At 68.9% G+C, this 48697-nt stretch carries 44 protein-coding genes; 20 read left to right on the forward strand and 24 right to left on the reverse strand.

Annotated features, from left to right (window positions below):
- Positions 1–74 precede the first annotated feature (74 nt).
- The 15 genes from QPK32_RS24005 to QPK32_RS24075 form a co-directional block, all read right to left on the reverse strand.
- Positions 75–1271 (reverse strand): acyltransferase, encoded by a 1197-nt coding sequence (locus tag QPK32_RS24005; RefSeq protein WP_290415303.1) that lies wholly within the window; start codon positions 1269–1271, stop codon positions 75–77.
- Between the two features lie 53 nt (positions 1272–1324).
- Entirely contained in the window at positions 1325–1972 is a 648-nt protein-coding gene (locus QPK32_RS24010; protein ID WP_290415304.1) for a phosphatase PAP2 family protein, read from the reverse strand.
- A gap of 46 nt (positions 1973–2018) precedes the next feature.
- Positions 2019–2609, reverse strand: a complete 591-nt coding sequence (locus QPK32_RS24015) for a sugar transferase (RefSeq protein ID WP_290415305.1) — start codon at positions 2607–2609, stop codon at positions 2019–2021.
- Positions 2606–3925 carry a DegT/DnrJ/EryC1/StrS aminotransferase family protein gene (locus QPK32_RS24020; protein WP_290415306.1) on the reverse strand — a complete coding sequence of 440 codons (1320 nt, stop codon included), beginning with the start codon at positions 3923–3925 and terminating at the stop codon, positions 2606–2608. The genes QPK32_RS24015 and QPK32_RS24020 overlap by 4 nt, the downstream gene beginning before the upstream one ends.
- On the reverse strand, positions 3918–5165 hold the full coding sequence (locus QPK32_RS24025) for a glycosyltransferase family 4 protein (RefSeq protein WP_290415307.1): 1248 nt from the start codon (positions 5163–5165) through the stop codon (positions 3918–3920). Before QPK32_RS24025 ends, QPK32_RS24020 begins: the two co-directional genes overlap by 8 nt.
- A complete protein-coding gene (locus QPK32_RS24030) occupies positions 5162–5956 on the reverse strand; it encodes a hypothetical protein (protein WP_290415308.1) in 795 nt (264 codons plus the stop codon). The genes QPK32_RS24025 and QPK32_RS24030 overlap by 4 nt, the downstream gene beginning before the upstream one ends.
- Positions 5957–5966: 10 nt before the next feature.
- Positions 5967–6668, reverse strand: coding sequence for a hypothetical protein (locus tag QPK32_RS24035; protein WP_290415309.1), 702 nt, complete (start codon positions 6666–6668; stop codon positions 5967–5969).
- A 2-nt stretch (positions 6669–6670) separates the two neighbouring features.
- Positions 6671–7846: a glycosyltransferase family 4 protein gene (locus QPK32_RS24040; RefSeq protein ID WP_290415310.1), complete on the reverse strand. Its 1176-nt coding sequence runs from the start codon at positions 7844–7846 to the stop codon at positions 6671–6673.
- On the reverse strand, positions 7752–9023 hold the full coding sequence (locus tag QPK32_RS24045; protein WP_290415311.1) for a hypothetical protein: 1272 nt from the start codon (positions 9021–9023) through the stop codon (positions 7752–7754). Before QPK32_RS24045 ends, QPK32_RS24040 begins: the two co-directional genes overlap by 95 nt.
- Positions 9024–9138: 115 nt before the next feature.
- Positions 9139–10383, reverse strand: a complete 1245-nt coding sequence (locus tag QPK32_RS24050; protein WP_290415312.1) for a lipopolysaccharide biosynthesis protein — start codon at positions 10381–10383, stop codon at positions 9139–9141.
- Positions 10380–11534 (reverse strand): DegT/DnrJ/EryC1/StrS aminotransferase family protein, encoded by a 1155-nt coding sequence (locus QPK32_RS24055; RefSeq protein ID WP_290415313.1) that lies wholly within the window; start codon positions 11532–11534, stop codon positions 10380–10382. The genes QPK32_RS24050 and QPK32_RS24055 overlap by 4 nt, the downstream gene beginning before the upstream one ends.
- Before the next feature lie 47 nt (positions 11535–11581).
- A complete protein-coding gene (locus QPK32_RS24060; protein ID WP_290415314.1) occupies positions 11582–12220 on the reverse strand; it encodes an acyltransferase in 639 nt (212 codons plus the stop codon).
- Between the two features lie 2 nt (positions 12221–12222).
- A complete protein-coding gene (locus QPK32_RS24065) occupies positions 12223–13284 on the reverse strand; it encodes a Gfo/Idh/MocA family protein (RefSeq protein WP_290415315.1) in 1062 nt (353 codons plus the stop codon).
- A 9-nt stretch (positions 13285–13293) separates the two neighbouring features.
- The gene (locus QPK32_RS24070) at positions 13294–14622 is read right to left on the reverse strand and encodes a nucleotide sugar dehydrogenase (RefSeq protein ID WP_290415316.1); all 1329 of its coding nucleotides are present in this window, start codon (positions 14620–14622) and stop codon (positions 13294–13296) included.
- A gap of 47 nt (positions 14623–14669) precedes the next feature.
- Entirely contained in the window at positions 14670–16562 is a 1893-nt protein-coding gene (locus QPK32_RS24075) for a nucleoside-diphosphate sugar epimerase/dehydratase (protein WP_290415317.1), read from the reverse strand.
- A 48-nt stretch (positions 16563–16610) separates the two neighbouring features.
- Between QPK32_RS24075 and QPK32_RS24080 the strand changes: the two genes are divergently transcribed.
- On the forward strand, positions 16611–16787 hold the full coding sequence (locus tag QPK32_RS24080) for a hypothetical protein (protein ID WP_290415318.1): 177 nt from the start codon (positions 16611–16613) through the stop codon (positions 16785–16787).
- A gap of 263 nt (positions 16788–17050) precedes the next feature.
- Here the strand turns inward: QPK32_RS24080 and QPK32_RS24085 are convergent, their stop codons facing one another.
- Positions 17051–18013 (reverse strand): N-acetylmuramoyl-L-alanine amidase-like domain-containing protein, encoded by a 963-nt coding sequence (locus QPK32_RS24085; RefSeq protein WP_290415319.1) that lies wholly within the window; start codon positions 18011–18013, stop codon positions 17051–17053.
- A 229-nt stretch (positions 18014–18242) separates the two neighbouring features.
- On the opposite strand from QPK32_RS24085, the gene QPK32_RS24090 reads away from it, so the two are divergent.
- From QPK32_RS24090 to QPK32_RS24120, 7 genes are all read left to right on the forward strand, one after another.
- Positions 18243–21209 carry a TonB-dependent receptor gene (locus tag QPK32_RS24090; protein WP_290415320.1) on the forward strand — a complete coding sequence of 989 codons (2967 nt, stop codon included), beginning with the start codon at positions 18243–18245 and terminating at the stop codon, positions 21207–21209.
- Positions 21210–21489: 280 nt separating this feature from the next.
- On the forward strand, positions 21490–21657 hold the full coding sequence (locus tag QPK32_RS24095; RefSeq protein WP_290415321.1) for a hypothetical protein: 168 nt from the start codon (positions 21490–21492) through the stop codon (positions 21655–21657).
- Positions 21658–21688: 31 nt separating this feature from the next.
- Positions 21689–21871 carry a hypothetical protein gene (locus QPK32_RS24100; RefSeq protein ID WP_290415322.1) on the forward strand — a complete coding sequence of 61 codons (183 nt, stop codon included), beginning with the start codon at positions 21689–21691 and terminating at the stop codon, positions 21869–21871.
- Between the two features lie 257 nt (positions 21872–22128).
- Positions 22129–22494, forward strand: coding sequence for a LiaI-LiaF-like domain-containing protein (locus tag QPK32_RS24105; RefSeq protein WP_290415323.1), 366 nt, complete (start codon positions 22129–22131; stop codon positions 22492–22494).
- The gene (locus QPK32_RS24110; protein ID WP_290415324.1) at positions 22487–23242 is read left to right on the forward strand and encodes a LiaI-LiaF-like domain-containing protein; all 756 of its coding nucleotides are present in this window, start codon (positions 22487–22489) and stop codon (positions 23240–23242) included. Before QPK32_RS24105 ends, QPK32_RS24110 begins: the two co-directional genes overlap by 8 nt.
- A 24-nt stretch (positions 23243–23266) precedes the next feature.
- Positions 23267–24370: a sensor histidine kinase gene (locus tag QPK32_RS24115; protein ID WP_290415325.1), complete on the forward strand. Its 1104-nt coding sequence runs from the start codon at positions 23267–23269 to the stop codon at positions 24368–24370.
- Positions 24371–25111, forward strand: coding sequence for a LytTR family DNA-binding domain-containing protein (locus QPK32_RS24120; RefSeq protein ID WP_290415326.1), 741 nt, complete (start codon positions 24371–24373; stop codon positions 25109–25111).
- Here QPK32_RS24120 and QPK32_RS24125 read toward each other — a convergent pair.
- The 3 genes from QPK32_RS24125 to QPK32_RS24135 form a co-directional block, all read right to left on the reverse strand.
- The gene (locus QPK32_RS24125; protein WP_290415327.1) at positions 25092–27419 is read right to left on the reverse strand and encodes an ATP-dependent DNA helicase; all 2328 of its coding nucleotides are present in this window, start codon (positions 27417–27419) and stop codon (positions 25092–25094) included. The genes QPK32_RS24120 and QPK32_RS24125 overlap by 20 nt on opposite strands.
- The gene (locus tag QPK32_RS24130) at positions 27416–29080 is read right to left on the reverse strand and encodes a VRR-NUC domain-containing protein (protein ID WP_290415328.1); all 1665 of its coding nucleotides are present in this window, start codon (positions 29078–29080) and stop codon (positions 27416–27418) included. The genes QPK32_RS24125 and QPK32_RS24130 overlap by 4 nt, the downstream gene beginning before the upstream one ends.
- 175 nt (positions 29081–29255) lie before the next feature.
- Positions 29256–29987: a hypothetical protein gene (locus tag QPK32_RS24135; protein ID WP_290415329.1), complete on the reverse strand. Its 732-nt coding sequence runs from the start codon at positions 29985–29987 to the stop codon at positions 29256–29258.
- A 104-nt stretch (positions 29988–30091) separates the two neighbouring features.
- On the opposite strand from QPK32_RS24135, the gene QPK32_RS24140 reads away from it, so the two are divergent.
- From QPK32_RS24140 to QPK32_RS24155, 4 genes are all read left to right on the forward strand, one after another.
- Positions 30092–30931: a M15 family metallopeptidase gene (locus QPK32_RS24140; RefSeq protein ID WP_290415330.1), complete on the forward strand. Its 840-nt coding sequence runs from the start codon at positions 30092–30094 to the stop codon at positions 30929–30931.
- A gap of 128 nt (positions 30932–31059) precedes the next feature.
- Positions 31060–34869 carry a type VI secretion system membrane subunit TssM gene (tssM, locus tag QPK32_RS24145; protein ID WP_290415331.1) on the forward strand — a complete coding sequence of 1270 codons (3810 nt, stop codon included), beginning with the start codon at positions 31060–31062 and terminating at the stop codon, positions 34867–34869.
- A complete protein-coding gene (gene tagF, locus QPK32_RS24150; protein WP_290415332.1) occupies positions 34866–35837 on the forward strand; it encodes a type VI secretion system-associated protein TagF in 972 nt (323 codons plus the stop codon). Before tssM ends, tagF begins: the two co-directional genes overlap by 4 nt.
- Entirely contained in the window at positions 35834–36616 is a 783-nt protein-coding gene (locus QPK32_RS24155) for an OmpA family protein (RefSeq protein WP_290415333.1), read from the forward strand. The genes tagF and QPK32_RS24155 overlap by 4 nt, the downstream gene beginning before the upstream one ends.
- Before the next feature lie 110 nt (positions 36617–36726).
- On the opposite strand, the gene icmH is transcribed toward QPK32_RS24155, so the two are convergent.
- Genes icmH through tssJ form a run of 3 tightly spaced genes read right to left on the reverse strand, consistent with a single transcriptional unit; the run spans position 36727 to position 39454 of the window.
- The gene (gene icmH, locus QPK32_RS24160; protein ID WP_290415334.1) at positions 36727–37479 is read right to left on the reverse strand and encodes a type IVB secretion system protein IcmH/DotU; all 753 of its coding nucleotides are present in this window, start codon (positions 37477–37479) and stop codon (positions 36727–36729) included.
- The gene (gene tssK, locus QPK32_RS24165; protein WP_290415335.1) at positions 37476–38834 is read right to left on the reverse strand and encodes a type VI secretion system baseplate subunit TssK; all 1359 of its coding nucleotides are present in this window, start codon (positions 38832–38834) and stop codon (positions 37476–37478) included. Before tssK ends, icmH begins: the two co-directional genes overlap by 4 nt.
- A 53-nt stretch (positions 38835–38887) precedes the next feature.
- The gene (gene tssJ / locus QPK32_RS24170; protein WP_290415336.1) at positions 38888–39454 is read right to left on the reverse strand and encodes a type VI secretion system lipoprotein TssJ; all 567 of its coding nucleotides are present in this window, start codon (positions 39452–39454) and stop codon (positions 38888–38890) included.
- A gap of 191 nt (positions 39455–39645) precedes the next feature.
- Here tssJ and QPK32_RS24175 point away from each other — a divergent pair, with 191 nt between their 5' ends.
- The 7 genes from QPK32_RS24175 to tssA all read left to right on the forward strand — a co-directional run bounded on the left by QPK32_RS24175 (position 39646) and on the right by tssA (position 47072).
- Complete coding sequence (locus QPK32_RS24175; protein WP_290415337.1) at positions 39646–40230, forward strand: hypothetical protein; 585 nt, start codon at positions 39646–39648, stop codon at positions 40228–40230.
- Positions 40231–40266: 36 nt separating this feature from the next.
- Entirely contained in the window at positions 40267–40779 is a 513-nt protein-coding gene (gene tssB, locus QPK32_RS24180) for a type VI secretion system contractile sheath small subunit (protein ID WP_290415338.1), read from the forward strand.
- Positions 40776–42275: a type VI secretion system contractile sheath large subunit gene (gene tssC / locus QPK32_RS24185; RefSeq protein WP_290415339.1), complete on the forward strand. Its 1500-nt coding sequence runs from the start codon at positions 40776–40778 to the stop codon at positions 42273–42275. Before tssB ends, tssC begins: the two co-directional genes overlap by 4 nt.
- A 28-nt stretch (positions 42276–42303) precedes the next feature.
- Entirely contained in the window at positions 42304–42795 is a 492-nt protein-coding gene (locus QPK32_RS24190) for a type VI secretion system tube protein Hcp (RefSeq protein WP_290415340.1), read from the forward strand.
- Between the two features lie 99 nt (positions 42796–42894).
- A complete protein-coding gene (tssE, locus tag QPK32_RS24195; protein WP_290415341.1) occupies positions 42895–43371 on the forward strand; it encodes a type VI secretion system baseplate subunit TssE in 477 nt (158 codons plus the stop codon).
- A gap of 34 nt (positions 43372–43405) precedes the next feature.
- Positions 43406–46069, forward strand: a complete 2664-nt coding sequence (gene tssH / locus QPK32_RS24200; RefSeq protein ID WP_290415342.1) for a type VI secretion system ATPase TssH — start codon at positions 43406–43408, stop codon at positions 46067–46069.
- A gap of 10 nt (positions 46070–46079) precedes the next feature.
- Positions 46080–47072, forward strand: a complete 993-nt coding sequence (gene tssA, locus QPK32_RS24205; RefSeq protein ID WP_290415343.1) for a type VI secretion system protein TssA — start codon at positions 46080–46082, stop codon at positions 47070–47072.
- A 148-nt stretch (positions 47073–47220) separates the two neighbouring features.
- Here tssA and QPK32_RS24210 read toward each other — a convergent pair whose 3' ends face one another.
- Together QPK32_RS24210 and QPK32_RS24215 are read right to left on the reverse strand one after the other, a co-directional pair.
- Positions 47221–47769, reverse strand: a complete 549-nt coding sequence (locus QPK32_RS24210) for a phasin family protein (protein WP_290415344.1) — start codon at positions 47767–47769, stop codon at positions 47221–47223.
- Positions 47770–47857: 88 nt separating this feature from the next.
- Positions 47858–48058: a hypothetical protein gene (locus QPK32_RS24215; protein ID WP_290415345.1), complete on the reverse strand. Its 201-nt coding sequence runs from the start codon at positions 48056–48058 to the stop codon at positions 47858–47860.
- 100 nt (positions 48059–48158) lie between these two features.
- Here QPK32_RS24215 and cueR point away from each other — a divergent pair, with 100 nt between their 5' ends.
- Positions 48159–48554, forward strand: a complete 396-nt coding sequence (cueR, locus tag QPK32_RS24220; RefSeq protein ID WP_374046781.1) for a Cu(I)-responsive transcriptional regulator — start codon at positions 48159–48161, stop codon at positions 48552–48554.
- Positions 48555–48697: the final 143 nt, after the last annotated feature.

Genomic DNA, 48697 nt, shown 5'->3' on the forward strand with positions numbered 1-48697 from the left:
GGGCTGCAACACCCGCCCCGCTTCTCCATTCCGCGTTGCCGTTCCGCTTTGCTTCTCTCCTTGTCGTTGCGGTGCTACTTCGACGTCGCCGGCACGGTGGTGCGGCGTTGCGGCGTCTCCTGGAGCAGGCCCTTGACCGCCCGGCGGAGGCGGAAGGTGCGCGACTCGAACAGCAGGTAGCACAGCCAGGACAGCGCCACGATGGCCCCCAGCATGCCGGCATACACGGCATAGTCGGCGGCGGCATGGGGCGACAGGCGGTCGCGGCCGAATGCCTGCAGGCCCAGGTGGCGCAGCAGCTGGATCAGCGGGATGTGCAGGACGTACAGCGTGAACGAGAATTCGGCCAGCCAGTGGGCGCCGCGCGCCAGCAGGCGCCGCGCCGTGCCGTGCTGCGCGAACGGCATCTGCAGCGCGGACAGCAGGGCCAGCAGCGGCAAGCCGTAGGCCAGGTGGAGGAAGAAGGAGGCCGGTTCGAGGTCGCTGCCGCTGCCGCCCAGGCGCAGGACCACGGGGATGCCGACGGCCAGCACGAGCAGCAGGCAGCGTGCGGCCAGGCCGCAGTCGATGCGGATGCGCGAGAAGGCGGCGCCCAGCAGCCACAGCGCGAAGTACAGCGTGATGGGGAAGGGCAGCGCTGCAGCCACCATGACGAGCGCCGTGGCGGCGCCCAGCCGGCCGGTCCACGTGCCGGCCGCGAACGCCAGCAGCAGCAAGGGGAACTGGACGTAATACCAGGTCTCGTTCGACAGGCTCCACAGCGCATAGTTGTCGGCATACGGCTCCACCAGGACCGTCTGCAGGCCGGCCAGGTTGCCGGCAAAGCTGGCGATCGAATAATCGTTGGCGGCCGAGATGCTGGCGCGGGTCGGGTCGACGACGCCGACGATGGCGCCGATCGCAAGCATCAGGAACAGGGCCGGCACCAGCACGGTCCACAAGCGGGTGGCGCGGTCGATCGCGTAGTTGCGCAGCGCCGCCGGCTGGCCGAACTTGTCCAGCAGGCTGCCGCCGACCAGCCAGCCGCTGATCAGGAAGAACACGACGACGGCCTGGTGCGCGAACGCGGTGCAGAAGGCCAGCAGCTGGTAGGCCAGCGGCGGATCGGCCAGTTCGCGCAGGCCGGGAAAGACCTCGGCGCGCAAGTGGGCCGCCGCGACCTGCAGCGCGGCCAGTCCCCGCAACAGCGAGATGAGCATCGAGTGGGTGGAACCGCTGTCGAGCTGGCTCTGGCGTTGACAGCGGATGGCGGGGAAGTGGACGCTGTGCATGGTGTGTCTCCTGGTATCGACGATTGACGGCATGAATTGACGAATGAAGCGCGTTATCCGCAACTGTCCCAGCGGTAGGGCGAGGCGTTGCCGGACAGGGCGAGCGCCACGGCGACCATCCAGACATTCAGCGGCGCGTGTTCCACGATCCAGGCCGTGAGGCCGAAGGCCAGCATTGCCGCCGTTGCCGCGGTGGCGGCGCCGCGCGGCGGCGCGGCCGGCACGTCAGCAATCAGGCGCAGCGCGCAAGCGAAGACGGCGGCGCCGATCAGCCAGCCGGCCGCCGCTTCCGCCCGCGTGTGCTCGCCGGCCTGCACCAGGGCCGTCGCCACGCCGGCCGCCAGCAACAATGCGGCCAGCGCCACGGCGGCGCGCACGCGCGCGGTGCAGCGTCCGGCCAGCAGCCAGCACAGGGTCGGGAAGGCGGCCGTGAACCCCGTCGCATGGCCGCTGACGGCCTTGAACTGCAGCGCCGGCAAGCCCGTCGCCCAGCCCAGGAAGGCGATCTTGGTGGCCGCCACGAAGGCGATGGCAAGGCCGAACACGAGCAGCCAGCCGGCGGCGGCGCGCCAGGCGCGGACGGCGCACAGCCAGGCGGCGATGGCGCCGGCGGCCGGGAGCGTGAGGCCCAGGTCGCCGAGGTGGAACAGTTCGGGCAGCTGCGTGCTCAGTTGCGTGCTCAGGTGCGTGGTCGGTTGCATGGCGAGGTGCGTGGGAGGGCGCATCGTGAATGCGGTCCGCGACGCGCTAGCGGACGATGGCCGCCAGCGTCCGCAGGAGGATGCGCAGGTCGACCCAGAACGAACGTTCGCGCACGTAGCGCTCGTACCAGCACAGCTTGGCCGGCAGGATCGTGTCGAGGTAGGCGCGTTCCGGGTCCTCGGCCCGCGCCAGGATGTCGTTCTCGTCCTTGTACAGGATCGCCGCCCAGTCGGTGATGCCGGGCGCGACGGACAGCACGGTACGGCGCACCTCGGGCGGATAGCAGGCGACGTAGCGCGGCACTTCGGGACGCGGCCCGACCAGGCTCATGCTGCCCAGCAGGACGTTGAGCAGCTGCGGCAGCTCGTCCAGCTTGCTGCGCCGCAGGAAGCGGCCGACACGGGTGATGCGCGCGTCCCCTCCGGTGGTCAGCTGGGGGCCCCGTTCGGCCCCGGCGACCATCGTGCGGAACTTGAGGATCTCGAAGGGCACGCCATGGCGTCCCACGCGCACCTGGCGGAACAGTGCCGGTCCCGGCGAGTCGAGCCGGATCCACAGAGCCAGCGCCAGCAGCAGGGGCGCGAGCAGCAGCAGGCCCGTGCCGGCTGCGACGATGTCGAACAGGCGCTTGCTCATGCCGGCAAGCCGCCTGGTGGAACGCGCGGGACCGCATACGGTTCAGCATGCAGGTCTGCACGCTGGGGCGTGCACAGGGTCGCGCGCAGGGCCCCGATCACGCGGTCCTGGTCGGCATCGCTCATCTTCGTGTACAGCGGCAGCGTCAGCATGCGCGCATAGCAGGCCTCGGCGACGGGATAGTCCGCGGCGGACAGGCGCCCGGCATCGCGCCAGTAGGGCTGGCGGTGCAGCGGAATGAAATGCACGCTGGTGCCGATGCCGCGCCTGGCCAGCGCCTCGATAAGGGGGTTGCGGCCCAGCGGCGCGCCGTCGTCGAGGCGCACGACGTACAGGTGCCAGGCGTGCGCGTCGCCGGCCTCCTCGTCGGGGAGGGCGGGCAGGCGCAGCGGCAGGCCGGCCAGGCCGGCATGGTAGCGCGCGGCCAGTTCGGCGCGGCGGCGCGCGAAGCGCTCGATCTTGCGCAGCTGCTGGATGCCGATCGCCGAGGCGATGTCGGTCAGGTTGTACTTGAAGCCGGCGGCCACCACCTCGTAGTACCAGGCCGGGGTGCGCGAGGTGTAGCGGTCGAAGGCGTCGCGGCTGATGCCGTGCAGCCGCATCTGGCGCATGCGCGTGGCCAGCAGCGGATCGCGCACGGCGATCATGCCGCCTTCGCCGGTCGTCATGGTCTTGTTGGCATAGAAGCTGAACACGGTGGCGTCGCTGTCCAGCGTGCCGACCAGGCGGCCGCGGTGACGGGTGGGGAACGCGTGCGCCGCATCCTCCACCACGAACAGGCCGCGGCGCCGCACCAGCGCCAGCAGCCCGTCCATGTCGCAGGCGAGGCCGGCGTAGTGGACGGGGATGACGGCGCGCGTGCGCGGCGTGATGGCGGCGTCGACGGCTGCCACCGACAGGGTCAGGCGCTGCGGCTCGACGTCGACGAACACGGGCTGCGCCCCGAGGTAGCGCACGACCTCGGCGGTGGCGGTGAAGGTCAGCGTCGGCACGATTACTTCGTCGCCCGGGCCGATGCCCAGGCTCTCCAGCGCCAGGTGCAGCCCGGCCGTCGCCGAATTGACGGAGATCGCCTGCAGCGGCGGCGCGTCCGTCCCCGGCGCGCCCGCCGTGCCCCCATGGGCGGCGAGATAGGCGGCGAAGTCGTGCTCGAACTGGCGCGTCACGGGGCCGGTCGTGACCCAGCCCGAGCGCAGGCAGGCGACGACGGCATCGATCTCGGCCTCGTCGATGTCGGGCAGGGCAAAGGGCAGGAAGGCGTCGGCGCGCTCGTCGCGCGTTGCCGCCGGGGGGAGGGTGTGCGTGTGGTCAGCCATGGATCGTGTCTCCAGCAAGGGCGTCCAGGAAACGTCGTCCCAGGACCGGATAGGTGTGGTTGGCGAGGGCGTGGGCGCGGCCGCGCCGTCCCAGCACGGCGCGCCGCACCGGCCCCAGCGCATGCAGGGCGAGGATGCCGTCGGCGACGGCTCGCGGGTCTTCCGGGGCGACGGTGAGCCCGCATCCCGCTTCCGCGACGGGATCGTTGCCGGCCTCGACGGCGTGCAGCACGGGACGGCCCGCCATCATGTAGTCGATCAATTTATTTGGCGAGATGCCGAACCGGTACAGGGGCTGGCGCTGCCAGCCGATATAGGCGACGTCGAAGCGCGCCAGCAGGGCCGGCACCTGGCATTTCGCGATGGCGTCGAAGAAGTGCACGTTGTCCAGCCCGAGCGCGGCGGCCTGGCGCGCCAGCGCCGGCTTCTCGGGTCCGTTGCCCACCAGGACGAAGGCCACGGGGCCCCTGCGCAGCCGCTCCGCCGCCGCGACCAGCGTGCCGAGGGCGTTCGCGACGCCATGGGTGCCCGCATAGCCGACCACCAGGCGCCCCGCCGCGTGCAGCGCGTCGAGCGTCGCCGCCAGCGGCGCCGGCAGCGCTTCGTGCTTGCCCTGCCATTCGCCCGGATCGACGCCGTTCGGCACCAGGTGCAGCTTGTGCGGCGCCATTCCGTGCGCCTCCAGGTGGGCGCGCACCCGGGGCAGGATCGAGACGATGGCGTCGGCGCGGCGGCAGGCGGCATCCTCGGCCGCCTGCAGCAGCATGATGAACGGGTGGCGCGGCGAATGGCCACCCAGTTCCATCGGCGACAGCGGCCACAGGTCGTGCACCTCGTACAGCAGCCGCGCGCGCGCCAGGCGGGCGATGCGCCCGGCAGGCCAGATGTCGAGCGGATAGGTGCTGGAGGCGATGACGGCATCGGGCCGCAGCGTGGCCGCCAGGTGGCCCGCGCAACGCCACAGGCGCAGCACGAAGGCCAGCATGTTGCGTACGCGCGCCGCTCCGTTGCCGCGGTAGGGCGGTGTCGCCAGCCACAGGTAGTCGATGCCGTCGATCTGTTCCAGCATGCGCGGCCGTCCCTGCATGGCGGGGCCCTGGCGCCGCAGGTGCGATTCGGAGGCCGCGACGATGGTCACGCGGTGGCCCTGGCGCACCCATTCGCGCGCCAGGTAGTAGGGGCGGAATTCCATGCCGTGGCGTACCGAACCGGCGTAGTGGTTGACGAGCAGGATATTCATGTTCTCCACGCCAGTTCCTCGGCCAGCCGCAGCATGTTGCAGCGGGTGTTTTCCAGCCAGTTGGTTTCCCACTGCACGGGATGGGTCAGCAGGCAGATGCGCTGGTTCCGCCCGAGCGCCTCGAACGGCGACAGCGGGGTGTAATAGACGGGATAGGGGCGGTCGCTGATGTACAGGTCGAAGTGGCGCAGCAGCTCGATGTCGTAGGACTCGCATTCGATGCCGCAGCGGCGCCGCAGCGCCGGGTCGCGCAGCAGTTCGTGGTTGATCACCTGCAGGCGCCGGTTGGCGAAGTCGCCGTGGCTGGCCACCGTCGTCATCGGCAGGCCGAACCCCTCGCGGATGCGGCTGAAATTGCGCACGAACAGTTCGCGAATCTCCGGGAAGCGCGCGCGCACGTCGTCGCTGCGGCGCAGGCGGTGGCGCTTGGCGAAGGTCGCCACTTCCTCGTAGTGGTAGCTGGCCTCGCTGCCGGCCGCCTCGATGGCGCGCATGAAGCCGTAGTCGAGCGTGCTCAGGCGGAAGTAATAGCTGGCGCCGACGCCGTGCTTGACTTCCAGCTCGAACAGCTTGCGGGCCGTGCGCAGGTCGCTGTCGATGTCGTGGCGGTGCACCAGCACCCGTTCCGGGACGCCGCCCTGGCGGACCGCCCGGTGGAAGGCGCGCACCGACATCTGGCGGTAGCCGGCCTGCGCCGCCTTGGCGAGCAGCGCCTCGTACTCGCGCAGCCGCGACGGCATCAGGTAGTCCGAATACAGGCGCCTGCACAGCTGGGTGAAGAGACCGTTCATCGCAAGCGCTTCATCGCAGGCTGTATGTCGCGCGGTAGGGCGCGAAACCGAGCATCGTCTTGAATTGCTGCAGTCCCGGCTGGGCGCCGAAGAAGGTGTCGTACATCACGTAGCGCACGTCGCGCCGCGCCAGCAGGCGGGTGACGATCTCTACCACGAGCAGGTGCATGATGCCGTCGTTGTTGCGCAGTCCCATCAATTGGGAAAAGGCGCTGAAGTTGCCGTAGCGGGCGATGTTCGCGTAGGCGACCAGCCGTCCTTCCCGGTTCAGCACGCCGTAGTAGCCCCAATGGGGAAGGGTCTCGAAGCGGGTCGTCTTTTCCAGGTAGTGGGCATCCATCGGGCGGCCCTGGCGTGTCGACAGCGCCGTGTTGATGGCGTGGATCTCGTCGGCATGCGCGTTGCGTTCGATCTCGCGGCAGGCGTAGCCGCGCGCGCTGGCCCGCTTCGCGTGCCAGGCGCCGCGGTTCTTGCCCTGGATCGCGGCCAGGTAGGCACTGCCGGCGGCGGCCGGGGCTCCGGCAAAGCGGTCGAGGTCGATCAGGGCGGCGCCCAGCGTCTTGTTGCCGATGATCCGGTAGCGCGGGTGCGGCTTGGTGAAATACCGGTAGATGGCGGCGATGTCGGGGGCCAGGCCGGAGTCGAAGCACAGCTCGGCCGACGGCAGGCGCAGCAGCTGGCGCAGCGTGGACACGTGGCGCAGGATGTCCATGGTCAGCTCCCTGCCGGGCCGGCGGCCGGTGCGGCGGTTCCGGACGCGGCGACGGGGCGGCTCGCCAGCAGGCCGTCGTAGAACGCGGCCAGCTTGTCGGCCTCGCCCAGCCAGTTATAGCGCTGCAGGACGGCGCGCCGGCCGTTCTGCCCCATGCGCCGAGCCGCGTGCGGGTGGCGGCAGAAGTGGTCGATGGCCGCCGCGATCGCGGCCGGGTTGCGCGGGTCGACGCACACGCCGCAGCCGTTGCCCTCCACGATATCCTGCCACAGCGGAAAGCGCGAGGCGATCACGGGCAGGCCGGCGGCCATGTATTCGAACATCTTGACGGGCAGGGCATCGAGATAGTTGGCGACGGGGTGCAGCGTGACCAGGCCGGCCAGCGCGCGCCGCATCACGGCGCGCACGCCGGAGCGGTCGAGATGGCCGAGCGGCTGCACGCGCTGCCAGCCCGGATGATGGGCCACCTCGCGCGCGAGCGCCGGTTCGGAGAACGTGCCGGCCAGCACCAGGCGCGCCGGCGACTCGAGCAGGGCGCATGCCCGCACCAGCTCGCGGATGCCGCGGATCGCCGAGATGCTGCCGACGTAGCAGACTTCCGGCGCCTTGGCGTCCCAGTCGGGCGGCGCATGGGCGTCCTGGGCGAATTCCTGCGGCAGCGGATAATTGTTGATGTCGACCACGTTCGGGTGGAAGCGCGCGAGGCGCGTGCGGATGAAGGGCGTGGCCGCGACCAGGCCGTCGAAGCGGCGGCAGGCGCGGCGCTGGTAGGCGTCGAAGCCGCGCGACAGCAGGCGCCGCGACACGCCGTCCAGGTAGGGCTTGGCGAGCAGCTGGGCCGGCACGTCCTCGTGCGAATCGAAGACCACGCGCCGTCCTTGCCGCTTCAGGCGCAGGCCGGCCGGGATCAGCTCGGGATCGTGCAGGTGGTAGACGTCGGCGTGGAGGCGCAGGGCGGCGGCCAGCACCGCGCGCGTCGTATGCAGGATGCGGTTCAGGCGCCCGGGACGGTATCCCGCGTCCAGGATGCGGATGCCGTCGGCGCATTCCTCGCCCAGGCCGTCGGCCACGACCAGTGTCACGTCATGCCCCCGAGCGCTCAGGCTGCGGCATTGCTTGACGAAGATCCGCGTGTCGTAGCGGGGATGGGCTGAGGTCAGGTGGACGATGTTTGCCATGTTTCCTCTCGAACCGGTATTGCGAGTAAGCGCCGAGCGTGGCGCCGACCAGCATGTCGGTGAAGTAGTGGGACGACACCAGCAGCAGCAGGGTCACGCAGGCCAGCGCGAACCCGAGGATGAATTCCGTGCGCCGCCGCCCCGCCAGGAACTCCTTGAAGAACATCGGGATCGCCGGCAGCGCCGTGATCGCCAGCAGGTAGACGAAGCCGAACAGGCCCAGGTCGACCCAGGCCGACAGCACGTTGTGCGAGTAGTAGCCTGGCGCATAGCTGGCGTACGCGCCCATCAGCGGGTGGGCGGCGATGGTCTGGCGCGCGTACAGCGTCAGGTGGTGGCGCTTGTTGGCCGAGGTCGAGTGCGACAGGTCGAGCAATTCGAGGATGCGGTTGTCCGGCAGCATCGCGACCAGGTCGTCCAGGTGCGCGGCCAGCACCACGCCGGCCAGCAGCGCCAGGCCGACGAACAGCAACTTGTGCCGCGAGAAATACAGCTCGACGATGGGAATGGCGAACAGCAGGGCGGCGAATTCGCTGCGCGCCGTGTTCACGAACAGCGTGGCGGCGCCCACCGCGTACAGCACGAGGCGCAGCGGCAGCGAGCGCGTATAGGCCAGCACGGGCAGGAAGGTCATCAGGTAGGAGCGCGAGAAGCCCTGGTAGGTGGCGAGGGCGTCGGCATCCTTGGCCATGCCCAGGGCGCCCAGGTAGAACACCCCGCCCGTCGAGAAGCTGAACACGATCGCGCTCATCGCGGCCAGGCTGGCCAGCGCCATGACGCGGAACTGGCGGTGCCCGAAGTCGATCAGGGAGAACAGCGCGAAGGTGTTCACCATGAACAGGATGCCCAGCACGTGGTGGGCGACGATCGTGCGGTTGGCGCCGGCGACGGCATTGACGGCGACGACGGCGAGGAAGTAGACGTTGAACAGGCCGTAGTGCAGGTCGAGCGAGGACAGGCGGCGCGGGTCGTGGCGCATGCGGCGCAGCCAGGCGAGCAGCAGCGGCAGCATGCACAGCAGCGAGATGGGCGAAAAATAGCCGCCCAGGAAGGCGCCCGTCGCGCCCGTGCCGAGCAGCGTGTGGTAATAGAAGAAACCGGGAAACAGCAGGAAGAACGCCGCGTTCAGCAGCAGCTGCTCGCGCGTCGACGTGCCGTTGTCGTGGGTCGTCTTCATGGCGGGGACGGTCTCGTTGTCGGGCGCTCGTGCCGGGCACTTCCGGCGCCGTGTTCGTTCACATTGTTCATTTCAGCCGATTGCCACATCGCGTGCTTGTGCTGGCGCAGCCGGCTCATGCCGTGGCCAGGCGGTTTTGCGAAATCTGGTAGGACATGTGCAGGTACACGAGGTACAGGGCCGAATAGCCGATCGTGTACCAGAGCACGTTCTGGCGCAGCGAGCCCGGCGCGACGAAGGCGCACAGCGTCACCAGGAACAAGGTGACTTGCCATACGAGGTCGACCTTCTGCTTGCCGGCCACGAAGAACACATAGCTGAGCGGGCTGGCGATGAAGTTCAGGAAGCACAGCGGCGCCAGGATCTGCGCCAGCTCGCCGGCCGGCCGCCACGACGCGCCGAAGATCCAGGCGAACAGGTCGGGCGAGAACAGCAGCAGCACGAGCGCCGGGCCCAGGCCGAGCATGGTCAGCGCCTTGAAGGTGTGGCGGTAGGCATGGCTGCAATGGCCCAGGGTCTGGAACTCGTGCACCGACTCGCGCTTGAACACCTCGAGCACCGACGCGGCCAGCAGCGATACCGGGGCGGCCAGCACGCGCTGCGTGAGCGCGTACAGGCCGGCCGCCAGCACGCCGTGGCGCACGCCGATCAGGAACAGCGGCATCTGGCCGACGAAGGCGTTGAGCAGGTTCGACGGCAGCGAATAGCGCCAGAACTTCTGGTGGCGCACCAGGTAGGCGCGCTCGGCGTGGTCGAGGTGCAGTGCCAGGCGCGGGCGCGGCGGGCGCAGCAGGATGGTGGCGGCCAGCAGCCCGGCCGCCAGCCCGATCAGCTGGCCGGCCAGCAGGCCCGCTTCGCCGGCGCCCAGCCACAGCAGCAGCAGCTGGGTCAGGGCGATCGTGGCGGCGCCGATGATCTTGGCCCGGGCCGCCTTGCCGAAGGCCTTGTGCGACGTGGCAAAGGCCAGCGTGGTCTGCGTGGTGGCGGTCAGCCAGGTGCCCATGCCGACGATGGCCAGCGCGCCCCAGGACTGGTCGTGCAGGGCCGGCAGGCCCGCCGCATGCGCCGCCAGCGCACACAACGAGACCAGGATCGCCGTGGCGGTGGCCGAGTAGAGCACGACGGTGAAACAGACGCGCTGCTGCTCGGCTTCGTGGTCGAGGATCATCGCCGTCTCCAGGCGCAGCGTGGCGGCGATGGCGGACACGGCGACGACGCCCAGCCATACCGCGAACGCGCCGAGCTCGCTGGGCGTGCACATGCGCGTGATCAGCGGCGCGGCCAGCAAGGGCATCGCCTGGGCGCCCAGCGCGCCGCCCAGTACCGTGCCGACGTGTTTCCAGTAGCCGGGCTGGCTCATGCCTGGGCAGCCCGGCGCGCGGGCGCATCGTCGCGGGCCGCCCCCGCCCCCGCCTTGCTGCGCGCGCCCACCGCATCGAGCAGGGCCGTGCATACCGTGCGGATGTCCTCGTCCGGCAGATAGGGCCCCATCGGCAGGCTGAGTACCTTGTCGCACAGCGCCTGCGCCACCGGGCAATTGGCGCCCGGATCGAGGTGGACGTAGGCCGGCTGCAGGTGGGCCGGGACGGGATAGTGCACGACGCTCGGGATGCCGGCCGCCTGCAGCGCCTGCTGGACGGCATTGCGGTCTTCCACCAGCACCGTGTACTGGGCCAGCGCGCTGCTGCGGTCCCCCTGGCGCGCGACCAGGCTCACCCGTCCGCCGAGCAGCGCGTCGTAGGTGGCGGCGGCGCGGCGGCGCTGCGCCAGCTCCCAGTCGAACAGTTCCAGCTTGGCCAGCACGACGGCGCATTGTAGCGTGTCCATGCGGCCGCCGACGCCGATGCGGGTATGCACGTAGCGCCGGCTCTGGCCGTGCACGCGGATCTCGCGCATGGCGCGCGCAAGCTGCTCGTCGCTCGTGAACAGGGCGCCGCCGTCGCCGTAGCAGCCGAGCGGCTTGCTGGGGAAAAAGCTGGTGCAGCCGACCGTGGACAGGTTGCAGCTGCGCGCCCCGCGGTAGGTGGCGCCGAAGCTTTGCGCCGCATCCTCGACGACGGCCAGGCCATGGCGCTCGGCGACGGCGTTGATCTCGTGCATGTCGGCCGGCTGGCCGTACAGGGACACGGGGATGACGGCGCGGGTGCGCGGCGTGATGCGCTCCTCGATCAGGCCGGGATCCAGGTTGCCCGTGCGCGGGTCGACGTCGACGAACACGGGCACGGCGCCCAGCAGCGCGACGACTTCGGCCGTGGCGATGAAGGTGAACGGGGTCGTGATCACCTCGTCGCCGGCTTGCACGCCGAGCGCCATCAGGGCCACCAGCAGCGCCTCGGTGCCGGACGCCACGGTGACGCAGTGGCGCGCACCCGTATAGGCCGCCAGGCGCGCTTCCAGTTCGGCGACCTCCGGCCCCATGATGTACTGGCCGTGGGCGAGCACGTCCTGGATGCGGCGGTCGATCAGGCCCCTGGAGGCGTGGTATTGGGATTTGAGGTCGATGAATTCCATGGCGGCGATATGGCTGGATGCGTGGTGGCTGGATGCGGTGCTCTGGTTCAGAGTTCGAGGGTGGCCGGCAGCTGGGTGCAGGCGCCGTCGATGACGAGGTAGAGCTCGCCCGTATGCGGGCAGACCGCCTCGCCGTTGCCGCGCAGGGGCAGCGCCAGGCGTTCGCCGAAGCGGCTGATCCAGCCGACCTGGCGCGCCGGCACGCCGGCGACCATGGCGAAGTCCGGTACGTCGCCCTTGACGACGGCGCCGGCGCCGACGAAGGCGTAGCGCCCCACGGTGACGCCGCAGACGATGGTGGCGTTGGCGCCGATGCTGGCGCCGCGCCGCACCAGCGTGCGCCGGTACTGGTCCTTGCGCACGATGCCGGCGCGCGGGTTGTAGACGTTCGTGAACACCATGCTCGGACCGCAGAACACCTCGTCTTCCAGCGTCACGGCGTCGTAGACGGAGACGTTGTTCTGGATCTTGACGCCGTTGCCGACGACGACGTCGTTGCCGACGAAGACGTTCTGGCCCAGCGAGCAGCCGGCGCCGATGCGGGCGCCGGCGCAGACGTGGCTGAAGTGCCAGACGCGGGTGCCGGCGCCCAGCACGGCGCCCGCGTCGACGATGGCGCTCGGGTGCACGGCGGCGCTGTCCTCTGCGCTTGCCGCCGCGCTTGGCGCAAGAAGCCGTTCGTTCATGCTCATACCTCCAGCGGCAGGGCCACGCGGCGTCCGTCGCGCGCGGACTGGTAGGCGGCGACCAGCACTTCCAGCGACTTCAGCCCTTCGCGCCCGTCCGTTTCCGGCTCGGCCTCGCCGCGCAGCACCTTGATGACGTTGTCGTAGTACAGCAGGTGGCCGAAGCCGTAGACCGAGGTGGTCTGGTAGCTGGCGTCCGCGACCAGGGCATCGTCCGGATCGGGCCGCGCGAATTCCCATTGCTGGATCTCGTTGACGGCCACGCCGCCGATGCGCACGGTGCCGTGCTCGCCCAGCACAGTGATCGATCCTTCCATATTGCGCGGGTAGGTCAGCATGGTGACGTTCATCGAGCCGAGGGCGCCGTTGCGCCAGCGCAGGCTGATCACGCCGGTATCCTCGACCTCGATGTCGCGCGCCAGCGTGGCCGTGTAGGCCTGCAGGCTCTCGACGGGGCCCACGATCCAGTCGATCAGGTCGACGTAGTGGCTGGCCTGGTTCATGAAGGCGCCGCCGTCGAATTCCCAGGTGCCGCGCCAGCGGGCGCTCTCGTAATACTCGGGCGGTCGGGTCCAGAATACGTTCAGGTTGACCATGTAGATGCGGCCGAAGCGCTTCTTCTCGACGGCGCGCTTGAGCAGCTGCAGCGTGGCGTTGCGGCGGTTCTGCTTGACCACGAACAGGCGTACCCCGGCGGCGTCGGCGGCCGCCACCATGCGCTTGCCGTCTTCCCAGCGCGTCGCCATGGGCTTTTCCGTGACGACGTGGCGGCCGGCCGCGGCGATGCGGATGCTCTGTTCCGGATGCAGGCCGGACGGCGTGGTGACGACGACCGCGTCGGCCTGAGCGTCGTGCAGCATCTCGTCCAGGCTGGCATAGGGGGCGGCGCCGGTGGCGCCCACGGCGCGGTCGAGGGCGCGCGCGTCGACGTCGCACACGGCGACCAGTTCGGCCCGTTCGTGGTGGCGGCGCAGGGCGTCGAAGTGGTTGTTGGCGATGCGGCCGCAGCCGACCAGGGCGAAGCGGACCTTGCGGTCGGTGATGGGAGGGTGGTAGTGGTGCATGGTGTCTCCTCAAGCCTTGACGATGTTCGGCAGCGCGGCCGGATAGACGCCGCGGGTATCGACGATCAGCGGCGCGTATTCGCGGATCAGCGCGTAGTCGAAGGCGCTGTGCGCGGTGGCCAGCAGCACCACGTCGTAGGACGCGATGCTGGACGGGGTCAACGCCACGCTCTTCAGGTCGAAGCGGTGTTTGCGCATGCGCGGGAAGACGGGCACGTGCGGGTCGGCATAGTCGACATGGGCGCCCTTGTCGCGCAGCAGCTCCATCAGTTCGACGGACGGCGATTCGCGCGTGTCGTCGATGTCCTTCTTGTAGGCGATGCCCAGTACCAGCACGCGGCTGCCCATCACGGACTTGCCGCGCAGGTTGAGGGCGTCGACGACCTTGCCCACGACCCAGTGCGGCATGTCGCTGTTGATCTCGCCGGCCAGCTCGATGAAGCGGGTGTGCAGGCCGTATTCGCGTGCCTTCCAGGTCAGGTAGAACGGGTCGATGGGGATGCAGTGCCCGCCCAGGCCGGGACCGGGGTAGTAGGGCGTGAAGCCGAAGGGCTTGGTGGCGGCCGCGCGGATCACCTCGTGGATGTCGATCTGCATGCGGTCGGCGATGATCTTCATCTCGTTCACCAGGCCGATGTTGACGGCGCGGTAGATGTTTTCCAGCAGCTTCGTGAGCTCGGCCGCACGCGTCGAGCTGACCGGCACCACGCGGTCGATCGCCGCGCCGTACAGGGCTAGTCCCGCCTCCAGGCAGGCGGGGGTGGCGCCGCCGCAAACCTTCGGGATCGTGCGAGTGTGGAAATCGGGATTGCCGGGGTCCTCGCGTTCCGGCGAGAACACGAGGAACACGTCCTGGCCGATGACGAAGCCGCGCGCTTCCAGGCGCGGCTTCAATTCCTCGTCCGTGGTGCCGGGATAGGTCGTGCTTTCCAGCGACAGCACCTGGCCGGGCCGCATGAAGGGCAGCAGGGCGTCGGCCGTGTCGAGCACGAAGGACAGGTCGGGTTCGCGGTAGGCGTTCAGCGGCGTCGGCACGCAGACGACGAGGGCGTCCGCCTCGCCGGCGCGGGTGAAGTCGGTGGTGGCCTCGAAGCGCTGTTCGCGCGCCCGCGCGACGTCGGCGGTGGCGATGTGGCGGATGGGGCTCTCGCCGCGGTTCAACTGTTCCACCTTGGCGGCGTCGATGTCGATGCCGAGCACGCGAAAGCCCGCCTCGGCATAGCGCAGCATCAGCGGCAGGCCCACGTAGCCGAGGCCGACGATGCCGATGACGGCGCTGCGCTCGCGCAGCTTGCCGGTGAGCTGGTCGAGAAATGCGGTCTTGCTGGCGTCACGCATGGAGGTCCTCGTCGGTGGTTGCTGGGGCGGACGGTGCCGGGACGGCGTCATATGCGGAAGGGCACGAACTTCCGGATCAGGCCCAGGCGCTGCGGCTCGGGCGCCGGAGCGGGAGCGGGCGCCGGCGCGGCCGGCACGGGCTGCGGGTTGTATTCGGTGACGATGGCCTTGACCATCGATTCGATCATGGGCCGCTCGTGGGTCTCGCAGGCCATCATCAGGCAGGTGATGAAGGTGTCCAGCACGCTCGGGTGCAGCGCGCTTTCCTTCATGCGCATGATGCGCGGATGCTCGCTGGGGAAGACCTCGCCGTCGGTCAGCAGCTCCTCGTGCAGCTTTTCGCCGGGGAACAGGCCGACATAGCGGATCTCGATGTCGCCGCCCGGGTTCTGCGGCGTCTTCTCGGACAGGCCGGACAGGGCCACCAAAGTACGCGCCAGCTCGACGATCTTGACGGGTTCGCCCATGTCGAGCACGAACACGTCGCCGCCCTTGGCCATGGCGCCGGCCTGGATGACGAGCTGGACGGCCTCGGGAATCAGCATGAAGTAGCGCGTGACCTCGGGATGGGTGATGGTCAGCGGACCGCCGCGCGCGATCTGGCGCTGGAACAGGGGGATCACGGAGCCGGACGAGCCCAGCACGTTGCCGAAGCGGACCATGCAGAAGGTGGTGTCGGCGCCGCGCGCCGCCGCGGCCTGGAAGATCAGCTCGGCGATGCGCTTGCTGGCGCCCATGACGTTGGTCGGGCGCACCGCCTTGTCGCTGGAGATCAGCACGCAGGTGTCCACGCCGTGCCGGGCGGCCTGGCCGGCGATGACCTGGGCGCCCACCACGTTGTTGCGCAGGCCTTCGACGATGTTCGCCTCGACCAGCGGCACGTGCTTGTAGGCGGCGGCATGGTAGATGGTGTCCACGGCGCCGCCGCGCAGGATGCGTTCGACCAGGCCGGCATTGCAGACGGAGCCCAGGTGGGCCTCGAGCGGCACGTCGGGAAAGCGCGTGGCCAGTTCCTGGCGCACCGTGTACAGCGCGAATTCGGAATGGTCCAGCAAGTGCAGGCGGGCCGGGCCGAGGGCGACGATCTGGCGGCACAGCTCGCTGCCGATGGAGCCGCCGGCGCCCGTGACGAGGACGGTCTTGCCGCGCACGCAGCGTGCGAACAGGTCGAGCCGGGGCGGCACCGGCGGACGGCCCAGCAAGTCCTCGAACTTGAGTTCGCGGATGCGCGCGCGGGGCGGCGCCTTGTCGTCGGCCGCATCGACGAGGCGGCCGAGGATCTTGGTGCCGACGCCGGCCTGGGCCAGGCGCTGCATGATGTCGCGCAGGCGTTCGGGCGGCGCCGTGGGCAAGGCGATCACGACGGCGCGGATGCCCATGGCTGCCACCGCGTCGGCCAGCCGGCCGGTCGGGAACACGCGCAAGCCCGCGACGTTGCGTTCGGCGAGGGCGCGCTTGTCGTCGAAGAAGCAGACGGGCCGGTATTCGGCGCTGCCGCGCATGGCCCGCGCCAGGCGCGCCCCGGCGTCGCCGGCGCCATAGATGGCGACGGTTTCGGCCTGGCTGTGCGCGGCTTCCTGGTGCTTGCGCAGGAAATTACGCATGCCGATGCGCGAGGCGATGACATAGGAAAAAACGATGAACCAGTAAATGGCCAATGCACTGCGCGGAAAACGCTCCTCCTTGATGGCGAACATGGCGACATAGGCGCACAGGATGGCGATTGCCAATGCGATGCCCGTCACGCTCAATAAACGCTGGTCGATGAAACGGATGACGGCGCGATATAAATCGGAAATGGAAAACGCCGCAATGGTAACCACCGCTACCAATACATAGGAGCCGGGCCCGAAATGCGAAGCGAGTTTCAGGTCGCCGCCGCGCAACAGCATGGCGACGAGGAAGCAGCAGGGCAGTGCGATCAGGTCCGCCGTGATCATCAATGCGATTTTTGTCCTGCGGTGCAGGGAGACCAGCCTGCGACAGATATGACCGATAAGCGTTTGATTTGGCATGATCCTGAAACGCTGCATGGGTTGGCAACCGAAATCGTGGAAACGACATTCATTGGTCGGCAGGCGGCAAAAATGGATTTTCTTATTGATGAGAAATTATTTGAATCGGGATGTAATCTGGCACTGTTTAGATTGCATATTGCTGAGTAAGTTTATTATCTCGGCGACTATGAATCACGGGTTTGACTGCGCTCAATCGCATAGACGGAATTAATCGCAATCTTCCATTAGCTGAAAATAAGAAATTAAATAGCAGAATTCAATTCCGCAAAATAAATACGCTGGCGGAGCACGCAATGTCTATTTCATGGGGGGAGAAAACGGGCGCGACGGCGCTTGCCGCTGGCGCGGCCTGGCGGGGCCAAAAGGGGAGAAGGCGATCCCGGCAGGCCACCGGGATCGGGGCGGCAGGATCAGGCGCCGGGATGGCCGGGGCGGGGCTGGGGCGCCATCGGGGGCACCACGATGTCGTCGTTCAGGCGCAGGAACTTGAAGCCGGCCAGCCGCGTGCCGTTCCTGCCTTCCTGGCGGTTGCGTTCCTCGCGCGCCGCGGCGCGCGCGATGTAGGAGGCAAACGTCTCCTCGCGCACCTGCGGTTCGGACGAATGCAGGAAGTGCGGCTGGCCGTCCGCGCCCATCACCACCAGGCCCACGTGCGAGGCCCAGTACTCGCCGTTGCGGGTCGAGATGACGTTGACGAAATCCCCTTCGCGCAGCCGGCCGGCGATGGCCGCCACCCCGTCCTTCGGCACGTAGGCCTGGCGGCTCGATTCGACGGGGAGGTCGGCGTCCGTGTGGTGGCGCGTCTTGAGGAAGCGCGCGCGGTCGATCGTCATGGCGTAGGTGGGACCATTTGGGCCGGCCAGTTCCGCGCTGGCGTCCGTCACCAGCCAGCGGTTGGCCACGTTCCAGTCCATCTCCGTGTAGTGGTTGCGGGTGGCGACGCCGATCACGCCGTCGCGGTAGCGGATGCGCTGCAGCATCCAGAAGAATTCTTCCCAGGACTGGGACAGCGCCATCGCGTAGGTGTGCTCCGCGAACACGACGCAGTCGCTGTGGTCGAGGCTGAACATGGGCAGGTCGTCGTGCACCTGGAACGGGAATTCGCCCAGCAGGTTCAGGCGGTAGGGCTGGCCGATGTTCTTGCGGCCGATCGCCGCGATCCGCTTGCGCAGGTCCGGCTCCTGCGCGTGCACCCAGCTCACGTAGCGGCCTGCCTCGACGGGCGTCATCTGGTAGATCTGCTTGCGCAGGATGGTGTCCAGCGGGACCTCGGCGCCGGCCTGCGGCGGATTCTGCGGAGGCGGCGCGGAGCTGCTGGCGCAGCCGGACAGCAGCGCGGCCGCGAGGACGGTGGAAGCGAGGACGTGGCGCATGGCGGGTTCCCGGTGACGATGGATGCCTACGCTAGCGCGCCATCTCGATGTTTTCAAAATGAAAATTATTCGGTCGCGTATAACCTGCTGTTGTTCCCTTCAGGCAAACATTCCTTCGGGTTATGGTTTGTTCAACACTTCTCATTATTCAAGGGCTTGACAGTCGTCAATACTGTATGCGCGGCGGGGACACACCCGCCCGGACAACGATAAAGATCAGGAGAGAACGATGTTGAAACAGAAGCCGCTGGCCGCTGTCTCGCTGGCGCTGCTGGGCGCGGCGACCGCGAGCTTGCCCGCGCTGGCCCAGGAAGGGGCCGGCAGCACGCCGATGCAGACCGTCGAGGTGAGCGGGATCCGCGCCTCCATGGCCAAGTCATTGAACGTCAAGAAGAATTCGGCGGCCAACGTCGAGGTCATCACGGCGGAAGACGTGGGCAAGATGCCGGACAAGAACCTGGCCGACTCCCTGCAGCGCCTGGCCGGCGTCGCCGTGCGCACCGACTACGACGAGGCGGAAAAGGTGGCGCTGCGCGGCACCAATCCGGACATGACCCTGATCCTGTTCAACGGCCACGCGATCGCGGGCGCCGACTGGTACGTGGGCGACCAGGCCTCGGCCAGCCGCTCGACCAGCCTGTCGCTGCTGCCCTCGTCCGTGCTGAACCAAGCCCAGGTCTACAAGACCTCGTACGCCGACCTCGTCGACGGCGGCCTGGCCGGCACCATCAACGTCACCACCCGCAAGCCCCTGTCGGCCAAGGAAAAGATCTCGGGCGTCGTCAGCGCCGGCGCGTCCTACGTGACGCTGCCGGGCAAGACGGCTCCCGACCTGGATGCCCTCGTCAACTGGAAGAACGACGCCAACACCTTCGGCTTCTTCGTGCAGGGCTTTTCCAACAAGCGCTACATCCGCCGCGACTCCGTCTCGCGCCTCGCCTACGGCACCAGCAGCGGCTGGGATGTGATCAACACCCAGACGATGAAGGGCATCACGGACGCCTCGCTGGCCGGCACGGGCCTGAAGGCGTCCGACCTGAACGGCGTGCGCATGCCGGGCTCGATGAGCACGGAGTTCGTCGAGGGCGTGCGCGACCGCAAGGGCGGCATGATCTCGCTGCAGTTCAAGCCGAACCAGGACATCGACGTCAGCCTGACGGGCTTCCATTCGAAGATGGACACCAACAACTACGGCCGCCTGAAGGCCGGCGCCATCTACAGCATGCTGCTCGGGAAGGCATCGCTGGCCGATGGCGCCACCGGTGCCACGGCGCCGAACACCAGCTCCAACGGCCAGCAGGTGTACGCTTCGATCCGCAACCCCGTCATCGTCAACGAGACGACGATGTACGGCGACACGCTGCGCGTGCTGAAAAGCGCCGACATCGTGTTCCCCGACGGGACCACGCCGCAATACATCGGCAACTCGGAAGGCTTCTACCGCGACGGCGCCAGCGCCACCAGTTCCTTCCTCGACCTGGACGGCAAGTGGCGCGTCAACCCGGACCTCACCATCAAGACGCTGCTGTCGACCACGCGCGGCGTCGGCAAGACCGACGCCGACCAGGGCCTGACCTACGCGCGCTTCGGCACCGGCGTGTCGTATGCGCTGGGCGACGTCCACGACGCGCCCTACGTGCGGTACCTGGGCACCGGCATCAAGCCGGACCAGCTGGTGGTGCGCACCATCTCGGGCCTGAAGTCCGTCGACAAGGAATACAGCGCGCAGCTCGATGGCGAATACCGCCTGCGCGAAGGGCAGGGCTGGGGCTGGATCCAGTCGGTCGAGAGCGGCGTGCGCTTCGCCGACCACCACCGCGACAGCGAACGCCGCTACCCGGCCTACCGCAGCGCCGACCTGGGCGCGGGACCCGCTTCCAGCATCCCGTGGCCGGGCGACTTCGGCGCCGACCTGGGTGGACCCGCCGGCTGGGACAACACGGGCTATACCTTCGCGCCGGAAGACCTGAAAGCCTATTTCGCCGCGAACACCAAGGCCACCAGCGACGACTTCGAGCGCCTGATCCGCTCCGAGCTGCACGTGCGCGAGCGCCAGAGCTCCGCCTACGTGCAGGCCAACTACGAGCACGACCGCTGGTCCGGCAACGTCGGCCTGCGCTTCGTGCAGACGCGGGTGAACGCCGACATCCCCACGCCGATCCCGGCCGGCGCCTGCGTGCGCGCGGCGCCCGGCCAGCCGGCGATCCCGTGCCCGGCCTATCCGGGCGCGATCACGAACGCGGGCGACCTGCAGCCCTACTACGACAACCAGGCGGCCACGCCGTTCAATCCCCTGGCCGGCAATACCTATTACTTCACGAAGAGCGACCGCCGCTTCAACAACTGGCTGCCCAGCCTGAACGCGCGCTACGAGATCACCAAGGACATGCTGCTGCGCTTCGGCGCCAGCCGCACGATCGGGCGCCAGAACTACAATATCGTGGGGGCCGGCTTCGGCACGCCGTCGTGCGATGCGCAGGGCTGCAAGGTCACGGGCCCGAACCCGAACCTGAAACCGCTCACCGCGGACAACCTGGACCTGTCCTGGTCGTGGTACTTCGCGACCCGCTCGCTGGTCTCGGCCAACGTGTTCTATTCGCGCATCGACGGCTACGCCAAGACCGGTTCCAGCGGCGGCACCACGATCGACCTGTACGATGCTGCCTCGCAGTCGCTCAAGACCTATGCGGTGAACACGTCGTCGCAGCAGGGCGCGCGCATCGCCGGCCTCGAACTGCAGTACGAGCAGCCGTTCGGCACGACGGGCTTCGGCTTCACCAGCAACGTCAGCCGCGCCCACACCAAGGTCGACGACGGCCGGCCGATGGTCGGCGCGTCCGAGTGGGCCGCCAACCTGGGCGGCTACTACGAGAACGACAAGGTGTCGCTGCGCCTGGTGGCCAACTACCGCAGCGAATACGTGAACAGCACCACGGCGCCGGCGCCGACCGCGAACAGCCAGGGCCTGTCGACCATCAACGGCGTGCTGATGCCGTCGGCGCCGACGATGGCCGCGCCGGTGACGACGCTGGCCTTCAACGCCAGCTACAACCTCGCGTCGAACCTGACCCTCACCTTCGATGCGACCAACCTCACCAACGTCAAGCGGGCCTACTACCGCTACAGCGAGGAAGAGCAGCAGAAGCTGGACGTCAGCGGCCGCCAGTTCTACCTGAGCCTGAAATACCGGTTCTGAGCGGCGCGGCGCACCGGGAACAAGGGGCTGCGGCCCCTTTTTCCGTTTTTGGGAAGGGACCTTGTAGGACGTCATGCCGCGACGCGAAAGTGTGTGCGGCAGCTAACGGTCGTGTCCCGGCCGCGCCCTTACGATGGAGGCGTCGAGTGAGGCACAGCGATACTCCCGCAGTTGCCGACTACCTCGACAGGTCAGCCGGTCGCCTCGAGGATCGGCACCAATTTCCCGTGCCGGCGCCGCCTGGAGCGCACGCCGCACCCACCGGAAGCGGAGGTTGTCCATGTCCATAGCAACGACGAGCCATCCACCGAAGCACCTCGTGCGCGAGTACCTCGAACGCCGCGCCAAGGACCCGAAACCGCCACCGACGCCGGAAGAGATCCGGCGCCAGCTCGGTTGGGGCATGCTGATGGATGGCGACGACAAGCTTGGCGCCTCGCGCTCCTGAGCGCAGCGTTTTCATCACACAGGAGAACACCATGACCGCCAAGATCGGCAGCAAGAACGTGGCCCAGCACCGCGGCAAGAAGGAACGCGCGGAGATCCGCAAGACCAATATCGCACGCGAAGCCGTCAAGCAGGCCGAAGCCCGCGCCAGGTACCGCAACCAGCCGAAGGGCCAGGCCCAGCGCCAGCAGGCCGCGGGCGCACCTGCCGCCTGAGCCGCCCCCGACCGCGGCGTACCCCGGCAAGCGTCGCCGGGGCCGCCGCTCCCGCCCTGGAAGCCCGCCGCATCGACGCAGCGGGCTTTTTTTTCGTCCTTTTCATTGCCTGCCCGGTGCGCGGCGCCGTTCGCCGGTCCCGCCGCGGTTCACGGGCTCCATTCACCGGCCCCATCCCGCCGTTCGCCGAAAAGCGCTTTGCGCCGTCGCCGCGCTGCCGTATCGTTGCATCCATCGACAACGACGACGAGGTGCACATGAAAAGCGAAGCTTCCTACCACCTGCGGCGCCAGGTGCTGTGGGGCCTGCTGCTGGTCGGCCTGGGCGTGGCCTTCCTGCTCGACCAGCTGGGCATGATGGAGATCAGCGAGCTGTGGCATTACGCGCCGCTGCTGCTGGTCGTCGTCGGCATCAACCAGACCATCGGCTATCCGAGCGCCCGCGAATTCTCGAACGGATTGTGGACCGTGTTCATCGGCCTGTGGCTGTTCGCCGTGTTCGAGGGCCTGTGGGGCCTGACCTTCGGGAACAGCTGGCCGCTGTTCATCATCATCACCGGCATCACGATGGCCGTCAGGCCGATCGCCGAGCGCCGCTTCAAGGGGGGCAACGGCCATGAATGAGGACACCAAGGGGGCGGCGGGCGCCGCGGGCAGCACCGGCGCGCCGGCGCACAACGCATCGAGCCAGGTGATTCTCGGCCTGCTGGTGGTGGGGCTGGGCGTGCTGTTCCTGCTCGATAACCTCGACATCGTGGAATTCCGCCATGCGATCGGGTTCTGGCCGCTAGTCTTCATCATCGGCGGCTCGATGATCCTGTTCGGCAACGCACCGCGCAGCGGCAGCTATGTGGGCGCCGTGCTGGTCGCCGTCGGCGTGCTGATGACGGTGAGCCGCATGGGCTTCTTCTATATTCGCTGGGATACGCTGTGGCCATTGGCGCTGATCGCCCTGGGCGGCCTGGTGCTGTACCGTTCCGTGGGCCCGGGCCGCGTCGACCGCGTCTCGCTGGCCAAGGGCCCGGACGGCGCCGCCGCGGGCGCCGACGACGTGGTCGACATCGTCGCCGTGCTGGGCGGCTTCGAACGCCGCGTCGGCAGCAAGGACTTCCGCGGCGGCGAGATCACGGCCATCATGGGCGGCTGCATGCTGGACCTGCGCGACGCGGCCATCGTCAAGGAAGCCGTGATCAACGTCTTCACGATCTGGGGCGGCATCAACATCAAGGTCCCGCCCGACTGGACCGTCGTCCTGAACGGCACGCCCGTGATGGGCGGCTTCACGGAAAAGACGGCGACCCCGCCGGACAATGGCAGGCGCCTCGTGATCCGCGGCTACGCGATCATGGGCGGAGTCGAAATCCGGAACTAGTCGGGAACCCAGGGCGCGGAACCGATGCAGGGCGTATTCTCCAGCTGGCGCGCGGCGCGGCTCTACCTGCTGGCCTGGCTGCTGCTGGGCCTCCTGTTCGCCGGCATGCTGGCGGCGGGCGGGGCCGGCTCGGGGGCGAGCCTGCTGTTCGTCGTGCCGCTGGTGCTGGCGTACGCGGTGGGCACCGGCTTTTCGGCCTACTACGTGTGCCGCGCCTATCCGCTGGGGCACCGGCATCCGCTGTCGATCGTCGGCGGCATCGGCGCGACGGCGGCCTGCGCGGCGGCGCTGTGGTGCGCGCTCGGCGCCGCCTGGAACAGCGTGCTGGATGCGCTGGGGCCATCCGGCGGCCTGATCCTGAACGCGCCGCTGCTCGTGTCGATGTTCGGGCTGGGCGTGCTGTTGTACGGCCTGTCCGCCGCCGTGAACTACCTCCTGATCGAATCCGAGCGCGTGCGCCTGCTCGAGACCCAGCGCCTGCAGATGATGCTGGCGGCGCGCGACGCCGAACTGCGCATGCTGCGTGCCCGCATCGATCCGCACTTCCTGTTCAACAGCCTCAATTCGATCAGCGCGCTGACGGCGCTGGACCCGGCCGGGGCGCGCGCGATGACGCAGCAGCTGGCCGACTTCTTCCGCCACAGCCTGGGCCTGCATGCCGACCGCAAGGTCGCGCTGGACAAGGAAATGCAGCTGGTGCGACACTTCCTGGCGATCGAGCAGGTGCGCTTCGGCGCGCGCCTGCGCTTCGAGGCCGTGGTGGACGACGATGCCGGCGCCTGCCTGCTGCCGCCGATGCTGCTGCAGCCGCTGGTCGAGAACGCGATCAAGCACGGCATCGGCCAGATGATCGCGCCGGGCCTGATCCGCGTCGAGGCGCGCCGCGCCGGTTCGCTGTTGCGCATCCGGGTCGAGAACGACGTCGACCCGGAGGGCGCCGCCGCGGGAAGCCGCGGGACCGGCCTGGGCCTGGACAACGTGCGCCAGCGCCTGGCCGCCAGCTACGGCCACGAGGGCGGCGCGCGCTGGGGCGTGGAACAGGGACGTTTCGTGGTCGAGCTGGCGTTGCCGGCGCAGACCGGAGCGGACGACGAAGGGACGAAGGCAACGACGATGGAAGAGGCCTGAATGCGGGTACTGATCGTGGACGACGAACACCTGGCGCGCGCCGTGCTGCGCGAATACCTGGGGGCGCATGCGGACGTGGAGATCGTCGGCGAATGCGAGAACGGTTTCGAGGCCGTCAAGGCGATCGCCGAGCTGGCGCCGGACCTCGTCTTCCTCGACATCCAGATGCCGCGCCTGGACGGCTTCGAGGTGGCGGAGCTGGCGGGCGGCAAGGTGCATTACGTGTTCGTCACCGCCTACGACCAGTTCGCGCTGCGCGCCTTCGAAGTCCATGCGATCGACTACCTGCTCAAGCCTTTTCCGCCCGCGCGCCTGGACGCGGCGCTGGCGCATGCGCGCGAACGCTTGGGCGCGCCCGTGCCGGTGCAGCAGCCGATCGGGGCGCTGACGGGGCAGGCGCGTATCCGCCACGGTAGCCTCGAGCGCATCGTCGTGCGCGACGGCGCGCGCGTGCACGTGATCCCGGCCGGCCAGGTCGACTACATCGAGGCGCAGGACGACTACGTGGCCATCTGCGCGGGCGGGCGGCGCTGGCTCAAGAGCCAGCGGCTGGCGGAGCTGGAGGAACAGCTCGATGCGCAGGCGTTCCTGCGCGTGCATCGCTCCTACATCGTGCGGCTGGATGCGATCGTGCGCATCGAACCCTCGGGCAAGGACGGCCACTGCGCGCTGCTTGCGGGCGACGCGCGAATCCCGATCAGCCGCAGCGGCTACCAGAAGCTCAGGGAGCTGCTGCGCTAGAACCCGCCGTCTTGCCTTCGACGTGCCACCAGGCCGGCAGCAGCGCCTGCACCTCCGGGCGGGCGAAGCGGTCGTCGATCAGCCACACGGTGCCGCGGTCCTGTTCCGTGCGGATCACGCGGCCGGCCGCCTGCACGACTTTCTGCATGCCCGGATACAGGTAGGTGTAGTCGTAGCCGGCGCCGAACAGCTCGTCCATGCGCAGCTTGACCTGCTCGTTGACGGGGTTCACCTGCGGCAGGCCGAGCGTGGCCACGAAGGCGCCGATCAGGCGGTCCCCCGGCAGGTCGACGCCTTCGCCGAACGATCCGCCCAGCACGGCGAAGCCGACGCCGCGGCCGCCGGGAACGAAGCGCGCGAGGAACTCGGCCCGTTCCGGCTCGCTCATGCGGCGCGCCTGCGTCCACGTGGGGATGTCCGGATGCTCGCGTTCGAAGCGCGCCAGCGCCTGCTGCAGGTAGTCGAAGCTGGAAAAGAAGGCGAGGTAGTTGCCGGGCGCCTGCGCGTACTGGCGCGCCATCAGGTCCGAGATCGGTCCGAGCGAGGCGGCGCGCTGCTGGTAGCGCGTGGAGATGCCGCGCGCCACGTGCACGTCCAGCTGGCTCGCGCGGAACGGCGAATCGACGTCGACCCAGGCCGTCGTCTCCGGCATGCCCAGCAGGTCGGCGAAATAATTCCAGGGGCTGAGCGTGGCCGAGAACAGCGTCGTCGCGTGGGCGAACGCGAAGCGCGGCCCGAGGAAAGGCGCGGGGATCACGTTGCGGATGCATAGCACCGTGTCCCGTTCGTCTTCGCGCGTCAGGTCGAACAGCGAGTGGGGACCGAAGGATTCGGCAAGGCGCGCGAACTGCAGCGCGTCGAAATAGAATTCCTGCAGCGCCGGATCGAGCGGTACGGCCTGCTCGGCCAGGTGTTCAGTGATGGCGCTGACGGCCGTGGCCAGGAGGTCGGTGAACTTGGGCGGGATCTTGTCCAGCACCTGGTAGGGCAGCGGGGCTTCCTTGCTCACGCCGGTCCAGGCGCGTCCCAGCTTTTCCAGCACCTTTGCCACGACGGGCGGCGCCACCGCGCGCGCGGCCCGCAGCGAAGCCCGTTCCAGGCTGGCGCTGTACATGCCGCGCGCGCGCGACACCAGGTTGTGCGCCTCGTCGGCCAGCACGCTGACGCGCCAGCCGTTGGCCTGCGCCAGGTTGTACAGCATGGCGCCGCCGTCGAACCAGTAATTGTAGTCGCCCACGATGGCGTCGCTCCAGCGCGTCATCTCGCTGCCCAGGTAATACGGGCAGACGTCGTGCGCCAGGCCGATCTCGCGCAGCGTGGCGCGGTCGAGCAAGGACGCGTCCAGCGCGGCGGCGCGGGCGGCGGGCAGGCGGTCGTAGAAACCCTTGGCCAGCGGGCAGACGTCGCCATGGCAGGCCTTGTCCGGATGTTCGCAGGCCTTGTCGCGCGCGGACAGCTCCAGCACCCGCAAGGGGAGCGCGGCGGCGCGTTTGAGCGTGGCGGCGGCGTCCAGCGCCAGCTGGCGGCCAGGGGTCTTGGCGGCGAGAAAAAACAGTTTATCCAGTTCCTGCTTCGGCGCCGCCTTCAGCACGGGGAACAACGTGCCGATGGTCTTGCCGATGCCCGTGGGCGCCTGCGCCAGCAGGCAGCGCTTGCCGGCGTTGGCGCGGAACACGGCTTCGGCGAGCTGGCGCTGGCCCGGCCGGAAGTCGGCATGGGGGAAGCGCATCGCTTCCAGCGCCGCGTCGCGCGCCGCGCGGTGCGCCAGTTCCTGTTCGGCCCAGGCCGTGAAGCGCGCGCACTGGTCCGCGAACAGCGTGGCCAGCTCCTCGCGCGTGCGCATCTCGCTGTACGACGTCTCCTGCTGGCTGCCGATGTCGAAGTACACGAGGGCCAGGTTGACGGCGGGGAGGTTCAGCTGCTCGCACAGCAGGTGGCCGTAGACGCGCAGCTGGGCCCAGTGCAGGTGGCGGTGGTTGGCGGGAATGCTGGACAGCTGGCCGCGGTAGGTCTTCACTTCCTCGACCAGGTTCTTGTCGGGATCGTAGCCGTCGGCGCGGCCGCGCACGTGCAGCGGGCCGTAGCTCCCTTCCAGCGCGACTTCGCTGCGGTAGTTGTCGTCGCGCCGGGCGGCCACGATCGCATGGCCCTGGATGCCTTCCTGGGCCGTGGGGGACGGGGTGAAGCGCAGGTCGAGGTCGCCCTGCTTGGCGGTGAATTCGCACAGCGCGCGCACCGCGACCATGTAGCGCCGCTGCTGCGGCGCACCCGTGTCATCGATGCGCGGCGTGCCAGTGTCGATCGTCATGCCGCCGCGCGCTCCCACTGCAGGTAGCACACGGTGACGGGCATGCCGTGGGCGGCGCAATAGTCGATCCAGCGCAGCTGGTTGTCCTGCAGGCGGTCGCCCGGGCCCTTCACCTCGATCATGCAGTAGCGCCGTTCTTCGGGCCAGAACTGGATCAGGTCGGGGAAGCCCGTGCGGTTGTCGCGCACGTCGTCGAGGATGCGGCGGAACCACAGCTTCAGGTGCGCGGCCGGGATGCAGTCCAGCGCCAGCTCGATGACGTCGCGCCCCAGCCAGTCCCAGGACACGAAGGGCGACTGCAGCCCAACCTTTTCCTCGTGGGTGGCGAGGATCGCGGCGCGGTGGCTGCCGTCGTCCAGCATGGCCAGGCAGGCATCGAACTCGGCCTGGCGGCGGCGGTGGAAGTCGGCGCTGAACAGGTCGGCGGGACCGCGGTGGAACGGGTGGAAGAAGGCGCCGGGAATCGCCGCGAACACGGCCTTCCAGCACAACAGGCCGAACAGCGTGTTCGCCAGGCTGTTCTCGACGTAGAAGACGGGCGCGTCGTCGCGCCACAGGTGCTCCAGCACGACGCCTTCGACCCGCAACTCGTTCGACGGCGGCAGCACCAGGTCGAGGCGCTCGACCGGCGTGGCGCGCCGCGCGGGGCTCTTCGGGTGGCCCAGCTTGCGCGCCAGGCGCGGGCCGATGCGCAGCAGGTGCTGGCGCTCGGCGTCGCTTTCCGGCGCGGCCCGGGCCACCTCGAATAATGCGTAGGCGGCGTCGAACTTCTCGTGCTTTTCCAGCACGCGGATCGCCCGGCCGCGCGCGCCAGGATAGCGGCAATCGGCATACACGGCATGCGCCCGTTCCCAGTCCTTTTCCTTTTCGAACAGCTGGCCGAGCTGGAACATCAGGCGCTCGCGCCGGCTGTCGAGCCAGGGGTTGTCGAAGCCGCCGGCGGGCAGGGCGGCCACCAGGTCCGGCAGGATGTCGGCGGCCGGCTCGCCCGCGTAGTAGCGCTCCTTGCAGGCATGCAGGCGCAGGTAGTGCTCGATGTCGCTGCGCGTGCGGAAACCGCGCGACTCGGGCGAGAACGCGACCTTCTCGTAGCGGAACAGGCCCAGGTCGGACAGCACGAACTCGGTCCAGTCCTGGCTCAGGTTGCCGAAGAAGAGCAGGCGCAGGCGGTCGCACAGCGGCTGCACGAGGAGGCGCAGCGCCAGGTCGGCACTGGCGGCGAACCAGTGCGAGAACGGCCGCGCCCCGGCATGGCGCGGCTCGAGGCGCAGCGCCTCGAGCTGGTCGGCCTTGCGCGCGTTCTTGATGGCGCCGTCCAGCGCGAAGGCGGCAACCAGCTCGGGCTTGACCAGCAGGTCGAACAGTTCGTCGATATCGACGGCCGGGTCGCATTCGATCCAGCCGGTGGGCAGCAGCGCGTTCGCGGCCTCGACGGGGCAGCCGATCTCGGCATAGTTGAGCTTGCTGGCCCGGAACAGCGTCCCCTTGCGCATCACGAGGCGCACGAACAGGGCGCGCGCCGCCCGCGGCAGGGCGGGGAATGCGGCGATGAAGGCATGCTCCTCGTCGACGAGCAGGTCGCCGTAGCGCTCGGCGATCCAGTCCAGCACGCGCTGGAAGTTGTCCAGGTAATAAAACTCGTTTTCCAGAACCCTGATCATGCCTCGCCGCCGCCTAAATCCTCGTCAAACCCGTGCCAACTGTATCTTTGTACAGTATAGCCGTGGCAGGCCGGTGGCGCCCAGCGGTTTTGGCGCCGGGCGTGGTTTTTGGCGCGCGACCGGCCGATCCGCTTGCCTGAACGTCAATGCGGACGGGCGGCCAGGCGCCGGGCGCTCACGGTCGTTCCGGCATCCGCGGGCCGCAAGGCTTGCCGGCGCATGTCGCGTCTGGATGCTCGACGCCGGTCGCGCCGGTCGCGCCGGTCGCGTCGAGCGGTCGGCCGGCGTGCTGGATGATGGCCGTGATCAGGGCGACGTCCATGTCGACGGCGGCCGCTGCCGGCTTGGTCGGCGCGGCGTTGCGTTTGGGCTTGGCCGGCGTGGCGATGCGGACCGGCGGCCGGACTGGGCGGTAGGTGGGGAGCGGGCGGACGATAGCGCTTTTCGGGGGCGGGTTGCGCGCCGGCGCTGCCGCCGCCGGCGGCGCGCCGTCTGCTGCGGGTATGTACGGTGCGGGGACGTCCGCGTTCAGCGCGTCGACGATGGCGGCGCGTCCGGCAGGTAGCGGGGCATCGACGTCGATCGCGGCGGGCAGCGGCGCGCGCGAGGTCGCCGCATCCGGGGCAGCCGCTTCCGTCTCCGCGTCCGTCTCCGCGTCCGGCGGCGCGGCTGGGGCTTGCGCGATGGTCACCGCCTTGCCGTCGGCGTCCTTGCCTGCGGACCCGTCCATGCCGTCGTGCGCCAGCCAGGCCAGTACGCCGACGAGCGCGCACGCGGCCGTGCCGGCGGCCGCATAGCCCAGCAGCGCGGGCAGGCGGGGGAAGCGCCGCGCCAGCGAGCGGCGCGATTTGCCGTCGAGCATGGCCAGGATGCTGATCTCGCCGTTGGCGCGGCGCGACGAGGACATCAGGTTGGGACGCCTGGAGCCGGGTTGATTTTCATCTGTAGGGCGCACCGCGTTACTCCTAAGATTGGAAATTAATTCCAATTAGAAACAATGCGGAGAAAGCGATGCTGATCTTCCTCGTGTTCCTCTACTTTTGCCTGGCCTGCAGCGTGATCGGCCTGGTCGTGTTTCCCGCCGGGCGGGCGTCGCTGCTGCAATTCCTCGGCGCGCTGCAGCGCAGGCTGCTGTGGCGCGCGGGCGGCTGGAGCCGGGCTGGCGGCAGCACGGTGCGGGCGGGCTGGTCCGGCGCCGGTATCGCCTGGCGCGACCTGCGTGCGTTGTTGCGGCGCAACCGGGTGTCGTGCGCGATCGGCCTGCCCGTCATCCTGGTGCCGTCGCTGCTGGCCCTGTTGATGCGCAATCCCGACATGCTGCCGGGATACGAGCCGGTCGAGACCGTCGTCGACCCGCAGGTGGCTGCCCTGCTCAAGGGCGAGCAGCTGGTGGCTCCGGCCGCGTTGCCGCCGCTGGCCTTCAACACGCGCGAAGTGGAACTGGTGCGGCCGATGCTCGTCGACGCCAGCCGCAACTGGGGGTTGCTGCACCCTGACTTCAACCAGCGCCTGCTGCTGGCCTTCAAGATCATGAAGGAAAGGCACGGCTACGAGATGGCCCTGCTGGAGGGCTATCGCAGTCCGGCGCGCCAGGACATGCTGGCGCGCATGGGCACGCAGGTCACGAACGCGCGCGCCTTCCAGAGCTGGCACCAGTATGGCCTGGCCGCCGACTGCGCGTTCTGGCGCGACGGCAAGCTGGTGATCTCGGAAAAGGATCCGTGGGCGATGCGCGGCTACCAGCTCTACGGCGAGGTGGCGGAATCGCTGGGCCTGACCTGGGGCGGGCGCTGGGCCATGATGGATTTCGGCCACACCGAACTACGCCTGCGCGGCGTGATGCGCAAGTGATGGGCAAGTGATGGGCAAGTGAGTCCGGCGGCGCGACAACGCTCCAGGCCGCTTGTCTCATCTCAAAATTTCGGACAGGAAATAGTGCCAGACTTGCCGATGGTATTCATTACTTCCGAGCGAACGATATGGCCCGACTCTGGCAGTTTCTCAGCGACAGACGTGTATTGGCCGTGATCGGCATCGGCGTGGCGGCGGCACTGGCCGTCCTCATCCTGCCCGAACTCGAATCGCCCGAAGAGGCGGTGCTGTGGGCGCTGCTGCTGGGTCTCGTGCTGCTGGCCGCGTGGGGCGTATGGCGCCTCGTGCTGGCGTGGCGGCGCAAGCGCGAAGCGGCGAGCCTGGGCGATGCCCTGGTCGCCAGCATGGGCAAGGAAGGCGATGGCGACGCCAAGGGGCAGGGCAAGAGCGACGCCGCCATACTGCGCAAAGGCATGCTGGAAGCGATCCACACGATCAAGACCTCCAAGCTGGGCTTGACGCGCGGCGCCGCGGCCTTGTACGAGCTGCCCTGGTACATGATCATCGGGAATCCGGCGGCAGGCAAAAGCAGCGCCATCAAGCATTCCGGATTGACCTTCCCGATCCCCGGCAGCAAGGCCGTGCAGGGCGTGGGCGGCACCCGCAACTGCGACTGGTTCTTCACCACCGACGGCATCCTGCTCGACACGGCCGGCCGCTATTCCGTGTTCGAGGCCGACCGCAGCGAGTGGTTCGGCTTCCTCGACCTGCTGCGGCGGCACCGTCCGCGCGCGCCGATCAACGGCATCCTGATCGCCGTGAGCGTCGCCGAACTGGCCGGCGGCAATCCGGACGCCGCGATCGAACTGGCCAAGAGCCTGCGCACCCGCGTCCAGGAACTCACGGAGCGCCTGGGCGTGCATGCGCCCGTCTACGTGATCTTCACCAAGGCCGACCTGATCGCGGGCTTTGCCGACTTCTTCCATGACAGCGAACGCAGCGAGCGTGAACGGGTGTGGGGCGCGACGCTGCGTTACAACCGGCGCAGCACGCCGGTCGACGTCCTCGGCTTCTTCGACCGCCACTTCGACGAGCTGCACGACGGCCTGAAGGAACTGAGCCTGGCCAGCATGGCCGGCAACCGCAGCGCCACGCCGCGTCCCGGCGTGTTCACCTTCCCGCTCGAATTCGCGGCCCTGAAGCCGCAGCTGCGCGGATTCCTGGCCACGCTGTTCGAGGAAAACACCTGGCAGTTCAAGCCCGTGTTCCGCGGCTTCTATTTCACCAGCGCGCTGCAGGAAGGGGCCGTCGAGAACCTGTCCTCGCGCCGCGTGGCCGGCCGCTTCGACCTGGCGCTGCGCCCGTCCACACCGGCGGCCGACGACAAGCCCGCGCCGTCGGAGGAGCACAGCGGCTACTTCCTGCTGCAGCTGTTCCGCAAGGTGATCTTCGCCGACCGCGACCTCGTCAGGCGCTACACCAGCCCGGGCGCCGCGCGCCTGCGCATCGGCGTGTTCCTCGCCGCCACCGTGCTGCTGGGCGCCGCGCTGGGCGGCTGGAGCTGGTCCTATATGGGCAACCGCCAGCTGGTCGCGAACGTGCAGTCGGACCTCGACAAGGTCGTCAAGCTGCAGGCGCGCCGCGCCGACCTGCAGTCGCGCCTGGAAGCGCTGGACATCCTGCAGGACCGCATCGAGCAGCTCGAGCGCTACCGCAGCGAGCGGCCGCTGGCGCTGTCCTTCGGCCTGTACCAGGGCGAGGCGCTCGAACGCAAGCTGCGCGACGAGTACTTCGCCGGCGTGCGCGAGGTGATGGTGCTGCCGGTCGCCGGGGCCTTGGAGGCCCTGCTGGCCGAGATGAACGCGAATGCCGCCCAGCTCGACCCGAACGCGCGGGCCACGCCCGCGGCGAGGCCGGGCCAGGACTACCAGAGCGTTTCGGCCACCAATGTCGGCGACGCCTACAACGCCCTCAAGACCTACCTGATGCTGGCCGATAAGAGCCATGCCGAGCCGGGCCACCTGAACGACCAGCTCACCCGTTACTGGCGCGGCTGGCTCGATGCGAACCGCGGCGCCATGCCGAAGGAGCAGATGATCCGCAGCGCCGAGCGTTTGCTGACCTTCGTGCTCGCGCACGTCGAGGACCAGGCCTGGCCGCAGATCACGCCGAAACTGAGCCTGCTCGACAGCGCCCGCGAGAACCTGCGCCGCGTGGTGCGCGGCACGCCGGCGCGCGAGCGCGTGTACGCCGACATCCGCACCCGCGCCGCGACCCGCTTCCCGGCCGTGACGGTGGCGCGCATCGTCGGCGAGCAGGACCAGGCGCTGGTCGTGGGCAGCTACGCCGTCAGCGGCGCCTTCACCCGCGACGCGTGGGACAAGTACGTGCAGGGCGCGATCCGCGACGCGTCCAGCCGCGAGCTGCAGAGCAGCGACTGGGTCCTCAAGAGCGTGGCCAAGGACGACCTGACGCTGGAAGGCAGCCCCGAACAGATCCAGAAGGCGCTGGTCGACCTGTACAAGGCCGATTACGCGCGCGAATGGACCAAGTTCGTGCAGGGCGTGACGATCGCCGACCTGAACGGCTTCGACGCCAGCGTGCAGGCGATGAACCGCCTGGGCGACCCGCAGGCGTCGCCGCTGGCCAAGGTGCTCAAGGCCGTGCACGAGCAGACCATGTGGGACGATCCGGCCCAGGCCAGGGTCGACACGACGAAGCTCAAGCGCGGCCTGGCCGGCTGGTTCCGCGAGGTCGTGCTGCGCCAGGCCCCGTCCGGCGCGCGCCAGGTGGCCGACGCGATGGGGCCGCTGCCGGTGGGCGGCGTGCAGGCGGCGGGACCGGTGGGGCGCGAGTTCGCCGGCGTCGCGCGCCTGGTCGGGGCCAGGGAGCGCGACGCCTCCTTGATGACGGGCTACCTCGACGCGCTCTCGAAGCTGCGCAGCCGCCTGAACACGCTCAAGAACCAGGGCGACCCCGGCCCCGGCGCCAAGCAGCTGATGCAGCAGACGCTGGAGGGCAGCGGCTCGGAGCTGGCGGACGCGCTGAAATACGTCGACGAGCAGATGTTGACCGGAATGACGGACGCCCAGAAGCAGATGCTGCGCCCGCTGCTCGTGCGCCCGCTCGTGCAGACCTTCGCGATGATCGTGCTGCCGTCGGAGTCGGAGATCAACAAGACCTGGCAGGCGCAAGTGCTGGAACCGTTCCGCACGACGCTCGCGGCCAAGTACCCGTTCGCGCCGGGCGCCCAGATCCAGGCGACGCCGGCCGAGATCGGCCAGGTGTTCGGGCCGGAAGGGGCGGTGGCGAAATTCGTCGGCGCCACGATGGGCCCGCTGGTGGTGCGGCGCGGCGACGTGCTGTCCAGCCGCACCTGGGCCGATATCGGCATCACGCTGGCGCCCCAGGCGGTGAGCGGTTTCCCCGGCTGGATCGCGCCGCTGTCGGCCAACGGCGTGGCCGTCAACAACGGCGCCCAGGCCGGGCCGCAGACGGTGTTCCAGCTGCTGCCGCTGGCCGCGCCCGGGGTGACCGAGTACACGATCGAGATCGACGGCCAGCAGCTGCGCTACCGGAACACGCCGCCGGCCTGGGTGAACATGGTGCACCCGGGGCCGCAGGGCGCCAGCGGCGCGAAGATCAGCGCCGTCACCTTCGACGGCCGCACCGTCGAACTGTTCAACGTGCCGGGCCAGTTCGGCCTGCAGAAGATGATCGAGGCGGCCGCCAACAAGCGCGTCGACGCGGGCACCCACGAACTGCGCTGGAGCGCCGGCAACGTCGCGGTGGCCGTCAACCTGAAGCGCGTCGCCAGCCAGGAGGCGCCCAGCGACGCCCAGGCCAGCCGCGGCTTCAACGGCCTGCGCCTGCCGGATGCCATCGTCGGGCGCCAGGCCGCCGGCGCCGGCGGGGCGCCCGCCATGGCGTCCGCGACGGCGCCGGCGGCACCGGCCGTGCCGGGAGCGCTGCAATGAGCCGCGCGCAGCTGTGCAGCGCGGGCCGCATCGGCTACTTCGGCAAGCTGCCCGCGCACAGCGACTTCGTCAAGCAGGCCGACGACCGCGCCGTGCTGGGCATGCTGGACGACTGGCTGGCCCAGGTCATGTCGCGCCTGCCGCTGGATGCGCGCTGGAAGCTGAACTACGATGCGATGGCCCCCGTCAGCTTCGCCTTCGTCGGCCCGGACCGCCGCCATGCCGTGGCCGGCCACCTGGTCGCCAGCCACGACCAGTCGGGCCGCCGCTTCCCTTTCCTGATGATGCGCACCGTCGACCTGCCCGATCCGGCCGGCTTCGCGGCGCGCTGCCCGCTGGCCTTCGCCCCGCTGTGGCGCTACCTCGAGGCGGTGGCGCCGCGCGTGCTCTCCGGCAGCGATCCGGCACCGGAGCTGCAGGCGCTCGCCGATGCCCAGGTCGAGCTGGACGACTACGATGCGCCCCTGGCCGAGTTCCTGGCCGTGTCCACCGTCGGGACGCTGTCTTCCCAGCTGGCGCTGGCGGCTGACCGCATGATCCTGGGCCTGGGCCTGCTGCTGCAGCCCGTCATGCACAGCCGCCCGGCGGCGCTGCAGAAAAGCCTGGTGCTGCCGTTGCCGGCGCAAAGCGCGGCGCGCCATGCGGTGGCCGCGTTCTGGCTCGAGCTGGTGACGCCCTTCATCCGCCGCAGCGGCTTCGACCTGGCGCTGTTCCTGACCGTCGTGCGCGAGCGGCCGGCGCTGGTGGTCGGCTTCGGCGGGGAGGCGGCCGGCACGCTGCATGCGCTGGTCGACCCGCTCGTCGCGCTCGAGCACCAGGTGCACCTGGACGACAATGCCTGGATCGACGAGCAGCTGGGCCTCGACATCGACGTGCGCGCCCTGGCCAGCTACCTGGAGCAGCCGATGCTGCCGCTGCGCACGGCGCGCGAACTGTTCCTGAAAACCTTCACCGGAGCCGCCGCGTGAATACCAAGATCCTGATCCTGTGCGCCGCCGTCGCCGGCAATGCCTGTGCCCAGAACGCGCCGGCGGCTGCCGCGCCCGCAACGCCCGTCGCGCCCATCGTCGTTTCCGGCACCGTCGGCGACGACGCCGCGAAAGCCGCGCTGCTGGCGCGCCTGCGCACCGTGTACGGCGCCGAGCGCGTGGTCGACCAGCTGGCGGTGGGCAGGGTGACGACGCCGCCGAACTGGAACGAGCACGTGGCCAGGCTGGTCGGCCCCAACCTGAAGCTGGTCACCCGCGGCCAGCTGCAGGTCGACGGCACCAACATCAGCCTGCGCGGCGACGTCGCCAGCGACGCCCAGCGCCAGCAGATCGCCGGCGAACTGGCGCTGGCGCTGGACACCTCGTACACCGTCAACAACGGCTTGCGCGTGGCCGCATCCGAGCAGGGCATGCTGGATGCGGCGCTGGCCAACCGCATCATCGAGTTCGAGTCCGGCAAGGCGACGCTGGCCGATTCCGGCAAGGCCATCCTCGACCAGATGAGCGCCGTGCTGCTGCGCCTGAAGGACAAGCGCGTCGAGGTGATCGGGCACACGGACAATGCCGGCTCGCGCGCGGGCAACCTGTCGCTGAGCCAGGCGCGCGCGGAAGCCGTGAAGGCTTACGTGGCGGCGCATGGCGTCAACCCGGACATGATCGCCGTCTCCGGTGAAGGCCCCGACCGTCCCGTCGCCGACAACCGTACCCCGGAAGGCCGCGCCCGCAACCGGCGCATCGAGTTCAAGGTGGGGCAGTAGGCACGTCGCCCCTGCGAAGGCAGGGGCCTAATGTTGCACGCACATCGACTGCGCGAAATTGGGCCCCTGCCTTCGCAGGGGGGCGTTTCCGGCAATGCCGGGAACGACGGCTAGGGCAACGTGATCATCACATTGGCCGACCGCGGCGGCAGCTTGACCAGGTCGTTGTAGCCGGCCAGCTTCGTATCCGCCTCGCGCGCCAGCGCCGTGTCGAAGCCGAGCCAGGCGCCCAGGCCGACAAGCACGAACACCCCGCTCAGCACCCACAGCGACAGATCGCTGCCCAGCTTGTGCGCGACCTGGTCGGGACGTTCCGCGTGCGGGGCGAAGCCGCGGCTTTTCCCGCGCATGCGCGCGATCTCGTCGCCCAGGCGCGCGGTGAGGTAGTTCAGCTTGTCGCGCCCGTCGAGCGCGAAGCGCCCCTCGAAGCCCAGCAGCAGGCACATATGGTAGACCTCGAGCGCCTGCAGGTGCACGCTGCCCTTGGCACGCAAGTCTTCCAGGCGCTGGAAAAAGTGTTCGCCGGCGAGCTGGTCGCCGAACAGGCGCAGCTGCAGGGGCCGGGTCTCCCAGGCATCGCGGATGGCGAAGTCGGAGCGCAGGATGATCTCGTCGACGGCCGCGCAGAACGCGTACTTGGCCGCCCTGACGTCCTCGGCCGGGATGCCGTGCGCCTTGGCGTTGCGGTCCACTTCGCCGAGAAAGGCCGTCATGTGCTCGGCGAAGGCGTTCCGGTCCTGCGGGCCGGACCCGTTCTTCAGCAGGAAAAGCGCATAGAAACCGTCGACCATGATGTCGACGAGGGAGGCCGGTGCGGCCTGGGAGCTGGCTGGCGCGGCGCGCCGTTCGACGTGTGGAGTCATGCTGCGATCGCTATCAGTTCGAGTTGGAGGTCGCGGATCCCGTTCGGCACGTAGATCGAGATCGCTTGGGCTTTCAACATGCTGTCGTACAGGATGCCGCGGTTCTCCAGCACGAAGTAGCAGGTGTCGGGACGCACCGGCAGCGCGGCGGGCAGCTGGGGCGCATGGGTCAGGCGCACGCCGGGCATGGCCGACAGCACCAGCTTGTCGACGTCCTCGGGCGCGCCGATCTTGAAGCGCAACGGCACGATCTCGACCAGCTGCAGCGCCGGCAGGTCGGCCGCGACGCCCAGGTACAGCGTCGTGTGCGCGTCGATCTTGCCCGAGTCGAGCGTGCCGAGATGGTAGGACGGCCGGTCGTTGGACAGGGCGATGGCGAAGTACTTGGACGAGATCACCGTGTCCAGCAGCTCGCGCAGGATGCCGTCCAGGCGCGCGAACGCGGGGCCCGGATCCTGGTGCGCATAGGCGGGGAGGTCTTCCAGCTTGGGGCCGCGCGAGAAGGTCATCAGGGAGCCGGCCAGCGCCAGCATGTCGTGGAACAGGCGCTCCGGGTGCAGCTCGCGGTGCGCCAGGTAGTGGCTCAGCATGGCGTAGCCCGTGCTGACCGTGTGCAGAAGCCAGAACGAGGCGACGTCGCCGCCGCGCAGCTCGACGACGTTCTTGCCCGGCTCGCGGTAGTGGCCGTACAGCGCATGGACCTTCGCCAGCAGCTTTTCCATCAGCCGCTGCAGGCGCGCGTGCAGGCCCGGCGCGCCGTCGATGGATAGGCTCGGCGGCGTGAAGGCCGCGTCGATCTCGAAGCCGCCGGTGGCCAGGCGGTGCAGGCGCACGAGCGGGAAGCTGTCGTAGGCATCCAGCGCTTCCAGGTCCGGCACGAGGCGCACGGTCTTGGTGAGATAGGCGACGGGCGCCGGCGCCGCCTCGCTGTACAGGTCTTCCGTGTCGCGCTCGCGCTGGCCGTAGCGTACCGATGCGGGCACCTCCGGCGCCGTGGTGCCGCGCGGCGCGCAGTTCTCGCCGTGCGGCTTCAGCACGGGCAGCGCAGCGTGAAAGGTGATCGTCTGCACGGACGGCGGCAGGTCGGCCAGGCGCGCCTGCAGCGGCAGCGCATCGGGCCCCGGCGCGCGCACGATTTCCCCGTCCGGGAAGATCAGCGACAGGTCGACGACGCGCAGGATGTCGGCCTTGAGCGCATCCGTGTCGACCACTAGCCGGCGCACGCCCCAGCAATACGGGTGCAGGGCGGCGGCTGTCTCGCCCAGGCGCGCTTCGTGGTAGCGGTCCTGCTGCTGGAAATGCTGGGGGCGCAGGAACAAGCCTTCGCCCCACAAGACCTTCGCCGGGATGTTCACGGTTCGTTTCTCCTTGTACACAATTCGCTAGCTTGCGGGAAACTCCATCGCCTTCATTGACAGCGCACAAGCGACAGCGGCTTGGCGCCGGCGCCGCTCGCGGGCGCGCCCGCGCCGACGCTCATCGCGCAGGCGTGCATGCCGACGGTGACACCGGCCCGCTCGGCGTCGGGCGCCGCGAACGCCACGCGCCAGCCCTGCGATGCCGGCGCGTGGAACAGGGCGACGACGCCCAGCTGGCCGGCGTCGCGCGGCATCGTCTCGACGAGGTCGAGGCGCTGGCCCGGGACCAGCGTCAGCTCGCGCACGGCCACCAGGTCGGCGCCCAGGGCCGCGCGTTCCGCTTCCGGCGACAGGAAGGCGGCCTGCGGGACGCGCTCGAAGGCGTCGAGCTGGCGCAGCTGGTAGACGCGCACCAGCAGCGCCAGCGGCCGCCCGCGCGCGTCGACGTTCAGGCGCGGCGCCGCATGCAAATGCAGCGCCACCTTGCGCGGGGGCAGCTGGGCTTCCGGCAGCGGGGGCGGCTTGCGCAGGCCGGTGGCCTGGAGGGCGCCGTCGAAAGGAGAACCGGCACAGCCGCCGAGCAGGCACACGCACATCAGGAAGAAACGAGGCTTCATCGGCATCACCTTGCACATGGGAATGAAAGCAAGGCACAGATTTAACGGCAATCCGCGCCGCGTCACCTGCGCCCGCGCAACGAGACCTTCGACCATGCGCAATTGCCCGGCCAACTTAAGTTGACCACACGCAACTCTTTCGGGAAAACGCCTGCCGATAATGGCGTCTGATTTCAACCCGGGAGAGCCAGATGAGATTCCAACGCTTGATGCCGCCGGCCGTCGTCGCCTGTGCGGTACTGCTGTCCGCCTGCACCAGCACGGGACCGACAGTCGCCGGCACGAAGCCGGCCGGCAACGTCACCGCCGCGATGGCCGAAGCCGATGCCGCCGTGATGGCGGGCCAGAACGACAAGGCCTACGCGGTCCTGCAGAAGGCCAGCGCCAGTTTCCCCACCGAGAAGACGCCGTGGGTGCGCATGGCGCAGATGCGCTTCGACAGCGCCAACTACGGCGAAGCGATCGTCAATGCGCTGGAGGCGCTGGAACGCGATCCGGACGACACGCTGGCCAACAGCATCGTCGCCGTCAGCGGCCTGCGGGTGACGAGCCGCGCGCTGGCGGACCTGAGCCAGAAGAACAACCTGACCGGCAACGTGCGCACGGAAGCGCAGGAACTGGCCAAGCTGTTGCGCGCGAACCTGAACGAGAACGAGCTGCTGCCGGGTGCCAGCCGCACGGCGTCCTCGCGCGCCAAGGACACGGTGAAGAAAGCGATCGCCGCGCCGCCGCCGGCCCGTTCCTCCGGCAGCGACCCGTTCGGCGCGCTCAAGTGAGCGGCGCGCCATCACCCGAAGAATCGAGGAGCCCACATGGCCAAGAATGAAAGCGTGCAGAAGCGCCTGCAGAAAGTGCGCGCCCCGCGCGTGCAGATGACGTACGACGTCGAGATCGGCGATGCGATCGAGAACAAGGAGCTGCCCTTCGTGGTCGGCGTGCTGGGCGACTTCGGCAGCGATCCGGACGCCGCCAAGAAGCGCCTGAAGGACCGCAAGTTCGTCAGCGTCGATGCCGACAATTTCGACGAGGTGCTGGACGGCGTGGCACCTGTCGCCAGCTTCCGCGTGCAGAACCACTTGTCGGAAGAGGGCGGCGAGTTCGCCGTCCGGCTGCAGTTCCGCGCGATGGACGACTTCCGCCCCGAAGCCGTGGTGCAGCAGGTGGCGCCGCTCAAGGGCCTGCTGGAGGCGCGCGGCAAGCTCGCCGACCTGCGCAACAAGCTGGCCGGGAACGACAAGCTGGAAGACATCCTGAGCGATGTCCTGAACAATACCGAGAAGCTGGACAGCCTGCGCAAGAACGTCGCGGCGAAGGAGGAACGATGAGCGCCATCCTTGAAGCGGCACCCGCGGCACCGGCCGCCGCCCAGGCCGTCGAACTCGATACGGCCCTGCTGGACCAGATCGTCGAAGAGAGCCGCGTCGCCAAGTCGAGCAGCGAGCATGCGCGCGCGCGCGACATCATCTCCGAGCTGGTGAGCCAGGTGATGGAAGGGACGATGGTGATGTCGACCAACCTGTCGGCCACCATCGATGCGCGCCTGGCGGAGCTGGACCGCATGATCTCCGCCCAGCTGTCCGAGATCATGCACGCGCCCGAATTCCAGAAGCTGGAACGCAGCTGGACGGGCCTGCACTACCTGGTGAAGAACAGCGCGACGAGTCCGAACCTGCAGATCCGCATGCTCAACGCCGGCAAGCGCGAACTGGTGAAGGACTTCCAGTCGGCGCTGGAGTTCGACCAGAGCACGCTGTTCAAGAAGGTGTACGAGGAAGAATTCGGCAGCTTCGGCGGCGCGCCCTACGGCGCCCTGATCGGCGACTTCGAACTCTCGCGCCAGCCCGAGGACGTCTACTTCCTGGAGCAGATGTCGCACGTGGCCGCGGCCAGCCATGCCCCGTTCATCGCGGCGGCGGCGCCGGAGCTGTTCGGCGTGGAGAGCTTCGGCGACCTGGGCAAGCCGCGCGACCTGGCCAAGGTGTTCGACACGGTCGAATACGCGAAGTGGAAGGCCTTCCGCGAATCGGAAGACTCCCGCTACGTGGGCCTGACGCTGCCGCGCTTCCTGGGCCGGCTGCCGTACAACCCGGTCGACGGCACCGCTACCGAAGGCTTCAACTTCGTCGAGGACGTCGACGGCACCGACCACCACAAATACCTGTGGTGCAACGCGGCGTATGCCTTCGCCACCAAGTTGACGCGCGCCTTCGAGGACTACGGCTGGTGCGCGGCGATCCGCGGCGTCGAGGGCGGCGGCCTGGTCGAGAACCTGCCGACGCATACGTTCAAGACGGACGAGGGCGAGGTCGCGCTGAAGTGCCCGACCGAGCTGGCGATCACCGACCGGCGCGAGAAGGAGCTGTCGGACCTCGGCTTCATCTCGCTGGTGCATTGCAAGAACACCTCGTATGCGGCCTTCTTCGGCGCGCAGTCGGCGCAGAAGGCGCGCAAGTACGCCAACGAGGCGGCCAACGCCAACGCGCTGCTGTCCTCGCAGCTGCAGTACATCTTCGCCGTCTCGCGCATCGCCCACTACATGAAGGCCATGATGCGCGACAAGATCGGCAGCTTCGCCGCCGCCGCCAACGTCGAGGAATACCTGAACCGCTGGCTGACGCAGTACGTCCTGCTGGACGATAACGCCAGCCAGGAGCAGAAGGCCCAGTTCCCGCTGCGCGAGGCAAGCGTGCAGGTGGCCGAGGTGCCGGGGCGGCCCGGCGTGTACCGCGCCGTGTCCTTCCTGCGTCCGCACTTCCAGCTCGACGAGCTGTCCGTTTCGCTCCGATTGGTCGCGGAGCTGCCGCAATCGACCAAATCGTAATTCACCCACCCACCTACTGGAGTAAGACATGGCAATAGACGTGTACCTGCAAATCGACGGCATCAAGGGCGAATCGGCCGACGACAAGCACAAGGACTGGATCGAGTGCAAATCGGTGAACTGGAAGGTGCTGCAGCCGAAATCCGCGACGTCCTCCACGGGCGGCGGCCACACGGCCGAGCGCTGCGAGCATTCCGAAGTGACGTTCACCAAGCTGGCCGACCTGTCCTCGCCGGTGCTGCTGCAGACCTGCTCGTCCGGCAAGACGATCCCGAAGGCCAAGCTGGAATTCATGCGTGCGGACGGCCAGGGCGAACGCGTCAAGTACTTCGAGATCGAGCTGGAGAACGTGCTGATCGGCTCCGTGCAGCCCGAGGTCGAGGAGGGGAACTTCCTGACCGAGAACGTGGGCCTGAAATTCTCCAAGGTCAAGTGGAAGTACACCCAGCAGAAGATCGGCGGCGGCGCCGGCGGCAATACGTCCGGCGGCTGGGACCTGGCCACCAACAAGATCGTCTGACGTGCGCGTGCGCGCGACGGATACAGCAACCCTTCCCCTGCGCTCGTTGCCGGCGCCTTGCCGCGGCCTTGTGCCGCGGTCTTTTTTGGGAGTGCCGCCATGACGTCCTGGCAGAGCGGCCTGCTGGAGCGCCTGATGGGAGAACGCGCGCAGGCCCAGAGCCTGGAGGCGCTCAAGGACAGCATCGTGCGCGAGCTCGACGCCCTGCTGAACACCCGTGCCGGCCTGGCTCCCGGCCGGCTCGCCGCCTGGCCGCAGGCGCGCGCCTCCGTGCTGGACTATGGCCTGGCCGATTTCGCCGCGTTCAGCCTGGCCAGCAGCGAGGACCGGGCCGCGATCTGCGCCAGCCTGAAGGCCGCGATCGAACGCCACGAGCCGCGCCTCGTCAACGTCAGCGCCACGCTGGAAACCGCCACCAGCGGCGTCAACCGCCTGCACTTCACGATCGATGCGACGCTGCGCGCGGCCGATGGCAATGGCGCGGGCGCCGGCGAGACCGTGCATTTCAACGCCGTGCTGCAGCCCTCATCCCTCCATTACACGATCGGCAAGGCCGGCCGGCCCCCGCGCGGCTAGCGTGCCGCGGCCGCTCATCGAAAGGATATCGACGATGGACATCAACCTGAAGACCCTGATCGGCAAGTTGAACGACACGACGCGCGCCGCCGCCACGCGGGCGGCCGGCATCTGCGTGGGCCTCGGCCAGTACGAGGTCGACCTCGAACACCTGTTCCTGACGCTGCTGGAGCAGCCGGGCAGCGACGTCGTCGCCGCCGCGCGCCAGGCCGGCATCAGCCTGACGGGACTGGAGACGGACCTGCGCCGCGAAGTCGAACGCCTGCCGTCCGGCAGCACGCGCACGCCCGTGTTCTCGCGCCACCTGCCGCTGCTGTTCGAGCACGCCTGGCTGATCGCATCGCTGGGAGCGCAGCTGGATGCGCAGCCGACCCGCATCCGCAGCGGCCACCTGCTGCTGGCCCTCCTCACGGAACCCAGCCTGGCGCAACTGGCCCAGCGCGCCTCCCGTCACTTTGCCGAGTTTCCCCTCGATCGCCTGAAGCACGATTTCGACAAGCTCATGCGCGGTTCCGACGAAGTGCCGGCCCATGGCGCCGCGGCGCCCGCGAGCGAGGTGGAAACGGGCGACCCGGTCGGCGAGCTGCAAGCGCACGCGCCTGGCAAGACGCCCGCGCTGGACCAGTACACGACCTGCCTCACGGCGCGCGCGCGCGACGGCAAGGTCGACCCCGTGATCGGCCGCGACGCCGAGATCCGGCAAGTGATCGACATCCTGATGCGGCGGCGCCAGAACAACCCGATCCTGACCGGCGAGGCAGGGGTGGGCAAGACCGCCGTCGTCGAAGGACTGGCGCTGCGCATCGCCGAGGGCGACGTGCCCGAGGTGCTGCGCGGGGTCGAGATCCATGTGCTGGACATGGGCCTGCTGCAGGCCGGCGCCAGCGTGAAAGGCGAGTTCGAGAACCGCCTCAAGAACGTCATCGACGAGGTCGGGAAGAGCCTGCACCCGATCATCCTGTTCATCGACGAGGCCCACACGATGATCGGCGCGGGCGGCACGGCGGGCCAGAACGATGCCGCCAACCTGCTGAAACCGGCGCTGGCGCGGGGCGAATTGCGCACGGTGGCGGCCACCACCTGGAGCGAATACAAGAAGTATTTCGAGAAGGATGCGGCGCTGGCGCGCAGGTTCCAGGTCGTCAAGGTCGAGGAGCCGGACGAGGATACCGCCTGCGCCATGCTGCGCGCGATGGCGCCGCTGATGGAGAAGCACTTCGGCGTGCGCATCTACGACGACGCGATCGTCGATGCCGTGCGCCTGTCGCACCGCTACATCAGCGGCCGCCAGTTGCCGGACAAGGCGATCAGCGTGCTCGACACCGCCTGCGCCAAGGTGGCGCTGGGCCAGAAGGCCACGCCCGCTGTGCTGGAAGATTGCGTGCGCCGGCTCGAACGCCTCGATGCGCGCATCGCCACGCTGGCGCGCGAGGAGAGCGGAGGCGCTGACCACGGCGCGGTGCTGGACGCGCTGCACGGCGAGCGCGGCGCGGCGCAGGCCGAGCGCGAGGCCTTGCAGGCGCGCTGGGAACGCGAGCAGGCGCTGTGCAGCGAGATCCAGGCCGTGCGCGCGCGCCTGGAAGGGCAGGGCAAGGAGGGCGAAGGCAACACCGCCCTGCAGCCGCTGCTGGCGGACCTGCGCGCGCTGCAGGGAGAAGCGCCGCTGGTGCCCGTGCAGGTCGATGGCCACACGGTGGCCGCCATCGTCGCCGCCTGGACCGGCATCCCGCTGGGCCGCATGGTCAAGGACGAGCTGCGCACGGTGATGAATTTGCAGCGCCTGCTGGATGAGCGCATCCTCGGCCAGCGCCACGCGAGCGGCATCGTCGCCCAGCGCGTGCGCACGGCCCGCGCCAACCTGGAGGACCCGAACAAGCCCAAGGGCGTGTTCCTGTTCGTCGGCACCTCCGGCGTGGGCAAGACGGAGACGGCGCTGGCGCTGGCCGACCTGCTGTACGGCGGCGAGAAGAAGCTCGTCACCATCAATATGAGCGAGTACCAGGAAGCGCACAGCGTATCGGGCCTGAAGGGTTCGCCGCCTGGCTACGTCGGCTACGGCGAAGGGGGCGTGCTGACGGAAGCCGTGCGCCGCAATCCCTACAGCGTGGTGCTGCTCGACGAAGTCGAGAAGGCCCACGCGGACGTGCTCGAATTGTTCTTCCAGGTGTTCGACAAGGGCGTGCTGGACGATGCCGAAGGCCGCACGATCGACTTCCGCAACACCATCATCATCCTGACGTCGAACGCGGCCTCCGGCCAGATCATGGGGGCGTGCCTGAACAAGCCGGCGGCCGAACGCCCGACGCCGGAACAGCTCGCGGAACTGATCCGTCCCACGCTGGCGAAGCATTTCAAGCCCGCCTTCCTGGGCCGCCTGGCGGTGGTGCCGTTCTACCCGATCGACGACGCCGTGCTGGCCGACATCATCCGCCTGAAGCTGGAGCGCATCCGCCGCCGCGTGCTGGACAACCACCAGGCCCGGTTCGAGTACGACGATGCGCTGGTCGATGCGGTGCTGGCGCGCTGCACGGAGGTCGATTCGGGGGCGCGCAACGTCGACACCATCCTGAACGGCACGCTGCTGCCCGAGATCGCCGATGCCATGCTCGCGCAGATGGCGGCCGGGGGCGCCGTCAAGCGCATCAAGGTCGGCGCGACGAAGGCCGGCAAGATCAAGTACGCGGTCGACGCGGCCTAGGGAGGACACCATGCTGAACCTGGAACAGCTGCTGGCGCCCATCGATGCGGGCCGGCCCTGCGGCGAGGACCTCGCCTTCTCCAGCGAGATCGACGCGATCGTCCGTGCGCGCCAGGCCGACGATCCGTCGATCGAGCAGGGCGCCTGGGTCACGGAACTAAAGGAAGCGGACTGGAAGTTCGTCGCGAAGCAATGCGCCCAGCTCATCCACACGCGCAGCAAGGACTTGCAGCTGGCCGTCTGGCTGGCCGAGGCGGGCGCGAAGACGGCGGGCCTGCGTGGCCTGGGCGACAGCCTGCTGCTGATCGCGCAGCTGTGCGAGCGCTGGTGGGAATCGCTGCATCCGCTGCCGGAAGACGGCGGCTTCGAGCAGCGCATCGGCAACCTGGCATGGGTGGCGGCGCGCATCGGCGGCTGGCTGCGCGAGATTCCGCTGACCGAGGGCGCAGACGCCTACGCGCTGCGCGACGTCGAGGCGGCGCGCGTGCAGGGCGGCGATGCGCTGGCGCGGCTGGAGACGGCGCGCCAGCGCGGTTCGGCCGGTTTCTACGTGGGCCTGATGCGCGATTGCGAGCATTGCGGGGAAGCGCTCGCGCGGCTGGAACGCAGCGTCGATGCGCGCCTGGAAGCGGACGGGCCCAGCTTCGGCGCGGCGCGGTCGGCGCTGGAAGACCTGCACGTGTTCCTCAAGCCACTGGCCGCGCCGCCGGCTGCTGCCGCGCAGGGGGCCGTGCCCGCATCGGGCAGCGTGCCGTCCGCGCCGCACGTGGCGACGGCCGCGGGACCGCTGCAGACGCGCGCCCAGGCGCTGGCCCAGTTGCGCGCCGTGGCCGAGTTCTTCCGCCGCACGGAGCCGCACAGCCCCGTCGCCTACCTGGCCGACAAGGCCGCGCACTGGGGTGAGCAGCCGCTGCATGTGTGGCTGCGCGCGCTGGTGAAGGACGAGACGGCGGTGGCCCGCATCGAGGAGATGCTCGGGGTGGGAGAAAAACCGGCAACATAGACCCTCGTCGTCCCTGCGCAGGCAGGGACCCATGCTGAATTTCCGAAGTCGATATTCTTTTAGATGTTCCGGTGCTTCCGAAATACCGAATTCCGTTCCTCAGCATGGGTCCCGGCCTGCGCCGGGACGACGTTTTGAGTCGCGTTCCTTATTGCGCCGCCTGCCCCGCCTTCTGCAACTGCGCCGTCGCCTGCGCCACCTGTTCCTCCACGCGGCGCATCGCCTCGCGCGTCGACTGGGTGACCTGCTCGTAGCCCCGGAAGGCATTCTCGATGGCCGCCTTGATGATCTCGACGGCGTTTTCCTGGCCCGGCTTGACGTTCTGGGTGACGTCGTAGATCAGGGCCGACAGGGTGTTCTTCGCTTCCACGAGATGCGTGTCGGCCGCCTGCTGGAACTCCTTCTGGATGTCGGCGATGATCTGGCGCAGCTGCTCGCCGTAGGCGCTCGCTTCCGAGACGCCGGGCTGCATGCGCGCGGAAATGGCGTCGATCGCCGCTTTCGGGTCCGGCGCCTGGCTGAACTGGCGGCTTGCGGCCAGCGTGTTCTCCATCGATTGCTTGGCGGTCGCCATGTTCAGTGCCACGACCTGCTCGACGCCCTGGACCGCCTTGCTGGCCAGCGCGTTGAAGGTCTGCATCTGCAGGTCGAACAGCGTCTTGGTGGCGGATGCGAATTGCTCGGGATTGGTGAACATCGGTGTCTCCTCGTTATGGGTGCTAGGGCAGGGATGCTGCGGCCGGGTACTACTCCTTCTGTTCTTGATTGGCGTTCAATCTTGCCGATTATTTAGCAGGTATGCGGAATTCGCAACGGGCGTCACGATACGGACCGCTGAATTTCACCCAGCCGGACCCGAGCGACGTCTGCGAACAGGCCATCTGCCCGTCGGCCTTGCTGCGCCACTGGTACCACGGGGCCGGGCCCGCCTGCGCCAGCGATGCCGCCAGCAAGCTGGCGATGAGGAGGATGGAAGTCTTGTGCATGGTCCGCCGAGCTTAACGGCTTGTGGGCACAAGTCAAGAAGCACGGTCTTGACCTTGCCATCGTGGGAAGGTGTATGCTGAAGCCATGGACAATGAAACGATGAATATCGGCCAGGTCGCCAAGGCATCCGGCGTGACGGCCAAGATGATCCGCCACTACGAATCGATCGGCCTGCTGCCGCCGGCGCGCCGCACCGAGGCCGGCTACCGCCTGTACGGCTGCCAGGACATCCGCGTGCTGCAATTCATCCACCGCAGCCGCGCGCTGGGCTTTTCGCTGGACCAGGTCGCCGATTTGCTGGCGTTGTGGCAGGACAAGGGCCGGGCCAGCGCCGACGTGCGCCGGCTGGCGCGCACCCATATCGACGAACTCGACCGCAAGATCGCCGAACTGGAATCGATGAAGCGCACGCTGGAGACGCTGGCCGCCTCCTGCCACGGCGACCAGCGCTCGGACTGCCCGATCCTGGACGACCTCGCCGCGCCGTGTCATTGAGGGGAAGGGAAGGCGCAAGGAAAAACGCAAAACGCCGCAATCCTTTTGCAAAGACTGCGGCGTTTTGCGCCGACGTTTCCGTCAGAGGCCTTCTACAGACCGGGTAGCTTTTGGTGCCCACGGAGGGACTCGAACCCCCACAC

Source organism: Massilia sp. YIM B02763 (genome assembly GCF_030412015.1).
In the GTDB taxonomy this organism is placed as follows: Bacteria; Pseudomonadota; Gammaproteobacteria; order Burkholderiales; family Burkholderiaceae_D; genus Telluria.

What these genes read in the sequence shown, in the direction of transcription:
- QPK32_RS24005 (WP_290415303.1), bottom strand. Translation starts at nt 1,271, where the DNA reads ATGCACAGCGTCCACTTCCCCGCCATCCGCTGTCAACGCCAGAGCCAG.
- QPK32_RS24010 (WP_290415304.1), bottom strand. Translation starts at nt 1,972, where the DNA reads ATGCAACCGACCACGCACCTGAGCACGCAACTGAGCACGCAGCTGCCC.
- QPK32_RS24015 (WP_290415305.1), bottom strand. Translation starts at nt 2,609, where the DNA reads ATGAGCAAGCGCCTGTTCGACATCGTCGCAGCCGGCACGGGCCTGCTG.
- QPK32_RS24020 (WP_290415306.1), bottom strand. Translation starts at nt 3,925, where the DNA reads ATGGCTGACCACACGCACACCCTCCCCCCGGCGGCAACGCGCGACGAG.
- QPK32_RS24025 (WP_290415307.1), bottom strand. Translation starts at nt 5,165, where the DNA reads ATGAATATCCTGCTCGTCAACCACTACGCCGGTTCGGTACGCCACGGC.
- QPK32_RS24030 (WP_290415308.1), bottom strand. Translation starts at nt 5,956, where the DNA reads ATGAACGGTCTCTTCACCCAGCTGTGCAGGCGCCTGTATTCGGACTAC.
- QPK32_RS24035 (WP_290415309.1), bottom strand. Translation starts at nt 6,668, where the DNA reads ATGGACATCCTGCGCCACGTGTCCACGCTGCGCCAGCTGCTGCGCCTG.
- QPK32_RS24040 (WP_290415310.1), bottom strand. Translation starts at nt 7,846, where the DNA reads ATGGCAAACATCGTCCACCTGACCTCAGCCCATCCCCGCTACGACACG.
- QPK32_RS24045 (WP_290415311.1), bottom strand. Translation starts at nt 9,023, where the DNA reads ATGAAGACGACCCACGACAACGGCACGTCGACGCGCGAGCAGCTGCTG.
- QPK32_RS24050 (WP_290415312.1), bottom strand. Translation starts at nt 10,383, where the DNA reads ATGAGCCAGCCCGGCTACTGGAAACACGTCGGCACGGTACTGGGCGGC.
- QPK32_RS24055 (WP_290415313.1), bottom strand. Translation starts at nt 11,534, where the DNA reads ATGGAATTCATCGACCTCAAATCCCAATACCACGCCTCCAGGGGCCTG.
- QPK32_RS24060 (WP_290415314.1), bottom strand. Translation starts at nt 12,220, where the DNA reads ATGAACGAACGGCTTCTTGCGCCAAGCGCGGCGGCAAGCGCAGAGGAC.
- QPK32_RS24065 (WP_290415315.1), bottom strand. Translation starts at nt 13,284, where the DNA reads ATGCACCACTACCACCCTCCCATCACCGACCGCAAGGTCCGCTTCGCC.
- QPK32_RS24070 (WP_290415316.1), bottom strand. Translation starts at nt 14,622, where the DNA reads ATGCGTGACGCCAGCAAGACCGCATTTCTCGACCAGCTCACCGGCAAG.
- QPK32_RS24075 (WP_290415317.1), bottom strand. Translation starts at nt 16,562, where the DNA reads ATGATCACGGCGGACCTGATCGCACTGCCCTGCTGCTTCCTCGTCGCC.
- QPK32_RS24080 (WP_290415318.1), top strand. Translation starts at nt 16,611, where the DNA reads ATGACCGATAAGCGTTTGATTTGGCATGATCCTGAAACGCTGCATGGG.
- QPK32_RS24085 (WP_290415319.1), bottom strand. Translation starts at nt 18,013, where the DNA reads ATGCGCCACGTCCTCGCTTCCACCGTCCTCGCGGCCGCGCTGCTGTCC.
- QPK32_RS24090 (WP_290415320.1), top strand. Translation starts at nt 18,243, where the DNA reads ATGTTGAAACAGAAGCCGCTGGCCGCTGTCTCGCTGGCGCTGCTGGGC.
- QPK32_RS24095 (WP_290415321.1), top strand. Translation starts at nt 21,490, where the DNA reads ATGTCCATAGCAACGACGAGCCATCCACCGAAGCACCTCGTGCGCGAG.
- QPK32_RS24100 (WP_290415322.1), top strand. Translation starts at nt 21,689, where the DNA reads ATGACCGCCAAGATCGGCAGCAAGAACGTGGCCCAGCACCGCGGCAAG.
- QPK32_RS24105 (WP_290415323.1), top strand. Translation starts at nt 22,129, where the DNA reads ATGAAAAGCGAAGCTTCCTACCACCTGCGGCGCCAGGTGCTGTGGGGC.
- QPK32_RS24110 (WP_290415324.1), top strand. Translation starts at nt 22,487, where the DNA reads ATGAATGAGGACACCAAGGGGGCGGCGGGCGCCGCGGGCAGCACCGGC.
- QPK32_RS24115 (WP_290415325.1), top strand. Translation starts at nt 23,267, where the DNA reads ATGCAGGGCGTATTCTCCAGCTGGCGCGCGGCGCGGCTCTACCTGCTG.
- QPK32_RS24120 (WP_290415326.1), top strand. Translation starts at nt 24,371, where the DNA reads ATGCGGGTACTGATCGTGGACGACGAACACCTGGCGCGCGCCGTGCTG.
- QPK32_RS24125 (WP_290415327.1), bottom strand. Translation starts at nt 27,419, where the DNA reads ATGACGATCGACACTGGCACGCCGCGCATCGATGACACGGGTGCGCCG.
- QPK32_RS24130 (WP_290415328.1), bottom strand. Translation starts at nt 29,080, where the DNA reads ATGATCAGGGTTCTGGAAAACGAGTTTTATTACCTGGACAACTTCCAG.
- QPK32_RS24135 (WP_290415329.1), bottom strand. Translation starts at nt 29,987, where the DNA reads ATGTCCTCGTCGCGCCGCGCCAACGGCGAGATCAGCATCCTGGCCATG.
- QPK32_RS24140 (WP_290415330.1), top strand. Translation starts at nt 30,092, where the DNA reads ATGCTGATCTTCCTCGTGTTCCTCTACTTTTGCCTGGCCTGCAGCGTG.
- tssM (WP_290415331.1), top strand. Translation starts at nt 31,060, where the DNA reads ATGGCCCGACTCTGGCAGTTTCTCAGCGACAGACGTGTATTGGCCGTG.
- tagF (WP_290415332.1), top strand. Translation starts at nt 34,866, where the DNA reads ATGAGCCGCGCGCAGCTGTGCAGCGCGGGCCGCATCGGCTACTTCGGC.
- icmH (WP_290415334.1), bottom strand. Translation starts at nt 37,479, where the DNA reads ATGACTCCACACGTCGAACGGCGCGCCGCGCCAGCCAGCTCCCAGGCC.
- tssJ (WP_290415336.1), bottom strand. Translation starts at nt 39,454, where the DNA reads ATGAAGCCTCGTTTCTTCCTGATGTGCGTGTGCCTGCTCGGCGGCTGT.
- QPK32_RS24175 (WP_290415337.1), top strand. Translation starts at nt 39,646, where the DNA reads ATGAGATTCCAACGCTTGATGCCGCCGGCCGTCGTCGCCTGTGCGGTA.
- tssB (WP_290415338.1), top strand. Translation starts at nt 40,267, where the DNA reads ATGGCCAAGAATGAAAGCGTGCAGAAGCGCCTGCAGAAAGTGCGCGCC.
- tssC (WP_290415339.1), top strand. Translation starts at nt 40,776, where the DNA reads ATGAGCGCCATCCTTGAAGCGGCACCCGCGGCACCGGCCGCCGCCCAG.
- QPK32_RS24190 (WP_290415340.1), top strand. Translation starts at nt 42,304, where the DNA reads ATGGCAATAGACGTGTACCTGCAAATCGACGGCATCAAGGGCGAATCG.
- tssE (WP_290415341.1), top strand. Translation starts at nt 42,895, where the DNA reads ATGACGTCCTGGCAGAGCGGCCTGCTGGAGCGCCTGATGGGAGAACGC.
- tssH (WP_290415342.1), top strand. Translation starts at nt 43,406, where the DNA reads ATGGACATCAACCTGAAGACCCTGATCGGCAAGTTGAACGACACGACG.
- tssA (WP_290415343.1), top strand. Translation starts at nt 46,080, where the DNA reads ATGCTGAACCTGGAACAGCTGCTGGCGCCCATCGATGCGGGCCGGCCC.
- QPK32_RS24210 (WP_290415344.1), bottom strand. Translation starts at nt 47,769, where the DNA reads ATGTTCACCAATCCCGAGCAATTCGCATCCGCCACCAAGACGCTGTTC.
- QPK32_RS24215 (WP_290415345.1), bottom strand. Translation starts at nt 48,058, where the DNA reads ATGCACAAGACTTCCATCCTCCTCATCGCCAGCTTGCTGGCGGCATCG.
- cueR (WP_374046781.1), top strand. Translation starts at nt 48,159, where the DNA reads ATGAATATCGGCCAGGTCGCCAAGGCATCCGGCGTGACGGCCAAGATG.